Below are 57,671 nucleotides of genomic sequence, written 5' to 3'. Positions count from 1 at the left end.
TACAACTTCATCACTCCAGTGGACGAAGAAACCTCTCTCTATTTCTGGTTCCAGCATCGCAACATGTTTGCGGATGACTCAAGCATTGACGAAAAGATGTTTGCCGGCGCCATAATGGCATTCAACGAGGACAAAGAGGTGCTGGAGGAGGTACAGATCGGGATGGCAAACCGCAAAACTCCTTATCTGAACCTTGGTCTGGACGCAGGCGCGATGCGGTTCCGACACAAGGTCGCGCAACTCAGCACGGTGGAACAACCCGGAGACGCATGACCGACCTGACCCACCTTGGCGTTTGTGATCTGACCGCACGCATCCGCGCTGGACAGGTCAAACCGTCCAAGGTGATGTCGGCCCACCTGACCCGGGCCGCGCAATTGGGGGCGCAGGACGAGGTATTCCAGTTCATCGATCCGTCGCTCGCGATGGCGCAGGCGCAACTGGCTGATGTGATGCCTGCCACCGGGCCGCTTCATGGTGTGCCCTTTGCAATCATGGACACCATCGACACCCGCAGCATGCCCACAAGCTGGGGCGCGCAGCTTTACAGAAACCGCGTACCCGAACGGAATGCATCCTGTGTTGATGCTCTGTTGTCAGCCGGCGCCATTCCGATTGGCAAAACAACAACACCGGCTTTCGCAATCGGTGAGATACCCAATGGTGCGGCAACTGCGGTGGCCCAACGTGTGGCAGCGTTTGCGTTGTGTTCCGGGTCTCCACTGTCAACCAACGCCATTTCGTTCAAACCCACACGGGGGAATTGCGATCTGCGTGGGATCATCGGGTTATCTGACAGCCTTGATGGGCTCAGTTTTCTGGCCCGTCACCTACACGACTTTCAGGCCTTGATGCCCTTATTGAACGACGATGAAGGTCAGAATTCCGATGTAGATGAGCCCCGCATCGGTTTCCTGTCAGGATCATTGCCCCATGAGATGTCCGATATGCTCGCAACCGCCGGGTGCGTGCCTCAAGAAATTGCCAATTCGCCGCAGTTGAACACCCTACCCCAAGCCCTTGATACAATCCTGGCCTTTGAGGTTGCCCGATCCCGTGCCGCTGAAGCCGCTCTTGGCCCGGCTCGCGTCGGCCAGCCTCTGTGCGATCTGGTGACGACTGGGACCGGGATCGGCGATGTCATGTATGTTCAGGCACTGGAAAAGTGGATCAAGGCACATGACCACATCGATGATATGCTTAGGGAGGCAGACATCTTGCTGGCTCCCTTCCAACAATCTCATTGGACGTCGATGAACAACCCCTGCGTGACCCTTCCCGGCGGAGTGCAGTTTATCGGGCGTCAGAGGCAGGATGCCCGGCTGCTGAACATCGCGTGCCGTTTTTTTGAGCGCACGCAAGCCTCCACCTGATCGGCTAACCCGAAATCGGTTTCAATCAATCGCCTGCCTCGGCTAAGAAGACCGCAACCCTTGTTTGCACACGCTGGTGTCGGAGGCCGCATGTCACTGAAATCTGAAATCCTGGACCTGTCCCGCCAATCCAACATAGGCGCACTGACCCCTTGGTTCGAAACCCAATTGAACGCGCACATCGAAAGCGGTGCCTTTGCACAGGAAGAGACCCTGCGCGAAGACATGGCTCGAATTCTGGACGATCTGGCCGCCTATCGCGAACAAAACGGCATCGGCGCCGCGGTCATCGGAATGTCCGGCGGCGTGGACAGTGCCCTGACAGCAGCACTGTTCAAAGCAGCCGGTTGGCGGGTGGTCGGTCACACCATGCCCATCGAACAAAACCCCGAAGAAACCGCACGTGGTGAGGAAGCGTGTCATGCGCTTGGCATCGAACATCACAATATCGACCTGACGCCTCAGTTTCATTCAATGGTCGAGGGGCTGACCACATTGGATCCGGCCCTGTCCAACGGTGACGACGCGGGCCTACGCATCCGACGCGGCAACATGCGGGCACGTCTGCGGATGATCACGCTTTATGATCAGGCGCACCGCTATGGCGGGATCGTGGCCAGCACCGACAACTTTTCGGAATTGGCAGCGGGGTTCTGGACGCTGAACGGTGACGTGGGGGATGTGGCGCCGATCCAATCGCTGCTGAAATCCTGGGAAGTGCCGTGGATGGCGCGCGAGATTGGCGTGCCCGAAAAGACCTGGCGCGCAACGCCCACCGATGGATTGGGCATCAGCGCAGGGGACGAAGCACAGCTTGGCGTCAGCTATCTGCAATGGGATCTGATGGTGTTGGCAATGGCCGATGCGCTGGTCGCTGACCCGAATCTGACCCGGACATCGCTGCCTGATGCATTGGGATTTGGCAGCGATGCCGAAGGCCACCGGGTTCTGGAGTGTGTCTCAGGTCGCTTGGGTCGGACATGGTACAAACGCGTCGGCACCTTCAACCTCGCCCACCCACGCGAGGCGCGGTACGAAGCATTGGCCGGGATCGACCAGGCACTTTTTGTACCCAACTTGCTGAAATAACTGTCTTTTCGAACACCTATCAAACGCCGGGTCGCTATCGATCCGGCGTTGCCGGTTTCTCTCTTTCTACTCTCAACTTCGGGACTTGGCGACGCTGCGAAACTAGCGTCAATTCGCTGCACGGCAGCATTTCCACTTGCGCCAAACCGCTTTGTAGATAAAAAACCATCTTATGCGTCAGGCAGGGAATTTTTATCTATAAAAGGAGCACCGACGTGCTGGATACAACAACGCTTCGCACGGATTGGACCCGTGAAGAGGCGGAAAAGATCTATAACCAACCCTTCATGGATCTGCTCTATCAGGCCCACACGGTGCATCGCACCCACTTCGACCCGAACCAGGTTCAACGCTCAAAGCTTCTGTCGATCAAGACAGGCGGCTGCGCTGAAGATTGCGCATACTGTTCACAGTCCGCCCGCAATGGCGCCAAGCTGTCGGCCTCGAAACTGATCGAGGTTGAACGCGTGATCGCCGAGGCCCGCAAGGCCAAAGAAGGCGGCGCGACCCGCTATTGCATGGGCGCGGCCTGGCGTTCGCCCAAAGACCGCGACATGGCCGCACTTGAGGCGATGATCCAAGGCGTCAAGGATCTGGGGATGGAAACCTGTATGACCCTGGGCATGCTGGACGACAACCAGGTGTTCCGCCTGCGCGACGCCGGTCTGGATTACTACAACCACAACATCGACACCTCCGAGCGGTATTACTCGGAAATCATCTCCACCCGCACCTTTGCCGACCGCATCGACACGCTGAACCGCGTGCGCGAGGCCGGCATGAAGGTCTGCGCCGGTGGCATCGTTGGCATGGGCGAACAGCAGATGGACCGCATCGACATGCTGGTCTCGCTCGCCACACTGGAAGAGCACCCGGATTCGGTACCGGTCAACATGCTGATCCCGATCGCCGACACGCCGCTGGCAGATGTGGAAAAGCTCGACCCGATTGAATTTGTCCGCACCTGTGCGCTGGCACGCATTCTGATGCCAAAGTCGCATGTGCGCCTGTCCGCAGGCCGCACTGACATGACCGAGGAAATGCAGGCGATGTGTTTCTTCGTTGGCGCCAATTCGATCTTTGTGGGCGACACCTTGCTGACCGCTGACAACCCTGAAGAAGACAAAGACGGTCAACTGTTCGCCAAGCTCGGCATTCAAGCCATGGCCGTAGGGTGTGACGCCTCGAAATGACGTTCTTTGCCCGGCAAGACCGCGCCCTGGCTGCGTTGCAGACAAGGGGCCGCTACCGCGCGTTGATCGCGCGGACCGGGCATGACTTTGCGTCAAATGACTATCTCGGGCTCGCTGAGTCCGAGGTTCTCAACACCGCGGCGCGGAGCGCCTTGGAGCGCGGCGTTCCTGTCGGGGCCGGCGGCTCGCGCCTGCTGCGCGGCAATGCGGATGAACACGTACTGCTCGAGCAGGAGGCTGCTGCGTTCTTTGGCACCCAGGCGGCCCTATTTATGGGCGGCGGGTTTCAAGCCAACACCGCAATCTTTTCCACGCTCCCGGGGCATGAAGATCTGGTGCTGTATGACGCACTGATCCATGCAAGCACGCACGACGGGATGCGACTGGGGCGGGCTGAAACCCGCGCCTTTGCCCACAACGATGTCAAAGCAGCCAAAGAAACTATTAAAAGCTGGCGCACCGAAGGCGGCACTGGCCAGATCTGGATTGCAATCGAGAGCCTGTATTCCATGGATGGCGATCTGGCCCCTGTGGCCGAGTTGATGAAACTTGCCGACACTCATGGAGCCGTTCTTGTCGTGGACGAGGCCCATGCAACCGGCGTCTTCGGCGATATGGGGCGGGGTCTGAGTCATGCTTTTGCGGATCGCGAGAACCTGTTGACCCTTCACACCTGCGGCAAGGGCTTGGGTGTCTCGGGCGCCCTGATTTGCGGCGCTCGAGTGTTGATCGACACCCTGATCAACAAGGCGCGCGGGTTCATCTTTGCCACCGCACCTTCGCCGCTGAACGCCGCACTTGTTCGAGCCGCGCTGAACGAATTGCGCGACAACCCGGCCCGACAAGTGGCAGCGCAGGACCTGATGAACCACGCACACAAAGAGGCCCGAGAGCGTCTTGGATTGGCCGGTTTTCAAAGCCAGATCATGCCGATCGTCATCGGTGCGGACAAACCAACAATGACGCTGGCGCAATCCCTGCAAGACAGAGGCTATGACATTCGCGGTATCCGCCCCCCGACCGTCCCACGCGGCACTTCGCGCCTGCGGATTTCCATCACGCTAAACACCCCCGCCCCCGTGATTTCGGAGATGTTCCGCGATCTGGCCCGGGCGAAGGAGGCCACCGCCCCATGACCCAACCCGTTATCGTCACCGGAACCGATACCGAAATCGGTAAAACCGTGTTCTCCGCCGGCCTGACCCGCGCACTGAAAGCCGCATACTGGAAGCCGGTGCAATCGGGCACCGAGGCGGAAACCGACAGCCAGATCGTCGCTCGCCTATCCGGCCAGCCCGTTCTGCCCGAGGGATATCTGCTGAACCTGCCAGCCTCACCGCACCTGTCGGCCGAGGCCGAGGGGGTCGAGATTGATCCGGCCACCCTGCACTTGCCAAAGATTGATGGGCCCTTGGTGGTCGAAGGTGCCGGGGGGTTGCTGGTGCCGCTGAACCGTCAGATGCTCTATGCCGACCTCTTTGCGGGTTGGCGGGCACCCGTGATCCTGTGCGCGCGCACCAAACTGGGCACGATCAACCACACGCTTCTGTCGCTCGAAGCGCTGCGCGCGCGAGACTGCACGGTTCTTGGCGTGGCTTTCATTGGCGAAGCCGAGCCGCTGGTCCAACAGACCATCATCGACTTTGGCAAATGTGCGCCCCTGGGCCGCCTACCCGTCATGGATGAGGTCACGCCCCAATCGCTGAACCAAGCCTTCGCCGACATCGACATGGACACCATCCGACAAGGATTGGCCGCATGACCCCGCTTGAATTCGACCAGAAACATCTCTGGCACCCTTACACCAACGTTGAAAAGCCCGGGCCGACTTTTGTCGCGAAAGAGGCCGAGGGCGTTTGGATCACACTGGACGACGGCACCCGCCTGATTGATGCTATGTCGTCGTGGTGGTGCATGTTGCACGGTCACCGCAACCCGGCGATCACGCAAGCTATTCATGAGCAGCTCGACTGCCTGCCGCATGTGATGTTTGGCGGCATGACACACGATCCGGCGATTGAATTGGGGCAAAAGCTGCTCGAGATCACGCCCCCATCGTTGCAACGGATCTTTTACTGCGACAGCGGCTCGGTCTCGGTCGAGGTGGCGATGAAGATGGCGGTGCAATATCAGCACGCCGTTGGCCATCCGGGCCGCAGCCAGTTTGTCACAACGCGCTCGGGCTATCACGGCGACACGTGGAAGGCGATGAGTGTCTGTGACCCCGTCACAGGCATGCACCACCTGTTTCAGGGTGCACTGAGCGTGCAGCATTTTGTCCCCCAGCCCCCAATCGCGATAGATCAGAATTGGCCGGAAGACCCCGCCTTGAACGGCACCGCCGAGCTGCGAGCCGTTCTGGAAGAGCATCACAAGCAGATTGCCGCTTTCATCCTTGAGCCGGTCGTGCAGGGCACAGGGGGCATGTACTTTTACCATCCCGAGTACCTGAACCAAGCGCGCACCTTGTGTGACGAATACGGCGTGCTGCTGATCTTTGACGAGATTGCCACCGGCTTTGGTCGCACCGGACGTCTGTTTGCCACCGATTTCACCAAGATCGAGCCCGACATCCTGTGCATGGGTAAGGCATTGACCGGTGGACACATCAGCTTTGCCACCACTATGACCAACGACCGCGTGGCGACAGGGATCGGGAACGGTGAACCAGGCGTGTTTATGCACGGGCCGACCTTCATGGCAAACCCGCTGGCCTGTGTCGCGGCCAAAGCCAGCCTCGACTTGCTGGATCAGTCCGACTGGCACGCCAATGTCAGCCGGATAGAGGCCGGTCTGACGGAACAGCTGGCCTCGTCCCGCGATTTGCCAAACGTAGCCGATGTGCGCGTGCTGGGTGCGATTGGTGTGATCGAAATGGATCACCGCGTCAGCGCCGATCAGGCCCATGGCCTGGCACATGACATGGGTGTGTTCCTGCGTCCATTTGGGCACAACATTTATTGCATGCCGCCCTTTGTCACCTCAGACGAAGAACTGACATCCATATGTGACGGTATGCTGCGTTTGGCGCGAGAGCTTTGATGCAGGTCGAGTGGCTACAACATTCCGGCACGGCGGATGAGGTGACCGTGATCTTTGGCGGTTGGGCTTTGGGGCCTACGCCGTTTGCGCATCTGCAAGGGCCGCAGGACGTGCTGTTTGTTCAGGACTATCGGGACCTCTCAACCACCCTGCCTGACTTGGGCTGCTATGCACGCACCACGCTGCTCGCGTATTCCTTTGGCGTGGCCTCATACGCGCATTGGCAGGCCAGCAACCCTGATCCGTTTGACATCAAGATCGCCGTGAATGGCACGTTCACCCCGGTCAATCGGACAACCGGCATCCCACCCGTGGCAATGGAAAAAACCATCGAGACACTGTCGCCGCAGGCCTACCAAGTCTTCCTTGCCCGCTGCTTTGACGGCAAGCAGGATCGTGCCGAGATCGACGTCGAAGCACGCAAATCGGAACTGATCGCCATTGGCGAACGGGGTGACGCGCCAGCGGTGCAGTTTGACCACATTTGGATCTCGACCAAAGACAAGATCATGCCCACTGCCAATCAACTGCGCGGGTGGCAGGGGCAATCCGAGCACGTCACACGGATCGACGCCCCCCATGTGCCATTTGCACGCTGGTCCACCTGGCAAGAGGTCATCGGCCTATGAAGTCCATTGTACTCGACCCTGATCAGCGCCGCGTCCGGCAGAGCTTTCGCCGGGGATTGGCCAGCTATCACGACAATGCCGAGGCACAGGCCAGCATTGCGCAAGAGTTGGTGTCGGCTCTTGAAACTCACATCACAACGCCAGTTAAACGCGCGTTCGAATTTGGCTGTGGCACGGGCCATCTGACCGCGGCACTGCGTGGGCGAACGGCCATCGACTGGATGCTGGCCAACGATCTGGTGCCCGAATGCGGCAATGCTGTGCGGGACACTGTCGATGCCTTTGTTGCCGGTCCGATTGAAACGCTGTCCATTCCGACTGAACTGAATCTCATCTGCTCGGCCTCGACAGTACAATGGATCCCGGACCAAACTCAGCTGTTGCAACGGCTCAGCGACCATCTGGCCCCAGGCGGCATGCTGGCGCTTAGCGGCTTTGGGACAGCGCAGTTTCACGAATTGCAAGCGTTGGGCTCTTCCGCGGCGGCTCCTGGATATTGCAACGCCGAAGATTGGGCGGCCAAGGTCCCCGCCTCGCTGGACATCCTCCACCTGGTGCAAGAGCCGATTGTCATGTGGTTTGACGGCGCCTTCCCCCTGCTCAAACATTTGCGCAAAACCGGGGTGAACGGGCAATCACGGGAACAATGGTCACGCGCGAAACTGACCGATTTTGAGCGTCGCTATGCCGAGCAATTCGGGAAAGACGGCAAACTGCCCCTGACCTACGATCCTGTCTGGATGATCGCGCGAAAAGGTTAACCCAAACGCGACAAGTGACGACGCAGCACTGCAACTGCGGTTTCCACGTCGCGACGGTTGATCGCCGTCATGATCGCACGGTGATCGCGGTCCTCGCGCTGTGACCAGGCGTTGGAATACGTCGCCAACAAATGCCGCGCGCTGAGCATCTGCAAATCCGTGATCTCGGCTTTCAGACGCGGCATGGCGCAGCCTGCGATGATCGCCATGTGAAAACGCCGGTTCTGCGCCTCCCATGTGAACAGATCCTTCGCCTCATCACAGGCAATGCGCGCCGCTTCGGCCTCTTGCCGCTGCTCCAGGGTCAGGTGCGCGACGGAATGACCAAGTGCCAACGGCTCCAGCGCCAGACGCATTTCGCGGATTTCGCGCATGTCAGCCGGATCAAAAGGCGCCACACGTACTCCGCGGCGGGATTGGCTGACCGCCAGCCCACGAGCTTCAAGCCGCAACAGAGCTTCGCGGACGGGAACATGGCTGGTTTCGAATGTGCGCGCGATGTGATCTTGGCGCAGCTTGGTGTCGGCCTGCAATTCACCGCGCACGATCTGGTCGGTCAGCGACTGAACGATCTGGTCGGAAATGGTCTGTTTGGTGGCCGATGTCATGTCGATACTGATAGAAACCAGGGGCCCAAAGGGCAAGCGGCTTTGGCCACTTTCAGGCTGTGACGTCAGGGGGTTGTCGCCCCGAGCGGTGCCTAGAGCTGCGCCGCCCAGAACCGATACCGATCCTGACCCGTGACTTCGCGGACAAGGTCAAGATCCGCAAAGATGTTGAGGTTCCGCCGCGCCGAGGGCCGCGAACACTCCGTATCCTCGGATACCAGCTCGACGGATGCGATCGGGTACTTCGTCATCGTTTCGATCAACGCACCCGGCGTGCGCCCAGACAAGTGGCTAGTGACCCGCTCGGCCCGGGCGCGCCAATCTGCCAGACGCTCCAGTTCCATATTTGCATTCAAGGCCCCCTGCCGAATGGCGGTGAAAAAGACCTCCAGCCGCGCCTGGGCCCCGCCTGCGTTATCGGTCAAACCATGGCGGTCAAAACGGTGGCTGTCCGCCAGCGGCAGGAAAGTGGCAACGTCGCCCAACCCTTCGCGTCCCAGAATGACGGCGGCGATGGTCGGCTCGAGCAGTTCGTCCCAGGGCGTGATGTCATGAGCACGCCACTGGGCAAAGGCATAGGCCGCGCGTGTCAGCGGATGCGCCGTGTGAAGCGAAGCAACGGTATCAGACCAATCCTGACCAATCGCTTCAAGCTCGAACCCGGTTGGGCGCCCCTCACCAGGCAGATCTTGCGCGTCGGTTTGATGGGTGCGGCCCAGAAAGTGATGGGCTCCATCCGTAGGCCCCCCACCTTGTACCGGGCGCGCCATAAGGCGGCGCATCGCCCAACTGGCTCGGGACAGATCGCGGGCCGTGTCGCCGGTGGCGATCCGCAACGCCTGATAGAGTGCGATGCGTTCCGGCCCCAGCCAAACGCCTTCGCTTCGCAGAACCGCTGAAACCGTTGCAAGCGCAAACCGTTCCTTTACCTGCTGAGGAAAATGGCGCAACCGCTCGGCATATCGTTCGACCGCTTGCGCAGTCGCCAACAGCGCGCGGTATTGAGCACGTTCAGCCTCAAGCCAGACCGTCGGGTCCAGACTCATTGACCTGGGGGCTATGGGCCAGGGTGTATCGGATGCATCGTCTTCGTCCGGCGGTCCGGGCAGGAACCACAGATCCTCGTCCGAGGGGTCTTCATCTGGATCGTAAGGCGATTGCAAAAGGTTCGATCCCTCAAGGTCAGCGCGCCACATCGGCGCCTTAGTGGTATCAAATGAAAACGGCCCCGCCAATTGGCAGGGCCGCGATACGCAAATGGCGTGACCTTACTTCAACCGGCGCACAGCACCCTTGGCGGCACTGGTGGTCAAAGCCGCATAAGCTTTGAGCGCGGTGGACACCGCCCGCTGGCGCGGCTCGGCCGGGCCCCAGGGCAAAGGCCCCATGGCCTCGCGGCGTTGCGCTAGCACATCATCGGACACAGCCAGGTTGATGGTCCGGTTCGGAATGTCGATTTCGATGAGGTCGCCGGTTTCTACCAGACCAATTGTGCCTCCTTCAGCCGCTTCGGGGCTGGCGTGACCAATCGACAAACCGGATGTACCGCCCGAGAAACGACCATCGGTCAACAGGGCGCATTTCTTGCCCAAGCCTTTGGATTTCAGGTAGGAGGTCGGATAGAGCATTTCCTGCATTCCGGGGCCACCTTGTGGACCTTCGTAGCGGATGATCACCACCTCACCTGCCTGAACCTTGCGGGTCAGGATGCCTTCGACGGCTGCGTCCTGGCTTTCGAACACGCGTGCAGGACCAGAGAACTTGAGGATGCTTTCATCGACACCGGCCGTTTTCACGATGCAGCCTTCCAGAGCGATGTTGCCGAACAGAACGGCCAGACCACCATCTTTCGAAAACGCCGCCTCAACCGAGCGGATCACGCCGCCTTCGCGATCGGTGTCCAATTCCTTGAACCGGTTCGACTGGCTGAACGCCTGCGTGGTGCGCACACCACCCGGCGCGGCCTTGAACAGCTCTTCGGCTTGCGGGTTATTGGCGACTTTGATGTCCCATTTGGCGATGGCTTCGCCCATGGACGCGGTATGCACAGTTGGTACATCGTCGTTGATCAACCCGCCGCGGTGCAGCTCACCCAGGATCGAGAAAATCCCGCCGGCGCGGTGCACGTCTTCCATGTGGACGTTGTGGATGTTGGGCGCAACCTTGCACAGGCACGGCACCTCGCGGCTAAGCCGGTCAATATCGTCCATGGTGAAATCAACCTCACCCTCTTGGGCGATGGCCAGCAGGTGCAGGACCGTATTGGTCGATCCGCCCATGGCGATGTCCAGGCTCATGGCGTTTTCAAAGGCCGCAAACGATGCAACCTCACGCGGAAGCAGCCCGGCCTCGTCGCCCTCGTAGTGGCGCTTGGTGATGTCGACGATCTTGCGGCCGGCCTCCAGGAACAGGTTCTTGCGATCCGAGTGCGTGGCCAGGGTTGAGCCATTGCCCGGCAGCGCCAAACCCAGAGCTTCGGCCAGGCAGTTCATCGAGTTCGCTGTGAACATCCCCGAGCACGAACCGCAGGTCGGGCACGCGTTCTCTTCGATGTGCTTGACTTGTTCGTCAGTGAAGTTTTCGTCTGCCGCCGCGACCATCGCATCCACAAGGTCAACCTTGTTCATATCCAGATCAGCGATGTCGATCTTACCGGCCTCCATCGGGCCACCCGAGACAAAGATGACCGGGATGTTCAGGCGCATGGCGGCCATCAGCATACCCGGCGTGATCTTATCACAGTTCGAAATACAAACCATCGCGTCCGCACAATGCGCGTTGACCATATATTCGACCGAGTCCGCAATCAGCTCACGCGAGGGCAGCGAATAGAGCATCCCGTCGTGGCCCATGGCGATCCCGTCATCAACGGCAATGGTGTTGAACTCTTTGGCGATACCGCCAGCGGATTCGATCTCGCGCGCGACCATCTGGCCGAGGTCTTTGAGATGGACGTGGCCGGGCACGAACTGTGTGAAAGAATTCACCACAGCGATGATCGGTTTTCCAAAATCCCCTTCGCCGACGCCTGTTGCACGCCACAAGCTGCGAGCGCCTGCCATGTTGCGGCCGTGGGTAGATCTACGAGAGCGGTATTGCGGCACAGCTAGAGCCCCTCTTTCAGAATTATGTCCGAAGAACCCTTAAAGACCCCAAAGCCCTGTTCCAAGCGATAACCAACGGATTCTCGCCTGTGTTTGGAAGATTCTTACTGCCTGACCCCACCCCCTACAGTTTTTGCCGCTCACCGGTTTTACACAAGAGAACTCAAACCGCGATACACATTTGGTTCTCGCAGCGATCCGGCAAAGATCCGCGTCTGTCGAAGGGTTGTGTTGCAAGGTTCCTTGCTAGCTTAAGAGATTACGACAATCACCAGCGATACCACGAGAGCCTGAACAACGTCACACCCGCTGATGTCTACTTCGGGCGTGACAAAACCATTTTGGAACAAAGGGAAAAGATCAAGCAGAAGACGCTCGGAATGCGACGCTGGCATCACAGCCAACGCGCCGCATAATCAAACCAAACAGATGAGCCGAACACACTCTTAGTTTACGCCGCTCTTGGTTCCAAAAACTCTGACGACAGACAGGCGCAACCAAAGCCTATGCCGCCATTCCGAAGAGGCGCGCGAAAGGATGTACACTCAGATCGGCGGCAGCTTGCCTGTGGGTCGCGTCTGCGATGCCAACGACGTCGCACGTGACCCGACACCGGCAACGCAGGTTGCGAATTGCACCCAAAACTCGCCCTGCGTACTCCAAACTTTCAGCGCGAGGTGCGATGCAACTTTTGATCCCGCACCTGCCACCCGAACCGCGCTGAACCCCAGAAACCAACCACGAAACCTGATCAAGTAAGACAGGCTGCGGGTTCTTCGTCAAACGGCTGATCGACGGCCGGCCAGAACGGCACTCTGCGTTTCTTCAACTGGATGTTTCGGAACTCTGGCTGTGTTCCGCCGGGGCTCGCCACTTGAACGATGTGGTTCGAAATCTGGCTGAATGGTCCGTAGAAGTGAAACAGGGATTTGACCGCGACGGCTGACTTTTCCGACAATCGGATGCCGACCTGTTCAAAGGCTTCCGGGTGGTAAACTTGAACCCGCAGGTCATTGACCAAAAGGTCGATATCATTTGCCAATCTTAACCAGACCAACGTGCCAAGTGGTTCTTCACCCTCGCCCAAATGTTGACCCATACCTACACAAATATTCATCACCTTGGCTGCCACATCCAAAGGGGTTCCAGAAACAACTCCGGTCTTGCCACCAAGCCTTATGACCAGTTGACTGCCTATCCCTGCATCCTGACAAATCCGAACCACGCCTGGATCCCAGATGATCCCGCTGGCGAAATTGGTCATGCCACGGTCGAGCATGGCTGAAAGCAGATGGGTCGCATCGCCCGGCGCCCCGCCCCCCGAATTATCCCCCATGTCTGCCAGCACCGACAATCCCGCCGTCTGATCAATCGCTGTCAACGCCTCGGTGATCGGCACATACCGCGTTGTCACCGCGTTCCGCAGATCAAAGAAACGTTGGCCCATCTGCTGGGCCAGCCCCTCGGCCAAGGCTTGATTTCCATCCGTCACAACGAGCATGCGGGCACCCACATCAGCGACATCAGCCCACGGAAAGCCGTGGCTCAACGAGACGGACAAAACCCCGGGCTGCGCCTCTAGCGCGGTCATATCCGAGACGAAATCCTGCATCGCTCCCGTTTTGGTCAAATAAAGGTTCACCATCCGGGTGTCGTACATCGCCATGCGCGGGCTGATCAGCCCCTGATGCGCCTTGTGGGCCAGATCAAACAGCGCGACGGCGCATGGTCCTGCATCGTCGTGGGGGTACTCCTTGAACAAGATCGCAAGATCGCTGGCATCCAACATCTTTTCGGTCAGGTGACAGTGAAGATCCAAACTCACCCCGATGGTGGCCTGCGGACATTGCGCCCGTACGCGGGCCAGAATGTCACCTTCGCAATCCTCAATGTGCTCGGCCACCATTGCGCCATGCAGCTGCAACAGGATGATATCTGCCCCGCCACAGGCAGCCAGATCCGCAAGAATCTCTCCGCTGAGTGCGTCGTAACAGGCACGCGTTGTTAGTCCTGCAGGTTCTGCAATGGCAGCCAGGCTCTCAACCACCTCCCAACCCAAATCTTCGGCACGCGCGCGCCATATGTGCAGCGCCTCGGTCATCAGGTTCGGGGGGTCCTGCGTGGCCGTGCCGTGGCGTAGAAAATACTCCTCGAACCCCGACATTGCCGTTGGCATGGTGCAGAACGTGTTGGTTTCGGTCGACAGGGTCGCAATGAACAGTTTCACAGAGTCTAGGTCCTGAACACAAGGTGGGATGACCCAAAGGTCACCCCATATGAAAGAGTTGAATACAAGCCTAGATCGGGCTTAGCCCGCTTTCCACCAACGTTCCATAAAGCTGCTGCCATCCAAGTCCAGGTTCGAGCCGAACTTCTCAGGCGTGCCGACAGTTGGGCGCGTGCCAAAGACATAAGAGGCAAACATCGGGAACGCGACGCCACCTTGATTGGCCACGATGTCCTGCAGTTCGCCATACATCTCGCGGCGCTTGTCGGTGTCCAGTTCTGCGCGGGCTTCGACCAGAATCTTGTCGAATGTCTCGTGCGACCAGAAGGATTCATTCCAGGCCACACCCGACTGGAACGCCAGTGAGAACATCAGATCCTCAACCGGACGACCTGCCCAATAGCTGGCGCACCACGGCTTCTTGGTCCAGACCTCGGACCAGTAACCGTCATTGGGTTCACGCTTGACCGAGACATTGATCCCGCATTTCGCTTGCGAGTTCGAGATCAGGGTCGCCGCATCCACCGCCCCGGCAAAGGCCGCATCCGATGACGACAGTTCAACATCCAGCGACGATAGACCTGCTTGTTTGAGGTAGAATTTCGCCTTGTCGGGATCAAAGCTCTTTTGCTCCAACGCGCTGTTGAAATACCGCTGGCCGGATCCGATGGGATGGTCGTTGCCGACCTCGCCATAGCCTAACAGAATCTTGTCGACCAGTTCCTTCCGGTCGATGCCCCATTTGACCGCCTGGCGCACGTTGTTGTCATTAAACGGCGCGGCATTGGTCAGCATTGGGAAGGAATAGTGCTGTGTCCCTGCCACCGAATGCAGGTTGATCGCCGGGTTTCGGGTGATGAACTTTGCGGTTTTGGGGTCGATCTTGTCAGCCACATCAACAGTACCTGCTGTTAACGCCGCGATGCGGGTAGTGGCATCGAGGAGCACAAAGAGCTTCCATTCATCAACATAGCCCGCTGCATCGTTCCAATGGTTGGCGTGGCGTACCAGATCAGCGGACACACCGGGCTGGAAATCCTTGAGCTGGTAGGCGCCACAGCCGATGCCCGATTGCCAGTCAATGCTGTCGCCCTCGGCAGGTAGGATCGCAAAGCGATAGTCGCTCAGGATGGCGGGGAAATCTGCGTTACCACCCTCCAGCTCGAACACAACTGTGCGCGGACCATCCGCGCGCAGGGCTTTGACGCCAGCCAGCAAGGGCGCCCCAGTCGAGGTTGTCCCCTCTCCCCGATGATAGTTGATCGAGGCAATGACATCCTCGGCGGTCACGCTGCGACCGTTGTGGAACTCGACCCCATCGCGCAATTCAAAGGTCCAGACCGAGGCGTCAGGTGAAGCCTCCCACGATTGGGCAATCGACGACTGGACCGTGCTGTTGGCGTCGATGACGGTCAGAAACCCGTTCATGCCCAAGCTCAGCGGGATCAGGAACCCGGCCGAAATCTGGCCCGGGTCCAGCTTTTCGGTGGTCGAGCCATGACCGATGCCTGCGGCCAGCTGGCCGCCACGCTTGGGTGTTGCCGCCTCGACCCGGTCGGCCAGCATCGTCGCAGCAGTGACCGTCATGCCAGTGGCCAGAACGCCGCGCATGAACTGACGTCGATCCAGTTGGCGAGTTTGTAGGCGCTGTTCCAGCTGCCGCAGATATTGAAACTTGTCCATCCGTTGCCTCCCTCGGGTCCAAAGCTTTGAGAGAAACTTACGAATCGACGCTTCGTTAACAATTGCGCTAAGTTATGCTAAATTTAGCTAGTTTAAGCGAGTCCTGATGACGACCGATCTGCCCTTCAACCTACAGCACCTGTGTGCCAACCACCCGTCCGTCGCGGCGGTATGTCGGGAAATTGGCATCAATCACCAACAGTTCAGCAAGTATCTTTCGGGGCGTAGCCAACCTTCGCCCAACAACCTTCGCAGAATAGCAAGGTTCTTTGGTGTCGAAGAGACAGTGTTGTTGGGCCCTCACCCCGAATTGCGCAGACAAACCGCGCGGACCGCACGGTCCAGAACCGAGCTCCGGCGCGACCCACTGATTGACGCGTTTCCAGGGGATTTTTCCCGGTTACGCGCGTTTTTGGGATCTTATCGCGTGTTCTTTTGCGCCCCTAACGACCCGTCCAAGGTTGTCGTAAATGCAGCTTTTCTGGATGAGCGCGATGGCCTGGTCTTTAGCCGTGTTGTTGAAACGCTTGTTGATTCCCGTTCATCGGCGCGTCGCTGGACACGCTGTGACGGCAAGGCGTCTTTCACGGCGGGACAACTGTTTATCGTCGACAAGGAACGCGGCACCGATGCGCCGCTCAGCTTATACATCCTGAACAAGCAGCACCGAGATCGCTCTGGGAATCTGTTTGGCACGATGTCGTATCTGGCTTCGCTGGCCGGACGGCAGCCGACGTCATCCGCTGTTGTTTGGGCCAAAGTGCGCGCTACGACGCCTGTGCGAAATTTGTTTCAAGACTGCGGGATATACGAGCTTCACAGTCAAATCGTGCCACCGAAAGTGAAGCAATTTCTGACAAATCAAACCTAGGTCTCTGGTTTTGGATAGGTTGCGATAAATATGGAAGTCGCCCAGCAATCCAACGGTCCAGCGGGGCGTGATCCCGACTGGAAACACGCGCGATTTTTCACCCTCTGCATTCGAGCGCGTCGGCGGTCAAAGGCGAGTAACAGAACCGGATCTAGGTTGGGTCGTCTAGCAACGCGCTCTGGTAACCGAAAAGCGCAGGCAACCCACCTGTATGAAGCATTACAACTTTCTGTCCGGGTTGAATTTCTCCTGTACTCACCAAATGCAATAGCCCTGCGAAGGTTTTGGCTGAATAGACGGGATCAAGGAAGATTCCTTCGGTGCGCGCCATTTTTTCCAAGGCCGCACGGGTCATTCCACTCATTTTGCCATAGCCGGGGGAGAGTGCGTCATCCAATACGTTGATCTTGTCCTGTAACGGCACTGCGTCGATATCCAGCAAATCGGCCAGTTTCCGAAGTACGGTGCCCATTCGGGCCGTTTGTTTTTCTCGATCGCGGCGCACGCAGACGCCGAATACAGAGGCTGCATTTTCTTCCACGGCCATTCCCGTCAACACCCCACCATGCGTGGCTCCACTCCCCGACGGGACGATGACCGCTTCCGCATCTGGCATCTGCCGACACAATTCCTGTCCGGCGGCGACATAGCCCAAGGCGCCCAAGGGTGGATGGTTCAATCCCAGATGAATGACATAAGGTTTGCGCCCCTCAGATTTCAGTTCGTCGGCGCGCGCGTGCAGCGCAGCGTCTGCTCCGGCTTCGTCTTCACCTTCGGGATAACTCATGTGTTCGGCGCCCAAGATCTTTGCCAACAGCACATTGCCAGAGCTGTAATACTCTTCGCCCATATCCGGCACACGTTCTTCCAGTTGCAAGACGGATTGCATGCCCAATTTGGCGGCAGCGGCAGCAGCAGATCGAACAAAGTTGGACTGAACAGCGCCGGTGATCAGAATAGTATCGGCCCCTTGTTCCACGGCATCTCCCAAGTAGAACTCTAGCTGCCGTGTCTTGTTGCCACCGAACCCAAGACCGGTGAGATCATCGCGTTTCAACCAGAGGTCTATGCCCAGCTCCGACGACAGCCTGTCCAACCGATCCAAGGGTGTAGGACCTGACATGAGTTGGGCTCTTGGAAACCTGTCCAGAATGCTCTTTTGCGTCATCTTCTGCCTCTCGACTTTATGCGATCGTAAATGCGCGATGAAAGAGAACACCGCAGGCTAGAAAAGAAACCACTCTAATAGCGGTGGTAACGAGCGTCTGCGGCAAAACCGGCCTCACACGTCGGCCAATCAGGCTACTGATCAATGTCAGCGCAACGAAGCCCCAGATTTGCAGGCCATAGCCGAATGCTTGCGGCGTTGACAGGCTGTGCAACAGGAATGCGGTACCATAGCCCACCAAGGCGATAGGTTGGACCAGCTTTGCGACGTCTTTGGCGCCGCGGCCTTTGGCAATCAATCCAAAGATCATAAGTGGGCCGGGTGTCGCGGCCCAAACGGTCGCCAACCCTGACAAACAGGAAATGGTTAGGAACCCGGCCGTGCCAACAGAGCGGCGCAGGGGCAGCAAGGTCGTAAGAAGCCCGATCAGCAACAGGCTGGCCGTCAGGGCAAGGACAAACGCTTCGGTCAACCAGGGATAGACAGCGAGACCGACGACCACTCCGGCGAGGCAACCGATGATTGCCGTTCGAATGGTCTGACGGTCGGTGTTCAGCACATGTCGATTCGTCGCGACCACCGAAACAACGGTGTTCAGCAGCAGCAAAACGGGAACGGCCGTCGACGTGCCGAGCAGTATCATCATTGGCGGGCCCGCAATTATGCTGAACCCGATTCCAACGCCGACTTGCAGCATTGCGCCAAGGCCTATGGCGACCATCTGGATGGCAAGGTCAACGGACACTCAGTTTCCCCATGTCGCGTGTGTTACGGCTGAAACCTTATGTCCAAGGCATGTTGCCAGCATAGGGTTCGCGCGTCGCAACGGTATGGGCCATCTGCGCCAGTGTCGTCAAATCGAAGACTGGAAGTTGCAGTTCTTGCTGAAGTCGCGCGGCATATGGCGGCAAATCGGTACATTCCAGTACCAATGATCGGATGTCCAGAGCTTGGTTTTTCAGTCGCCGAGCGGCCCCAAGAACCTCGGCTTCGATCAGATCTGTGTCCATGCGGGTCCGTGTGTTCCGCAAGATCACCTCTGCGAATTCGCTGGTGTCCTCCAGCCCTTGTACCGCAACGGGAATACCTGCCGCTCCGACACCTTCGAAATGCCTCGGTGTCAGTGCCGATGCATCAGCGGTCAGCACACCAACTGGCGCGTTTGCTCCGGTCATGTGAAAGGCCAGGGGCACCTGGATCAGGCTGGACGCAAAGACGGGCACGGACACAGCTGCGGCAAGTTCCTTTTGAAACAGGGCCAGAAAACCACAACTTCCTGTGATGGCCCGAACGCCCTCAGCTTCAAGCCTTTTTGCACCTTCTATGAAAGGAGCGAGCAACTCGGGCGTAGGGTTGTTCAGCAGGGTCGGGACGGTGATGCCGTCGATCATTTCATAGAGCACCGGAAACGGCAGGCTGGATGGGTTCTTGATATGCCCCGGTGGTTTCGGGAAATAGCTTTCAAGGCACAGAACCCCGATCGAAGCCCCGCAGATGTTCTGACCGCCTTCGTAGATTGGCATGGTGCTTGGATCCTTTCGAATTGAAGATTTAGAAGCGGGCCAGCGAGAATGCATCCAGGCTGATATTTGGGCTGCGGTCAGACACGATGTCCGCCACAAGCTCTCCGGTTTTCGGAGCCATCATCAGGCCGTAGTGAGAATGCCCAAAAGCGGCGTAGAGCCCGTCCATGCCGTCGATCGGCCCAATCGCTGGTAAGCTGTCTGGGAACGACGGGCGTCGCCCCATCCAGAACTGCGCTTTGTCAGTATCGAGGTCGGGGACCATGGCTTTTGCCTGTTCGGTCAGGATCTGTTCCTTGCGCGGATCCGCGGGGGCATCGATGCTGGCGAATTCGGCGGTACCGGCAACTCGCAGACCGCTGTGCATCGAACTTGCAACAACCTTGGCATCCACATCCATGACCGAGTTATTCAGAACGGCTGAAGCGCATGGGAATTCTACGTGATACCCCCGCTCGGCCACAAGCGGAACGGGCAAGCCCAATGGTTTCAACAGATCCGCAGACCACACCCCGGCGGCAAGGATGACATGATGCGCATGCAGGGTCGCTTGCGGCGTGGCAAGATGCCAGCAACCATCCGGGGCTCGGGTCAGCTTTGTGACTTCGGTTCGCACAATCTCGGCACCTTGAGCACGTGCTTTTTCAGCCAGAACCGCACCGACACGTCCCGGAGAGGTTGCACGTGCTTGGCCTTTGATCACGATTGCGGCCTTAAAATCCTCGGACAAGGCAGGTTCCAGGTGCCGCAATTCCGCGCCGTCGACACGTTCGAGATCACCACCTTTTTCCCGGCGGATCAGATAACCCAGTCCGCCCAGATCAGCCTCTTTCACGTGGCGGAAAGCGTGGATATAGTAGCTGTCGGCGATCAGGCTTTCATGTCCGGTTCCGTGTAGGTGTCGACGATACAGATCAATGGATGGGCGACACAGGATCTCCATCGCATCGGACACTTCGCGCACGGACTTCTCGTCGGACTTGCCCAGAAAGCGCATCCCCCAAGGGATCATCTTGGGCCAAAATGACGCTCGAACCGACAATGCGCTTTTGGGATCCAGCAGCATTTTGGGGAGTTTCTTCCAAATGCCCGGAACGGCTTGAGGAATGATCGACCACGGCGACACCACTCCGGCATTGCCGAACGACGTTTCCTGCCCCGGGTCGCCTCGGTCCACAAGTCGGACCGGGATGCCCCTTTCTTGCAGGGACAATGCGCAGCATATGCCAACGATCCCTGCGCCGATGATTGTAACTTGTTCGGTCATCACATCAGGCCGGAGATTGGCTGCGATTGCGTGCGATCAACTGAGTGACGATGACAGGCGAAGCCACCGCCAATGCAATCAGATCGGCGGTCAGGCTAGGCGCGACAAAGATCACACCCGAGATGGCCAACAGGATACGCGACATCACGTTCAGCGGCTTCAGCCAGTACCCTACCACGGCCGCAGAGAGAGCGATGACCCCAGCGATACAGCTGGTCGCAGTGTAGGTGAACTCCCACAGGTTGAAGCCTGTTGAGGACACGAACAGCAGAACCGGCGCATAGACAAAAGCCATTGGCGCGATCACCTTGCCCAACCCCAGGGTAAAGGCGGACAAGCCTGTCCTGAAGGGGTTGGAGTTTGCAATGGCCGCAGCCGCGTAGGCGGATGTACAGACCGGAGGCGTGATCTCGGACACCACGCCATAGTAGAGAACAAACAAATGGCTTGCGATCGGTGGAACGCCGAGCTGTGCGAGCGCAGGCTGCGCGACAGAAACCAGCATGATGTACAGCGCGGTGGTCGGGATACCCGCCCCCATCAGGATGCAAACCACGGCAATGAACACCAGCGAAATGAACAGTTGCAGGTCTTCCATCGCAAACAGTTGGAAACTGCCGAACGAAATCATGTTGTAGAGATCAGCAGCCAGATTGCCTGCGCCTTGCGTTACCATAAAACCGATGCGGAAGCCGATGCCGGTGGTATTGATCACGCCCACCACGATGCCAACGGCAGCGGCTGCGGCACCCACGGCCAGCGAATATTTCACACCCAGTTCAACCGCCTGCAGCATCTCAGGCACCTCGATGCGCTTTTGCGGATTCAGGGTCGCAATCAACGACAGGCCGCACAGAATGGCCGTCATGGTCAGGTCAAAACCACCGTCCGAGAATTTCCAAAGCACAAATGCCAGGAACGCGGCCGCGTAGATCAGTGTCGGCGGTTGTTTGATCCGGGACATGCCGGCAATCACCGCCAACGAAATACCGCAGAAAGCGGACATGAATGGGGTGTAGCCTGTGAACAGCACGACCAGCAGGCCGATCAGTGGCACGATATTGGCCCAGCCTTCGGCCCAGACAGCCTTGAGTTGCGGCAATTGCTCTTTCGCCAGCCCCTGCAGGTTCAGCTTGCGAGCCATCAGGTGCACCACAGCGAAGACCCCGACATAGTGCAGGATGGCCGGAAAGATCGCGGCAATCACGATGGTGGTATAAGGAACCTCAAGAAACTCGGCCATTATAAAGGCCGCAGCCCCCATGATCGGCGGCGTGATCTGTCCCCCCGCCGATGACGCGGCCTCAACCCCGCCAGCAAAGTGGCCCGGATAGCCCAGGCGTTTCATGTTGGGAATGGTCAGTGCCCCGGTTGAGACGGTGTTGGCCACCGAAGAGCCCGAGATCGTACCGAAGAAGGCCGAGGAAACCACCGACACCTTTGCCGGGCCTCCGGTATAGCGTCCGGCAAGGATGGTGGCGTTGTCGATGAACAATTGCCCCAGACCGGTGCGCTGCGCGATCACACCAAACAGCACAAAGTGAAAGACGATGGTCGAAACAACCCACAACGTGACGCCGTAGATTCCCTCTTGTGGAAAGTACATCGACGACACGAAGGTTTTGAAGTTCACACCGGGATGCTGCAGCAAGCCGGGGAAATACGGACCCAGCAAGGCGTAAGAGATGAAGACACAGATGATCAGCGGCAGTACCCAGCCCAAAGTGCGACGCGCGATGTCCAGCACCAACAGGATGATGATAACCCCCAGCACTACGTCGTAGGTGTTGGGGTTGCCCATTCGGAACGTCTGTTCCTCGATCCCAAGGGCCGGGATACCGCGCCAGGCCATGCCCACATACAGCGCTGCAACGATGCCAAGCGCCATGAAGACCAGATCATAGAGGGGGATGTTGCCGATGCGGAACCGGCTGACTTTCAGCGCATAAAGGCTTTGCGATCCGATGATCGGAATGGTCGCGTAAACCAGAATGAAAAGCAGAGCCAGGTAGATGCCCATGTGCCAGTGGTCTGCAGGCAGGCCAAACCCGGCTGTGAAGAATTCGTAAAATGCCAGGATCAGGGCAACGACGCGGAGGACCTTGCCAGTGGTTGGTGTGACTTGCCGGACAGCGGCGCCTTCGTCGAACTGTTCCTCGATGGCGGCCAACTCTTCGGCCGTCAGTTCGTGGTCATCAAGTTTCTGGGTCTCGGACATGATGTGCCCCTGATTTCGCATAATTCAAGAGTGCGGTGCCCCGCATGAGGGGCACCGGCAACAGGTTTCAGTCGGTTGCGATTACTGAAGCAGACCAGCTTCCTTGTAGAACTTCTCGGCACCTGGATGCAGCGGGACACCCAATGCTTCGACACCGTCCAACGCTGTTTCAGCGGTAATCTGCTTGCCTTTGGCATGGCCGTTGTCCAGCAGCTTGCGGGTGTTGTCGTTCCACATCGCCTTGGTCAACTGATACACCAGATCCTCTGACAGATCCGAGGACACAACAAGCATGGCGCTGACCGCAGGGGTCTTGGTCTCCGCGTCGATACCTTCATAAACCCCGCCTGGAATGGCCGATGGGATATAGGCCGGGATGATCTCGTTGATCTTTGCCATGTCTTCGTCGGTAAAGGAATGCAGGTTCATACCCTTGGTCGAGGACAGTTGGACCATTGCGGCAACCGGCCAGCCTGCGGCATAGAAATAGGCGTCCAGCTGACCGTCGGCCAGGCGCTCGGCGCTTTGGCTGTTGTTCAACTCGGCTTCGTCCATGTTATCACGGTTGACGCCCCAGGCATCCAGCATCTGCAGCACGGCAACCTGTGTGCCCGACCCAGCCTGAGCGATGCCGACGCGCTTGCCTTCCAGATCACCCAGATCGTTGATCGTCGATCCGGCTGGCAGCACCAGGTGCAGGTCTTCAGGAAACAGGTTGGCCACAATGCGCAATTTGGGGTGCGGTTTACCTTCGAACTTACCCTCACCCAGATACATAGAGCGGGTGACGTCAGCAGCTGCCAGGCCGGCCTCAAGCTCGCCATTCTGCACGGCGGCGTTGTTGAAGACCGAGGCGGTGGTTGACTGCGCGATGGCAATCAGACCGGGAACGCCACACTGACCACCCTGATCACAGGGGCGCGAACCCGGAGGGGCCGAAATACCGTTTGCGATGGTCCCGCCGATGGGGAAATAGGTGCCGCCTGCACCACCGGTGCCAATGCGGAAAAAGGTCGGGTTCTGCGCCAGAGCGGGGGCTGCCAGAGCACCTGCCAACGCAAGGCCAGCCAGGCTTTTCACAAATTTCATCTTAGTCTCCCTTGTTGGATCGTTGGATTCGGTTCCGCCGAATTTTCGATCTTTGAAGCCTAGAGAAACTACGCATAAATACAAATTTGTTATATTTCACAAAACTAAACTTTACCTTATACATCTTTGCATGAACCTGACACAACTCACTGTATTCCGTGAAGTGATGGAAACCGGCTCCATCTCGCAAACCGCGAAGAAACTAAACCGTACTCAACCCGCCATCAGCCTTGCGTTAAAGAACCTTGAAAAGACGCTGGGGCTACCACTGTTCGAGCGAAAGGGGCGGCGATTGGTACCTGTACCCGAAGCCCATTACCTTTTGGCTGAGACCACAGGTATTCTCGATCGCCTCGCAGCGATCTCCAGCACAATGGAGGGGCTTATAAAAGGGCATTCCGGCAGCCTCAACATTGCTACAATGCCAGGTCCATCCGCCTTCTTGTTCCCGCGCTATATCAGCCAATCGGTCGGCGAGAACCCCGAAATACGTATCACATTGTCTACGCGCAGTTCGCCGCAGATCATGGAGCTTGCAGGCACGCAGAACATTGATTTCGGCTTCGCAGACTTCGAGCATTCAGACGGGAAAAAGCCTCAATACTCAACAGAACTGATCCGGGCAGATTGTTTTTGTGCCGTAGATAGAGACAGTCCGCTTGCTTCCCACAAGAAGATAAACGTTTCCGACCTTGACGGGTGCCCTATGGGAGGGCTGCACCCCACGCATCCATTCCAACGCAAAATTCGACAAGAATTTGAGGATGTATCCGCTGACTACAACCCAACGGTGACCTGTCAGTACTTTCTGCCTTTGATACCCTTTGTAAGTTCCGGTCAGTGCTACTCAATCGTGGATCCGTTGACCGTGGCGACAGAACGTGAACTAAACCTGTCAAACGGAAAGGTCGCGTTTTTACCATTCGAGAAACCGCTAAGATACGAATACGCACTTCTTGAGCCCGACCACCGACCGCCATCTCAACTGGCTTTGAAAATCAAAGCGGGCTGGAAAGCCGAGGTGTTAGCGCGGTTGGAAAGCGTGAAGGCCAATCCTCATGCAATTGGCATGGATCAAGCAGGAAGTGGGCAGAGTTAAATTGCTTTGTCTTTTCAAGCAGGCCGAACCGCAGCGGGCTGAATGCACTCCGGTGGGCGCTGCCAAAAGCGCACTCGCCCTGACAGATGCGGCGAATTTGGCGACTGAACCCGCTTGGCGAAGTAACGTCGACAGATGGACTGGTATTGAACATCTCAACCAGCCCATGATGGCGTCGACTATTCCGGGGTGCCTGTGAATGCGAGGTTCTCGGCCAGTTGTTCGTCCAGTTCCAAGAGTTTCTTACGCGCTCGAACATGTTCACGTTCGGCCCTCGACTGGGCTTTGGTCAAAACAGAGAGGGTGGCCCGTCCGCCAAACCGGGAAAGAGAATTGGTAAACGAACCGCCAAATTCAGAAAGCAGGGAATCCTCGGCCGAAAGAATTGCTTCGCTACTTCCGGGGTCTCCCTGGCGCCCCGCACGTCCAGCAAGCTGCCGGTCGATGCGCCGTGCGCTATGACATTCCGTCATGATGACGTGCAGTCCGCCTGCCGCCCGAGCCTGATCATCCAACAGGATATCTGTACCACGTCCAGCCATGTTGGTTGCAACAGTCACAGCTCCGCTTCGCCCCGCATCTGCAATGATTGCAGCCTCATCCGCATCCTGGGCTGCGCTCAGGACACGGTGGGTCACACCATGTGCGGTCAACACTGCGCTGGCGGCTTCGGATGCTGCAACTGTACGGGTCCCGATCAAGACGGGGCGGCCTTTGGTTGAAAGCTCTTTTGCCCGTTTTGCAACGCGCGCCCATTTAGTTGCGGCGCGGGCAAAAACCTGGGGGGGATATGTTCGACGGCGTGACCGTTTGTGCGTGGGGATAGAAACAACCGGCAATCCGTAAACGGTCCAGAATTCTCCTGCAGCTTCGGTCGCTGTACCCGTCATTCCACCAATGTGGAGGTACCTTTGAAAAAAGCGTTGAAACGTGATCTGCGCAAGTGTGACGCGACGCGTGGTGATGTCCACTTGCTCTTTTGCTTCGACGGCCTGATGAAGCCCGGCTGACCATGAGCGATCTGGCATCACCCGACCGGTATACTCATCAACAATTTCGACCTTGCCGTCTCGAAGGATGTAATGTTCGTCCAGGTTGTGCAGGTGAATGGCACTTAGGGCGGTTCGAATGGTATCGTCCAGGATCGGCGTCGGCCGCCAGCGCTCGGGCATCATATCTGTGCTTTCATCAAGATGATCGTGACCCGCAGGCGTCAGTTCGATTTGGCGGCGAAGCCTGTCCAGGCGAAAATCTTTACCTTCTCGCATCTGCGATGCGATGGCGTAGGCAGAACGGGACGCTTCTGCTTCAACCTCGGCATCCGAAGGCGGAACCGAAAGGATAAGCGGTGTGCGGGCCTCGTCGATCATTACGCTATCCACTTCGTCCACGATGGCAAATTGCAGGCCAGGAAGCAGGAGTTGTGTATTCTCGAAATAGGCGCGTGCGCCCAGACCAATGTCGCCAGTGCGCCCACCCATTGCAACGCGATCACGCAGAAAAGAAAAGGCAACCTCTTTGCCCGACGCATAAACAATATCAGCGTCAAAGACATCGCGACGTTCATCGTTTGAACAATCTGGTACCACCGCTTCGCACGTAAGACCCAAACGCGTGTAGAGCACTCTCATTGTCTCGGCATCACGTCCTGCGAGATAGTCGTTTGCCGTGATCACATGCACACGCCGTCCCGCCAATGCAGCAGTTCCTGCCGCAAGTGTAATGGCAAGCGTCTTACCTTCACCTGTCTGCATTTCGGCAACCGCACCATTCAATACGGCGCGTGCACCCAGAATCTGGGTGGCATAGTGCCGTAGGCCAAGCTCACGTCCGGCGCATTCACGAACCAAAGCAAAGCACTGGACCAGAAGCGCCTCTCGCGGTTTCGCGCGCGCCGCACGCAAACGATGCGCGACCTTCTTGATTTCAGCGTCGAGCTGATCGTCGGTAAGATCTGCGAACTTGCGCCCACGAGAAAGAACTCTCCAGGCAAAAATACGCGAAGGTCTGGCCTGAAGACGGCGACGCGGCAATGTGGTAAACGACTCGACCCACAGGTCGAGTTTGGACTTTTTGGGCTGGACTGCTGCCCGCGGATAAAAAGCCCCGCCAGAGTGGGTTGGAAATGTGTCAGACATTGAGATCCCGCAAGAAAACCTGACGCACTGCGCGCAAAAGCTGTGAGCCCAAAGGCGTCGAGCCATGATCAAAGCGAACCGAGACCCGTTCACCCAATGCCCTGAGTGGACGCCCATCAGCAGGCAGCACATCAATCACAAACACTGTGCCAACTGGGGTCAGTGGTTTGTCAGCTGTTGGGTCGATTGGAATGGGGCCACCGGCTTCGGTTGCCAAAGCAGCGCTTGGTAGAACCGGCACAGCCGCAGGTGTTCCACGGCTCAGACGCGCCGGAATGGCGTCCAGGGGGGCGCTGGATCGGCGCATTTGGACGTTGTCGATACTACGGCGCAACAGATCGATGTTCGCCTCAGGAATGACGACACGCACAGTACCGGGTTCGTCACCAATAACCCAGGCCAGTGCCTCTCCCTTTTGGACAAAACGCCCGACCAGGTCGTCGCCCGCCGGTAGCAGCAACTGCCCGGCAACAGGTGCAGTTACGATCTGTTGACCACGCCGTTCAATGGCCAGATCGCGCTCTTCTTCTGCCAACCCCAGTTCTTGCGCGATCAAATCCGCCTGGACCCTGTCGCTAACCAAAGCGTCAAATCGACGGAGCCTCAGTTCCTCGATACGCGCTTCAAGCTGTTGAACACGAGCGTCAAGAAGTGGGTCGGTGATACGAAGAATGGGATCGCCCTGGGCCAGAATCTGACCCGGCTGGGTAAGAAGCTCTTCGACGAAGCCGTCTGCTCCACTGACCGCACGAGACTCTTCCGGAGCCCGAACCACTCCACGTGCGATTGTGGCCGATGGAACTGGTTGTACAAACAGCGCCCAGAAAATACCGCCCGCCAAAACGCCGGTTACCAACAGCGCCCGAGTACGGTGACCCTCGAGTCGAGGGCTGCCTAAAACAAAGCGAACGCCCTTTACTGCGGGAACGACCAGCAGCAGGACACCCGCCCAAAACGCCAAAAGCAGACCCACCTCAAAGAACATTCCGGCGACAAGCAGCATGATCGTGAGCATGATAAGATAGCGATATATCAGCGACAGGGTTCCATAGGCCAAGAACCAGGCGGCCTCGCCTCGGGCCATGACGGGCGAAACCGCAGTTTTCATGCCAAACAGATATCGCTGTGCAAGGTACTGAAGGTATTGGGTAGAGCGAGTGCCCAAATTCGGAATTTCAACCAGATCCGCCAGCACGTAATACCCGTCAAATCGCAAGAGCGGGTTGCCGTTGAAAAACAGCGTCGAAATCCCAGCCAGAAGCATGACGTTCATGACAACGGCCCGCAGAAGACCGGGTTCAATCTGCACCCAAAGGATTACGGCTGCCCCAGCCAGGAAAAGCTCGACGACAATGCCGGCTGCAGCAACCGCGGCGCGCTGCCATTTGGAACGAAAGGCAGAAGACGCCGAGGCATCAACATAGGGGACCGGCATGAAGACAAGAAACATTATCCCGATCTCATGCACCTCTCCGCCCCAATGTCGGACCGCATAGGCATGGCCCAACTCGTGGATGGTTTTTACGAGAGGGTAAATGGCAATAATTATCAGGATGTTACCGGCTGTCAGCGCCCTGTCGGCAACATTGCTCTGAAGAGCTTCAAAGTTCTGGAGCGCGACAAAGATCCCGCCGCCGACGACCGCCAACCAAAGCAGGACCCCGAACCATGAAAACAGCGGTCGGACCAACCATGATGTGGCCTGGATGAAATTGTCTGGATCGATGACCGGAACCCGGATCGCAAGCGGGTTGCGAAAGCCAGCAAGACGTTTTTTGCGGTCTGCCTCACGACCGCGTTGCTGAATGCGCTCCATGTCAGGCGGAATGGCGGCATGCAAAACATCAGCTCTGTGCAGCCTGATCAAAAGTTGGATCACGTCATGCTGTGTCGGAAGATCGTCCCCCAAGGCGTCTGCCGTTGCTCGCCAGATTTCGTCCAGGGTCCGGCGACCATTCATCAACCCGATGATACGCCACGCGGTTTCAGAAGCACGCATGTAGGCTCCGCTGGCGTGATCTTCGATGACGTACCAGACTTGCCCGCGAAAGACCGACCTATGGACCTCTGCATGTGTCCGTAGCCTGGGTTTCAGATCTGCAACCCGATACCAGGAGGGGCTATGAAGCCCAGCAGTCACGGAATCCAACGCCAGAATGTCATACGCGCCCAATTGCGAATATCATGAGTCCAAATCGCCGGGATCGGTCTTTCATCGATGGTAATCTTCGCAATCCCCTCCATGCCCGGGCGCAAAAGCTCTGTCTTTTCGGTAAGCTGAGCGTCCACGCGGAACACGTTGCGTCCATCTTCGACGCCGGCAACAGAGGTCACGCGCCCGGTTTCCATCCCGAATGTCTGGCCAGGCAAGGCAGTCAGAACCACTTCGCCAGACAGTCCTTCGGTCGCCAGCGCCAAATCGCGTTCATCCACGGACAATATCAACCGATAGGAATCCAAGGGTGCGATCTCGTAGAGAACCTGACCGCGCGAAACGGGAGCGCCAACGGATTGGCCTAGATCACCTGACAGCACAACCCCGTCAAAGGGCGCGCGCATTTGTGTCCGGTCAAGGCGTTCTTCCAGCAACGCAATTTCAGCTTCGGTCTGGCTGATCTGGGTCGCAGAGATACCAATCGCAGCTCGGTCTCTTTCAGCCAGGGCTGTTTCGTATTCACGCTGTCTTTGGGCCCGAACTGTATTCCAGCGTGCAATTTCCAAACGAAGGTCGCGGTCATCTAACGTCGCCAGGATATCCCCTGACGCGACAACATCCCCGGGTATCGCAGCCGCAGAGGCGACGTAACCGTCCAGCGGAGAGGCAACAACCCGACGAATTTCACCCTCGACCCGGGCATCTGCGGTTATGTGAAAGGTTGCCGTCGTGTTCCAGGCCAGAACTCCTGCAGCCACGGCAAGCAGGATGGCGGCTTTTAAACCTGCCTTTCGGGGGCCAAGAACCGCAACAACGCCACGACCAATCGCAGCCGCAATCTTGATTGGAAGGGCGCGATCGTTCAGTCTTTTTTCTTCAAGGACCGGACCAAGGATCCCGGTGACTGCGGTTACCAATTCAACTTCTTCATCGCGAAATGGGCTATTGCCGCCGCGCTCCAGGACGATGGCCCCGGTCACCTGCCCACTGCGACGAAGCGGGACGGTCATGATCGCGCGAGGTGCCCCTGACCATATCAGTTCTTGATGCGCAGCCGTTAGCGTCAGCGAGTCGTCGCCGTCCTGGGGCATTCGGATGAGGCTGCCCTGGTCGATTGCTTCGTCCATACAGTCCGCGATCCTCTGAACCAGTTCGGAAGAGGCGGAAAAGCTGCCACTGTGCGACAAAGAAACGACCTTGGATCGTCGAAAACGCCTGCGACCCAAGGCAACCCGATCGCATCCAAGACGGTCGCAAAAATCAGTAATTGCTGTAGACGCAGCAACAGACCAACGCGGTTCATCCAAAGTGTCGGCCAAAAGTTCAACGGCTGCCCGCGCTCTCGCCTGGGTAAGTGCCCCCTCACGCAAGTCACGGGCCATCAACCCGAGTTCGATAGCTGGCAGTGCCCACTTCACGTCTTCAACAACGCTGCGCAGGTCAAGATCAGCTTTGACAGGCAACTGAACTGCAACAACCCCGTACAGAGCGCCATCGCGAAGTATTGGAACACCGATCGCACAGCAGGTCGCTCCGCGTTCTTGATACCCGCTTTTTACGATCGGTTTTCGTTGAGCAATCGTCAAATCTACTGCTGCGACAAGACCTTCGCCGGGTTCTGAATCGTTTGGCGCACGAGCTGCAAGTTTGTAAGGGCCAGTATCACGCGGACCCAACGCCAAGATAACGACATCTGCTCCAAGGCGTTCTTGAAGATGGCCTGACCAAGTTGTCCATGCCAAACCCTCTTCGGCATCGGCGGCAAACACGTGCGCTGTGTCGCTTGCGCCACCAACCGGCTCGCCTGTCAGTTCCAAATCTGATCGCGTGTCCACCACTGTCTCCCTTGAGGCAGGATTTCCCCGATGCTTTGTCAAGTCAACGAATTATGCCTGTTTTTCGATGCTTACCCGGTCTTGATGCAGATGCACGACACCGCTCCGTTCATTCAAGGACGGGTGGAAGCTCAACAGTAGTGGGAAATGGCCCACGGCATGAAGCCGTGGACATGATCACAGGGTAAAGGATGTGCCGCTGCTCGATGCGGACTGGACGAATTCTCCGGTTACTTCGTCATAAACCAAGAAGGTGCTTGGATCATCGTCAGACCGGTCATCCAGGAGCCAAGGCACATAGATCTCAGACTGAGTCACAATAGCCAGATAGCTGGCGCTGCGGCCATGCTGGTCCAGATCCGCACCCAATTCGTTCCATTGAACGAACACGTTCTTTTGCGCGTTGAGTGTTTTCCTGTCGCCATCGGCCAAGGCATCATTTGTCCAGGCGACGACCTGAGGCGCGCTGCCAGAATAGGCGACTTGCGTGCTGGTGGCATTCAGAAGAGCCGCAACGGCATGACGGATCAATGCATTTTCGCCACCCCCGTTGAGATCCAATGCATCAACCAGTGTCACATCGGCCAAATCCGAAAATTCTTCAGGAATATCGAAAACCGTCCCCAGTAGCTGATCCGGTGAATAAATCAGTTCACCGTCCGAAGTTGCTGGCCACGCCGAAGCATCGTGATGGGTCGCATTGTTTTTCCAGAAGCCCGGCGTAAGACCGCCACCCTGCCCTGCATCAACACCATGATGATGGGCCAGATCAGTATCGATAAGCGAGCGATCTTCTCCTGCAAACACGGCGGCAGCATTGCCATAAGCGCCCGAAGTAACCTGTGCATCAACAGCACCTTCGGATGTAAAGAGCCAGGTTTCATCCACATCCAGGAGACCATCGTTGTTGGTATCTCCGTCGACATAAATTGCAGCGAAGTCATCGCTGGTGTCGTCAGGTGTCCCGGCATCGTCGATCACCCCGGTTACCTTGTCCAGGTACACCTCGCGAGATCCGTCGTTGCTGACCAGATAGGTCCAAACCAGCGGAGTACCCTCGACAAAAATCGGCCCCGGAGCAGAGTTGGCATCTTCCAGCTCGGTCGGCGCGTAGACATCGACCGCATTGACCGCCTTGACCACAGAAACCCGATCAATGTGTCCTGTGATCCGGGCATTGTCGCTGGCCGACGCCTCTCGTGTCAGTTCATCGACCGCGACAACCGTCGCGATGTTTTCATAGTCACCTTCTGGTGCAACCCCTTCATCGAAATACAACCAGGTCTCGCCAGGATCGAGCTGGCTATTGCCATTGTCATCACCACTCATATAGGTCGGCGTGAAATCATCCGATGTATCGCCTGGCGTACCTGCATCATCACGCAACGTGCTGATCGTAACCGGCACATCACCAGTGTTGGACACTAGGTAGGTCCATGTAACAGTCGAACCCGCACTTACTCGGACCGGGTTAACGTCAGCGTCTTCGGCGTCTGTCGGTGCCAGCGGGTCAATTGCGTTGACGGCTTTCTCCAGTGTTACCGAAATCCGCTCTTCGGGCGGTGTCCCCTGATATCGGGCCAGATCGCTATCTGTTGCTTGTTGACCGTCTACATCCGACGCAACAACAGTGGCCGTGTTGACATAATCTCCGCCAATGGCGACCCCGGTGGCCGAGAACAGCCAAGTTTCTCCCCCGTCGAGAATTCCATTGCCATCATCACCCGCAACATAAATGGGAGCAAAGTCGTCCGATGGGTCGGCAGGTGTGCCTGCGTCGTCCGTCAGACTATCGATCGTAACCGGAACATCGTGAACATTTGAAACCAGATACGTCCAGGTGACCGTATCGCCCACAGTGACATCCACCGGCACTATATTGGCGTCTTCAGCAACTGTCGGATTGAATGGATCAACCGCGTCAATTGCTTTGACAAGCGTCACGACAGGAGCCTCGGGGTCATCAATGCCTGTGTAGTGCGCCAGATCGTTATCAGTGACCGGGGTGCTGTCCGTACCAATTGCCGCAACCACGGCCGTGTTGACATATCCACCTGGCGTCGCGGTGCCCGATGCGTTGAACAACCATGTTTCGTTCACGTCCAGTACAGAGTCATTGTTGGTATCGCCCGAAACGAACACGGGGTTGAAATCATCACTGGGATCGAGCGGAGTGCCTGCATCATCGATTAGGACAACATTCCTCAGGTCCGTGTCCCCTGTGTTCTCAACAAGATAAGTCCAAACCACTGTGTCGCCCGCGACGACCAACGGACCACCAGGTGCATTGGCATCTTCGGCATCAGTCGGGTTCAGCGGGTCAGCGGCGTTGATCGCCTTGACCAGGGAGATACCCTGTATGGCCGAAACACCCGTGTGATGATTGAGATCGCTATCCTGTGCAGTTCTTCCATAGATGTCACTGACGGTCACCGTGACTTCGTTGACATAGGCGCCTTCCTCGACTGTGCCAAACAGTTCGGCCAACCAGGTTTCGCCCGGATCAAGAAGACCGTTTCCGTTGTCACCGAACAGGTAGATCGGAGTTGCGTCATCGGCTGTGTTGCTCGGTGTCCCTGCATCATCGGTTAGGGCATCCAGGTTGACTGAAACAGCACCATCATTGGTGATGAGATAGGTCCAACGGACCGTCGACCCGATGTTCAACAGTGGGCCAGATCCAGTATCGGCATCCTCGGCGGTTGTGGGGTTCAACGGATCTGCTGCATTGATCGCCTTTTCAATGGTCACGGATGGCTCCGGATCGACAATGACCAGTCCGAAATGGTGGTTTTCGTCTGTGGCACTGATGGCTGGGCCACGGGACCCACGGGCCGTGACCGTGGCGGTATTGGAATATGCACCCGCAGTCACTGTGTAATCTGCAACGCCTTCCGAAGTATAGAGCCAGATTTCGCCCGGATCGAGCAAACCGTCACCATTGAAGTCACCCTCAACATAGACAGGGGAAAAGCTGGAACCGTTGGCCGAGGTGTCGCTCAGTGAAACGCGACTCAGAGCTTCATCACCCGAGTTGGAAACCAGGTAGGTCCAAACCACATCGGTACCCACGGCAAGTTCAACTGCCACGAGCGGTGAGTCCGCGTCTTCGGCAACCGAAGGGAACCAGGGGTCGACGGCATTGATTGCCTTTTCGACGCCAATTGCAGGTGTATCTCCTCCGGGATTTCCGCCACTGGGTTCGGCCGGGCCGGTCGGGGTCGAGCCCGCGGCGGTCTGAAGCGGAACACGAACGGTATCATCTTCAGGGCCACCGGCACTGTCATAAGCGCCACGGCCATTGCCGGGTTGCGGATCGCGCGGTGCGCCGTGTTGATCATTCCAGGCAGGATCCTGCGGCGTGACCATTGCGATCACATCGTAGGCTTCAACCCGGCTGGTCGCAGCACCTGTGGCCTCTGCAAGGTCCAGAAGAAATTCAACCACATGCGGCGACGGCAGTCGGTTCACCGTTGGCGCTCCGAACCGTGAGAACGGCACAATGAAGCTGTTGAATTCACCGGTCCAGTCGAACATCCGGTCCGTACCCGAGTTTGCGATCAGCACATCTCGTCCACCGCCGCCATAGGCAAAGTCAGCCGCCCCGCCGGTGGTTTCCGGTGTAACCGCACTGTCAGAGGTGTCGTTCAAGCCGCCGTTTGTACCAAGATTGTCATCCAACTGATGGTAGTCATCACCCCACCCGCCGAACATCCGGTCGTGACCCGTGCCACCAAACAGCACATCGTTGCCGTAACCGCCAAAGATCGCGTCCTTGCCGTCTTCGATCAGGTCGCCGTTAGTATCAAACGTCAGGAAATTGAGGAAATAGTTCTCAATGATCGGACGCGGGTCATCGGGATCATAAAACGTCCTGTAGGTGCCAGTCACCCGATCATAAAAATCGGTAAGGATACCCGTCGAGCCGTCATACAGCATCGGCGTGTTGGCAATGGCGCGTGTATCCTGGTGGAATATTGCCAAAGCTTCTGCGCCCGAGGCCGCATCGTCCCCGGCGCCCGTGTGAATGAAATCATCACCCAAGCCGCCATAGACGATGTCTGCACCGCCTTCTTCGGGTAGGATCGCATCGACAGTGATCTTCAAATAACCAGTCAGATCAACTTCGGCACCGATCCATGGACCCGGGATCGAGAGGGTTTGCTGCGCCTCTGCAGCGATACCATTCAGCGGTTCAGCTATTCCATTTCTGCTGACACGGATCACACCGTCATCACCAACCAACCCGTCTTCGCCGGAGCCACCAAAGATGCGATCATCGCCAGTACCGCCTTGGATCTGGTCGTCGTGCCCGTTGCCATAGACAACATCATTCCCGGTCATGGCGTGGATCACATCGTCACCGTCCTCGCCAAAGATGAGGTCGCTGGCGCCCAGGCTGCCAACATCAGTGCCAGGCGTGTAGTCCAGAAGAACAGTTGCGCGCGGGATCAGTCGAATGTCGCCTCGTGGATGCAGCAACGACGCATCTGTGGTGTCATTTCCGATGTCCGGTGTTGTATCATAAGCATAGGTGAGCCAGGCATTGGCAGCGTCCACCAAATCAAAGATGTTGCCATTGTCGCCCAGAATAACGTCTGCATCACGACCGTGGTTCGACGGCTCTCCCAGGCGGCTGTCGGCATCAGTTCCCAGAATGTCGATGGCAATCTGCGTTCCCGCGCCGCCAAAGATAATGTCTTCACCATCAGGCCGCTGTTCTGACAGGCTGAGTGAATAAAGCGACGAGCTGCCGCCGATCAGATCATCCTGCCCTAGGCCACCAAAGACCAAGTCATTGCCACCACCGCCTTCGATGTAATCATCTCCGTCTGCTTCTTCTTCGAAAGACGGGACAAGGATAAGTGTACCGACGGGGCTGCGCACGGCAGAGACCGGCACAGGCAAGATCGCACCGTCACCTTGAACGGAATCATCCCCAAGCTGCGCAAAAATCTTGTCATGCGACGCACCGCCTGCAATGTCGTCGTTGCCGAACTGACCATCATTGCGGGCTTCGTATGCAAAGCTGTGGTACAGCTCAGTGATTTCAAAGTTTGACCAGGGCGCTCCGGCGTGACGTGAGTCAGAGAACAACGTCACGTTATCGACATTTGCCGATCCATCACGGTTGTAGATTGTCGGCTGGGTCAGCTGAACGATCCGGATATCCTGCGATTGGACCGGGCCGACCGGACGCTGAACCAGTGTCACGTTGTCCCCGAAAATCAGATCCTGCTGGTCACCACCATCGATACGATCAGTGCCGGGTGTCCCGCCGACAACGCGGTTGGCACCACCGATCAGAATGTCCCGTCCGGTGTTCCCGAATATCAGGTCGTCCCCACCATTGTCGATTTCCGACGACGCGATCTGGACAATGACGTCGTAGGCGGTGGTACGGATACGCAGCGGCGGTTCAATCACATCGACGCGGCCGTGATCACCAAAGACGATGTCATCGTCGGCACCGGCCCGAATTTGGTCGTCCCCGACTATCATCCTGTCACCAGCATCGGACAACAACGCCCCTGCAACGGGAACCGTCAGAACCGGTCCTGCAAGCGCGCGTTTCTGATCGATGGTCAACGTATCGTCACTGAACACCGTTATGTCGCCAAAGATGTCTACGTTAAAGCCGCTGTCGCCCCAGATCTGATCAATCCCGGCCTGGCCAAATATGGCGTCATTGCCCCCACCGCCTGCAAGGTGATCCCCCTCAAGGCTACCCATGATAAGGTCATCATTGGCGCCACCATAGGCCGTTACCTTGCCAGCGTTTCCACCGGCAGTAACAACACCATCATACATTCCGCTCGACAGAGCTGAACCAGCTTCCAATGTTAAGGTCAGGCCATCCGCAGATATCGACGCAATCCGGAAACTTCCGGACACTATGTTGGGGATATCCAGTTCGATGGCTCGCCCGGCACGAAAGCCTGCTTCAATCCAACTGGATGACGACGCTATGGTCCGGGCCACGCCATCAAGTCTGAACTGTCCCTCTTGTTCAGCATAGACAAGGATCTCGTCCTGCCCGGCGACCAAGAATGGGTCCGCCAGTGGCATTATGAAATTTGACCGGATGTCTGCGAGTTCAGCGTTTGTGAACGGCGGGAACGGTTTTTCACCGAAATTGTACCCGTAATTGTCGTCACCTTCGCCTGAATAGAACAATCCATCCTGAGAGGTGTCACCGTAGACAACGAGAAGAGACTCTGAACCACCGCCGCCATCTACGTAAATTGAATCACCACCGGCAGAGGTGCGATTGCCACCGCCATGGATCATGGTCAGCCCGCCATAAATTGCGGTTTCCCCACCCTGACCTGATGTCGTTGGCTGAAGTGTTCCGTCAATCCGCAGAGTGTCGTTGCCCTTACCCATCATGATGTTGAGTATTTCTATGCTGGACAACTCCGAGTCTGTGCTGAAATTGCCATCGGCATCGACGATCTGGGTCCCAAAAGATATGCCACCCGGCACTGTCGCTGGTTCACCAAAATCGGTCTCGGGGAAGGTCAAGTTGGTCGCCATGCCAAATCCGGTAAACCCGGTCGAGGTCAAAACGCCATTTTTGTCTTCCTGCGACGCATCATCGAAGATGTTTAGAACATCTATCTGCGCTTCTTCATCAGGCTGCGGACCGATGTCAACGGCTTCGCCCGGGGTCTCTCCGGGCAGGATGATGGCCTGGATCAAAGTCCGGTCTGCGCCTGTTGCTCCGCCCTCAACGGAAAGTGGTCCCTGAATATTCGTGAGGCGGTGAACCGACGAGAACGACATTTTGTTCCGCAGATCTGGTGGCAACGTGTAGTCGTCATTGAAATCAACGGTAATCTCGACCTCTGTTGCCCAATTGGTTTCATCAAATTGGATAGCGTCTGCCACCCGGACAACACGAACCGTATCACTGCCGACCGTCAACGAGGCCGACGGGGTGAGGCGCAGGAACTCGCGATCGAGAGTGTCTAGTTCAAGCAATGCGATCTGGTACAGACCTGCGTTCGCTCCTCCGGTGATCCGGATTTCGTGACCGGGCAGGAACCCGTCAGCAAACCAGCTGCCTCCGTCAGTTCGGGTGATGGTATCTCCATCAATCGTAACGCCGTCTTCGGTGATGGTTTCGTCACCAAAGATCACCTGACCGTTGAACAGCGCGTCAACCGTTGCCCGGCCCAGCGAAACCCCTGTGTCATCGGCAGCAACAAAACTTACACCTGCAAAAGTGATTGTCGTGTCGGAAACAGCTGTAACCTCATAGGATTCTTCGAAACCGGTATCATTCGATGTACTGCCCGTGATCGCAATACGATCACCCACGGTGATCAATGCATCGACGAAAGAGCCAAGATCGGTGCGGGTGATGGTGTCACCCAGGAAGGCTACCGGCCCGTCGAAGAACTCCGCGACTTTGAATTTGCCAACGTCAACGTTTTCGATACGACGGTCGCTGTTGTCTGACGTGTCAATTGCGCTCACGATCACGGCCTGACCATCCGTCAACAGTGGTATTGTGACAACTTCACCCGCATCGGGAGCCGAGGTCAAACGGATGGTGTAATCATCAGTCTCGAGCGGGGTCACGAGGGTATTGCCCGCGCTTTCCGTCACCACAACACCGGGTGTGTCGTTGTCCAGTACTTTGACCGCCAACCGCTGGCTTACAACACTATCAAAGGTGCCACCGGTGGACGATACGCTTGCTTCGATCTGCAGGCCGCGTGGATCCTCGGGTTTGGTGTCATCAATCGCGGTGAGCGTCACATATTTCACCGTGTCCCAATCCGACGCGTTGAAAGTAATGGTGGGCGTATCAAAGGACAGTTGAGCGTCCGTTTCTGGTGCAAATATCTCGGCCAAGGAGACGGTGACGGTTTCTCCGGCATCTGGCGCACGGCTAAGCACCACACCAACCCGATCGGTGAACCCTTCGGGCCCTTCCAGAACCCGGGTATCGAACCCATCATGCGACAGGATCACATCAGCCCGGTCATTATCTTGAACGGTAACCTGGACATTTCGAACTGCCAGACCGTCGTACAAATCTACCGCATCCTGGTCGCTGCCGCTGTCGTTCACGGCTTGCACCGAATGGCTGACGACGACTTTGCGTTCGCCCTCGGCCAGAGAGTCGTCAGACGCTGCCAACCAGATTGTCTGTGCGTCAGACCAATTGGTTGAGTCAAAGACCAGAACCGTATCGCGGGTCGGCACAGTTTCATTGACACCGTTCACCGGAATAGTGTCATCAAAATCTCCATCCGACGTGCCAAGCAGGACCGAATCTCCGCCGTCCGGCACTCCATCACCGTTGCGATCCAGGAAAATTCGTGGTGCTTCGGTTGCGTCCCATGCGTCTTCGTCATCCGAAGAGCGCGCCGCAGAAACCGTTATGTAGACACGGGTGCCCGCAGCGATCGCTTCATTCAACGAAATCTCATAGCGGTCCCCAAAACCACCTTCGCGCACGACGGAATATCCGTCCTCTGTTCCATCATCCGCAACCTCGCGAATACGAACAGGACCGCTGCTATCCCCGGCGACAGTCATCTCCACACCTTCAACCGCAAGACCGGCAAAACGCCCGTCACTGAGGATGCTGTGGTTGATGACCGAGCTTTGCCCTTCCAAACCTGCGCTGCTTATCGATTTTGTCACATCACCGGCGACATTGATCACGTCGCTGCCCAGATTGCCGATAATCCGCACGGCAACGCCAATCGGTGTGGACAGAACAAAGAACTCGTCGTCACCTTCGAGCCCGTCAACTTCCAGCACTTCAATGTTTTCAAAGTTCACGTTCAAACCGCCGCCGAAAATGCCATCTTCGCGGATAACAAATGCATCGCCGAATTCGGTTCCCAGAACCACGACTTTGTCATAGCCGGCGCCACCATCAATCGATACCGGCGCGTTCAGGTTGTAAGAGACCTGATCTTCGCCAGTCCCGGTGTTGATGATGTTGCGACCAGCCACCGAATACCGATCGATGATCGGATTGAAATTCTCATCGGCAAGAGCAAATGCGCGAACCACGAAAAGATCGTTACCCGCATCGCCTTCGAGTCGGATTTCAGCTTTGTTGGAATAGACAGTAAACGTGTCGCCACCATCGCCACCTTTGGCCACCAGGGCCTGAGACGGACCAGCGGTAAGGTAACCACGAGTTGTACGAATGATGTTTGACGGTTCATCACCCGGAGCAGACCCAAGATGAAAGGCAGCGCCCGCGGTGTTGTCCGCGTCAAGAACCCCGTGGAATTGACCAATCTGGAACCGGTCGGCACCTGGTCCGGCGTCCAGCGTGGTAATCGTGCTGTTACCGTCAACCGCAAACAGGTCGTCCCCGCCAAGACCAAAGACTGACAGACGGCCATTGATTGCACGGTCGTAGTTGATCCGCTGCACATCAGAAGGCCTATCCGTGGTCGTTTGAGCCTGCGCTATGGCATTGTCCAGTGAAGCGTCGGTCCCGTTGGCATCCGCGTGAAGCAGAGTGACAAAAGATGGCCTGTCAGTGGTGCGATTCTCGACCGATGTGATTTCCCGCATCAGGAAGATATCCGCTCCGTCGGAACCAGTGATTGCCAGCGTGTCGGTTCCGTCATCACGAGCGCCGGTGTCGAGCACATTGATTACGTAATCGCGTTGTGCGCCATAGGTGCCCGTCGTGTTGATGACATAGACGTCCGTGTCTTCGGCGCCATCAAGATCCAGAGTATCCCGCACACCGCTGTCACGATAGGTGTCCATCGTCATCAACGTATTGACGGTAATCTCGTCTTCCTGCCCGGCCGTTCGGATAATCCCCTGAGTATCAAGCTGGAGAGAGTTTACAGTAATCAGATCAACATCATCACCAGATTGCAGCAGGAACTGGTCGCCGACCTGGTCACCGCGTGTTGCAATGCGGCCGGTCAGTTCAACGCTGCTGCCAAAGTTCGGATCATCGTCAGTTCCCGATCTGGAAGAGCCGCTGCGTGTCGTATCCATCTGGGCGGTGATTGTCGTCCCCGCGATGATCAGGCTGTTGGATTCCATCGACAAGTTATCGCCAACCCACAGCTCTACCGAAGTGCTGGCATCAACCGTTGTACTCGCGAAGGTCTGAACAGAGTCCTGCACCACAAGACGCGAGCCGTTCGGCAACAAGTAGAGATCTTCGGCAGGCGAAGCGATGTCACGGGGCAAAATTCGCGGTACTTCGGCGTGCGTATGCGGCGACGTCGGCAAGGTCGGCGTGGCAGGTGTATCCGGAACGGTCAGCCGCACGGCCCCACCGGTCGAAAGGGCATAAAGCAGGTTCAGTTCATTGGCTGTTTCAGTCAGGAAGACACCGACATCTGCATCAGCGGTAACAACCCCGGAGAAATCACCCAAGATACCGGAATCAATATCGAAATCATCCGTAGACAGGCCAATCGTACCAGAATCGGCAAGCAGATGAACATTCCGGCCACTAACATTGTCGCCCTCGTTCGCACCGGAATTCGAATCCAGGATCGAGCCGACCCGAGCGGTCAACGTGACATCTCCCAGAGCCGACGCGACGTTATTTACCCGCAGATTGCCGGCGGTTTCCGTAATCCGAGCGGTTTGTTCGGCGGTGGCCGTCAGAACACCCGACTGGGCCGCTCCCAGAACATTGTCGACAAGGTTGGTCTCAAGGAAATCGGCATCGGTGCCGATGCCGCCGGACATGGCTGTCAGCGTGATGTCTACACCGCCCACATCCCAGGGATCCGGCGCGCCGTCAGTCGGATCAGAGTCCAGAATACTGCGCGGCGCTTCAAGAGTGACATGGCCCGCCGAGGAATCGATACGGCCGACCCGCAGATCATCCAGATCACCACCGAGAACAGCATCAATTTCCGTCAAAGTGATGTCGTCATTTGTCGCCGCATCAATGTAATGCGCGCTATTCCCATCCGAGTCGCCCAACAGGATGTTTGTGTTGGACACGATGCGAACTGCGTTGTCGCTGGAACTGCGCACTGTGGCTCCATCAGGGTCCACACCGTTTATCGTGATCCGGCTTGAGGCTTCGACCAGATCGATATCCCAGGTGGTGGTCGTCAGTTCGGTCGCATTTGTGTCGTAGCCTGCACCCGGGCCAAGATTGCGATCTGGCGTGGTCGGATCGTCGTAGAAGAATTCATGGTAAGTTCCGTCGTCACCTGAATCACCGTCAACGAGAACCCCCATTCCTTGGCCGTTGACGTTTTCACGAACTGCGGACCTGAGCGAGAGCGTCGCTTCGGTCGCGGCTGCCACAACACCGATGGCAACTGTGGCCGTCGTTGCAGTTGTGGTTCCGGTGCGAAGACGCATGCCAAGATCCAGCCAAATATCGTCGCCGGACGCGCCATAAAGAGACTCGTTGGAATCGGCCAGACGGGTCAGATCAACCCTGATCGCATTGGATGCCGTACCAATATCACCCGAAGTGGCCTCGATCCCGTGGAACAGGGAAACGATCTGGGTTGTCGTTCCGACTGGAACCGTGGATGCGCGCGTCAGGGTCAAGACATCACCGTCCAACGCGGCGACCTGATGTACCGTATCGCCAACACGGATCAGGCCTCGAACTGCAACGCCAAGATCGGACCAGTTTTCGCCGTCTGATCGCACAAGTTCGACAGTGCCGGATGCCCCGATCCGAGACGTGATTTCAAGCTCGGCCACTGCGTGGGTCATGAATTCGGTATCGCGATAGCTGCGATCGTACACAGCATCCCCAACTGTGTTTGTCCGAATTACCGCACCCTCGGTCAAGATATCGCCACCGGTGTTGAGAAGACGGGTCTCACCTAGTGGGTTTTCAAGCGACGCGCCATTTACGTTGCTGCCGGCAAGAACGATGTCCCCGGTACCCAGGTTGCGGATGTCAATCAAGCCGCCACTCAGCGTTTCCTTGATCGAGAACTGCATGACGCTGTCAGAAGAATCCAGATCTACCAGCTTGACGCGAGCCTGACCGGTCTGACCAATCATGTCGATCCGGTTCACGACCAGATCGTAGTTCGAAAGGTTCGTCAGCCGAACCTCTCCAAACCCACGCTGAACACGCAATTCGGTCCAGTGCTTTTCGTCGAATATACTGTTCTCTTGAGTAATGCTGCCAACAGGTGCATTGAATACAACCGACCCAAGGTTCGAGGCAATAATGTCCTCAACCTCGATCTGATCGCTTCCAGTAAAATCATTGAACGCATCCGATCCGACTTCGGGCAGTACAAATACGCCACTGTCGTTCATCAGCTTGACGTTATAAGCCCGTGCCACGTCACCGTTTTCGTCAACGACAAGCTCTGGTGACGGTCCGGCGCTGATTTCGATGTCGGAATCCCACTCGATCAAGGAAGAGGAACCGCCTGCAACGTTCACATACACCGCAAGGTCGTCATAATTCAGATAGGTGTTCAACGCGCTTGGCGGCAGATCATTGGCATGAACGTTCACACCTCCAATCAGTCGTGGCGCGGCAAAGATTGTCGCCCCTGCATCGCCATCGACCAGGACGCGTGTGCTTGCAGACCCATAAGTGTCTCCGGTTCCGGCACCGATCCCCCAAAATACGGCCCGATAACTGCTACTGTAGGAATAGCTTGCCCGGTTGGCTTCAAAATCGACCCCACGGCGACCCTGAATTAGGGTGCCATCGGTCAAATGGTTTTTACCAACAGCAAGACTACCTTCGATCAACACCGCGGAATCGTAGTCAAAGTCACTGTGGGATTCAGCACGTGTGCCGCCAAACAGGCCTCCGGCTTCTGCCCGGGCATAGCTGTTCATGGTCAGATTGCCCGACAACGAACTGGAGGTCGGGCTGGCGAGGATGCCCATGTTGGCACTGACATCGACCGTTTCAGCGTCAACTATCGCGCCGTCGCCAATGACCGAATTCGAACGGGCCGTCAGATCATTCTCGACATAGGCACCGGCCCCGGCAATCAACCCACCACCATCTGCAATGACTTCGGCCGTGTGATTGAAATCAAGCTGCGAATACTGGCGGTAATTACCTGCCGCCTCGATCGTGACATCCAGTGCCTGAACCTCTGTTGTTTCACTGATCGCGCTGTCGCTGCTCAATATCGTGGCGTTTGTTCCACCCGTTGTCACCCCGGTGATGCTGGACAGTTTACCCAATGCGGTTGTCGAATAGCTGCTGGCAATTTGATCACCGTCCGAATTCTGAACGCTGAGAACCCCACCAGAAACATTGTTGACCACAAGATCAAGATTGGTGTCGGTCAGCGAATAGAGTGTGACATCTCCGCCGGCCTGAATGAGATCCGCGTTGATGAAAGCCTGCGCTTTTACATCTGCTCCGGAATCCCCGGTCGGGAACTGGAACGAGCCAAGACCGCCGCCGCCGCCCCGGGCTTCGGCTTTGGTCTGACCGTCAAAGGCCACGAATACGGCCTCGCGAATATTGCGGCCTTCCGTCGTTTGCAACCCCATTCCCGTGGCGTCCGTCGGATCGCCAGCAAGCGCATCCAAGTTGATACGGAATTCGTGACGACCCTCGGTTGGTGCGCCAAGATCAACTTCTACTCGCTCAAGTCGGTGAGTATTGCCAAGGGTTTGGTTAACCACTGTGCCATTGGACAATGTGATCGGGACAACGCCTGAGAATGACGCAGTGTTCCCTGTTTCATCCACAAGCAGGAAGCCATCTGCGACCGGAACTCCATTGCTGGTGACTGTATAGGTCGGGCCCACGTCCAATCCGGCAATGGGCAGGTCCGAAGCTTTGGTCAGGGTATGAATCGTTTCGTCACTGGACGACCGTGTAAGCGAAATCTCGGTAATCGGAATATCGTTGCTTGGATCGCTCGGATCTGTGAACCCAACCGCCTCATAGTAGGTTTCGGCCAATTGAATCCGATAAGCGTCAATTCGAATGACATAATAGCCCCGATCCGGCGTCAGTTCGGGAATCGCTGTTCCACCGGAATCGATTGTGTACAGCACCAGATCACCGCTGCTAAAACCATGTCCTTCATAAACGCCGTTCCGATCGACATCGGTGCCCAAATAGATTGTGTCGTTGTCGTCAACGAGCAAAGCTCCTGAACCAGATACATCTGGTGTCTGACCGCTTCCCTGCAAATCAACGAACGCGGCCTCAAAACTGCGCGGGGATCCGGTGTTGGAATAGGTCACCTTGTCCCCTGCCGCAAAGGGCATGGTAACGGGATCAATGACGCCGGCACTGATGGCGGTGCCATCAAAGGTAAGCCGGTCAGTTGTCGCGTTGAAATCCGATGTCGCAAGGCGAATGGTAAAATCGTCGACCACACGCACCTGATATGGATCGCCTGCGGTCAGACCCGATATCGGATCTCCGGTCGGCTGATAGATGACCTCTGCATCATTCTCAAAATTATGCGCACTGGCAAAACGTATTGTGTCGCTGATTGCGTCGACTTGTGCAGCCCCCTCAGGCGCCGCCTGATAGATCCGATGTGTCCCCGACGATGCCATGAGATCAACAGGGGTCCCTGTCCCATTCTCGGCATCCGTTTGATTGGTATACAGTTCGATTGCATTCAAATTCGCATCAACGACGCGGACGTAATAGTTTTGTCCGGTCGGTGCGATCGGAATGTCGACCCCGGGATCATATCCGACCAATTGGCCGGTATAGAGATCCGAAGTCGGGCCTAGATAAATCCGGTCCTCAAGCGCATCAACCCCGATTGGAACGTCAACATCCAACAGACCATTTTGTGACGCCGTATCTTCGGCTTGAGCCTGTGTCGTGTAGAGTTCCACGATAAAGTCATTGATTGCTCGGACATAAGCGGTTCCGCCGGGGGCCACGTCACTAGAGACCGAGTCGCCCGTGGCAAAACCGTGCCGGGCACCAAAACTGATCTGATCATCAGTCGTGTTTATTTCCGAAATGGGCGCTGTCACACCCTTCACCGGCAAAATGACTCCGCTGCTGTCAAAAATCAGCGATGTATCGACCGAAAGTGCGACACCAAACCGGAAGGTATTGGTAGGGTCGAGCGCATTGTCCTGATAGTCAAGCACGGTATAGGTGCCATTGGCTGAGCCCGCACCTGTCAGAACGATACCATCACCTTCCTGCAACCCATGTCGCTCAAAGTTGATCGTGTCGGTAATGCCGTCCATGGTCAGTGCATCCGATGGCGGATTGGTGTCCCCGTCATCGACCACCGCACCCACGGTCACATCGTCGGCGCGTACAGTACTGTTTTCACTTATGAAAGCTTCGACATCATTGTTGGCGTAAGCATCCGCAACCGAAGCCCCGACAGAAATGGCGCCGCCACCATACGCACTGGCCTTGCCCTTGGCTTCGCCGACAATGTTTCTGGCGGTGACGATCAAGTCGCCAGTCAGATCCATATCCACACCATCGCCTGCGTATGCAGCCGTATCAGTATAGGTATGCGCATCAGTCTGAGAACCACCACCCGCGATCAATGCCCCAGTTCCCACCAGAACATCCGAGAAGGTGCCTGCCTGACTGGTGGCATCAACGGTCACATTGCGGCCGGTTACTTCGACATTATCACCAAGCCAGGCCATCGAGGTTGTTCTCAGGTCGGAATCCGAGAGCAGAACCGAAATCGCCAGCCCCCCACCCGAGCCAACATCACCATCGACCGAAGCATAATCGAAATCTGTATTGCTCTGAACGACCAGATCACCCGTCAGATCGATGACAGAGCCATCCCCAACCCAGGCTTGGGCCGTCGAATAGGAACTGCCATCCGCAGAGCCGACATAGGCTGTTCCGGTACTACCGGCGCCACCAGCGATGCTGACGGCTACGACCAGCAGATCCACGTCCGCCTTGCGTTTTTCCGCATCTGCCCAAACCGTAACGTTGTCAGCTGCGATGCTGGTCCCCGCGCCGATGTAGGCTTCCATCGTCGTGGTGACAGTTGCGGTTGGGATCAAGGCCGCTATGGCGATGGCCCCACCTGCCCCACCGTGAGTATAAGCGTAGCTGTCGCTGTTTTCGATGGCGGTGACCGTGACGTCGCCCCCGTTGATCATCGATGTCGTGGCAGCACCGCTACTCAGTGTGGTTCCGTCACCCAAACCGAAACTGGCAGAGGTCTCACCGGAAATATGACTGTCTGCGGAACCGCCTGTACCGGTGATAGCGGCCACGCCTGCGGCAAGAATTTCGCTGTCGGCATCGCGGTACGCATCCGCCGTGACAGACAGATCACCGCCATTGATTTGGGTACTTTGACCAACATTGGCAATGACATCGTTCTGGATTGTCGAGCTCGCCAACAGTGCCGTAATCGCCAATCCGCCACCAGAACCGCCATCTGCAAGCGTTTCGGCGAATACGTCGGCATCAGCCAGAACCGTCGTTCCACCAGCCCCAATCGTCAGGCTGGTCGGAGAGGCAGAAACCCCACGATCGCGGTCCGAACCAATTGTGGCACGCGTTTCACCACCAATCGTGACCGTGGCGTTGGAACCCGCGCCCGTGTACACCCCAACTGACGCACCTGTGATTTCGGTAGAGGCTTCCAAAAATAACGTCGCCTCGACGTTCAACTCGCGCGCGTTGATGATAGCACCCTCGTCAATGATCGCCCTGGTGTTGCCGGTGATCTGAGCGCCCGAAACCGCAGCCGAAACCGAAACACCGCCAACGGTCACAGCGGTTGAGTCAACATCGGCCCTGTGATCCGCGTCGGCATTCACTTCGACCTGACCCGACCCTTCGGATGTTCCTGTTGCGGTCACCGTCTGACGGCTGCTGTTCCCTTCGAGCCCAATGAGCGCCTCGACATCCCGAGTGATCCGAATGGTCCCGCCGGCTGTACCATCGTCAACGTCGGATGCGACGCCGATCCCGGCACCCGTCACAAGCCCGACCCCTACAGAAATCAGCTCTGAATCGACGGTGGCAGTACTGCCTGACGTGACGCGAACGTTCTGGCCAGTCACCGTGGATGTCCCACGGATCAAACTGCGAACCCGTCCCGATACTTCGGCGCCGGCCAGCATGACGGAAATTGAAACAGCACCAAAAGAACCACCCTGTGCCGTCGCATTGGCCAAGGTGTCGATTTGTGCATCAACCACGACATCGCCACTGGCTGCCGTAACCGTCGAGTCCTGGATTTTGGATGTCACATTGCTCAAGACCAATGCTTCGGCCGCCACACCCGCGCCAGAGATCGAGATCGGCGAAACGGCAATAGAGGCAGCAGTGCCCGTAGATTTGAGAATATTATGCGTGGCACTTGCCATGACCGAAACGTCATCAGCAGCTGTCACCACGCTGCTGCCAATGATCTCGGCCTTTATATCGCGGTCAATCTTGTTCTCGATTGCCACACCCGCGCCGGCAAGCCCGGCCATGCTGATCGAGACCGCCACGCCAATGGCTTCACTGTCGAGCACAGTCTGGTCTTCGGCATCAACAATAACGTCACCCGTGGCGACCACTGTGCTGTCATTGATCGTTGCGTCAACAGTGCCAAGCGCGTGGTTTTCGACGACGACCACAGCCGCGTTGAGTGTGATTGAGATCAACGACACCGCAATCGAAAGTGAGACAGCAACGGTCGTGTCATCAAAGTCCACGTCAGAAGAAGCCTGCACGCGCACATCACCCGATGGATCAGAAATATCAGACGAGTCAAACCCTGTCGCTACGACATGGGATCTGGTGATGTTGGCGTCCAGCGTCGAGGTAAGCGTGTTGTAGACGCCAGCCCCTGCACCGGAAACAGAAACCGACACACCCTCTTTCAGGTTGAGGGCAAGGCTAAAGGCAAGCGAAGCCGCAACCCCGATACCGTCAATGCTGGACATGTCTTCGGCATAAACGTCGATTCCGCCACCCACGATGCGTGGATCATCAGAAGTGTCGTTGGCATCCACGATTTCAGCAACAATTGTGTTGCCGATGGAGTTGTCGACATAACCCCCAGCACCGCTGATAGCGACAGCCGTATTCTGACCGATCGAGATTGAGGCAGCAGCGCCAACTGAAATCGTTTCGATAGAGGAGGTTGCCTTGGCGTGCACCGAAATGATGTCATCGGCCTGAACCGACGAATCCGAAATTCGGGCGGTCACTTCATTCGAGATTTCGTTGATCGATACAAAAGCAGCAAGCGCAATGGAAACTGCTGGATCACCAAACGACAGGCTGATCGCGGCACCATCCGCACTGGCGAACATGTTGGCCTGGTCAAAGGCCAGCACGTCGATCTGGCCAGCTTTTTCACCATCACCCACGCCTGCGATGTTACTGTCCATGGTGATTTCAGCGGTGATCGTGTTGTCGATATCGTTAAAGGCAAAGCCACCCGCCAGGCTGGCGGTGATAGATGGGTTGCCGGGCGAGATGGCAACGGCACCGGCGACACCGATTGCAATGGCATTGATCGTGGCGTCTTCGGTAGCGACATAATCGAACTGCGCGACACCTGCGAGTTGTTGCTGCGCGTTCGCAGATGTGGTTGGAACAGTGCTGGCTTTGACCAGGACGTCACCGCCAGTGGTGTAAATGTCGGAATTCTGAACCCGGGCAATTATGCTGTTTTCGATCTCGTTCACTGAAACCGAGGCCGCGATACTTGCAGCGACAGCCGTGCCACCGTTAGCCAAAGACAATGTAAACGATCCGGCCAAGGCGAACGTGTCGATGGTCGAACCATCCTGCGCCAATAGAGAGACATCGCCTCCCCCGGTGCTGGTAAACGTGGAATCCGTCATCGAGGCTTCGGTGTCGAAACCAATCCTGCTGATTGCTACGCTGCCAGAGCCAGAAAACCCAATGGCGTTGCTGTCCGTAATGCCGACGTCTGCCGATATCGACACACCCAGAACGAACGTGTCAATATCGGCACCCGAAATCGCCCCGACCGACAATCCACCGTCACTCGCCCGGAGAGTCGAAGTGTTGACAGTGGCACCTACATCGGGCGTGAGGACGCCTTCCAATCCCTTGATGTCATTTACGGCAACCGCAATGCCGAGCGAAACCGAGGCCGTGGAGCTCAGGCCGATCGCAATGCCGACACCACCGGCGTCCGCTTTGATCTTTGTATCATCCCCAAGGCCGCCTTCGATCCGTATTCCCTTGTTACCGCCGGTGATTGTGGCGCCATCAACATCTGCCAGCGCGCGTATCCGCAACTTGTTGCCAGAGCCCGTACCAGCAAGCGCCAAGGCTGCATCACCTTGAGACGCCGTGCCCGCCCCTGCGATGGTCAGCGCTGTGATTTCAGCTGTCAGATCAGCTTGGATTACAACATCACTGTCCCCGCTGTTCGAGACAGTGCCCGCTGTGATTTCGGCCCCGTTCACGATTGCTATCGTGTCTGTGGTGAGGTTGTTGATCCCAACCGAGAGGCCGAGGCCGCCAGCAAATCCGCCGCCGCCGCTGCCCGCCAATGCCAGCGCCAAGGCGAACCCGCCCGCGTCAGCGTCAATGGTCGCATTCTCCTTGGCGATGACTGAAACCGCGCCCCTTGTTGCGGTGAGTTTCGTGCTGCCATCATCTTCGGTCGCTATGGCATGAACCACTGTGTTCAGGTTGTTGACCGATACAGAACCCACGCCACTGAAGGCGTAGGAGCTTCCGCCCGAGCTGTTGGAAACCGCCAGCGCGATTCCATAGGTATAGTTTTCAATCTCGGACAGATCGTCAGCCTTGATCGTGATGGAACCACCCATGACTTCGAGGTCGGTATCGCTGACGCGAGCGATCACCTCGAACGGGTCATCGTCGGTGCCGATTTCGTTAACGCTGATTGCAACACCCACGGCCGCCGCGGTGCTCGTCCCCGTGCCGCTGGCAATAGAGAATGAAAGCGCCCCCGAGATCGACAAAATATCAGGCTCTGCAGTCGCCAGAACTTGGGATGAACCCTGGTAGAGGGTGATTTTGGAGTCAGAAACATACGAGCGGACCTTGCCCGCCAACAGGTTGACGCCCACCGAAATGGCAACGCCCACAGAAGTCGTGCTGTTGCTTTGCGAGGTCGTGACCGCGCCGCCCAAGCTACCTGCCAGCGAAAAGATATCACCGACACGGAAGGCATCAATGATCATACCGCCATCGCCGGTGGCATTCCTGCTCGGATCGTTCGGGAACGGATCTTCGGCGATATCAAAGTTGGTCCCAAGAACAAGCGCGTCGGTATCACCGCTGACATCGTTGACACTGACTGCACCCGCAATGCCGACCCCAGTTTGGCCACCGCTTGCACCGGTTTGTCCACGTGATATTGCAATCGCAAAGGAGCCAGATACGGCAACGATTTGGGTTTCGTTGTTCGATGTAACTTCCAAAGATCCCGCGTTGACTGTCCCTGCGTCTGTGATGGAGGCGCGGGTTGTATCGTCCACGAAGTTCAGGACTACCGATCCCGAAATCCCAACGCCTGTCGAGACCTGATTTTCAAGGGGTTTGTCGCCGAACAGAATACCAAGAGATTCTCCATCCAGTGCGGTATCAGACTTGTCGGGGTGCTGTTCGTTGGATTGGATCGCCCCCGCGATGGAGAATCCCCATATCGCACCGTCGTTTATCGCACGAACGGAAAGCGCGCCATCAAGATCCAGGTAATTCGTGGAACTGGCGACATACGAACCGTCTGCATTCGGGATTTCAGGTCCAATGACGGCCCGGGTGTTTCGCGTGATATCATTGACCGCGATAGATACGCCGACACCAACGGATTCAGCCAGGAACAGGCCGCCGGTTATTCCAATATGAGTGTCCAGAGACCCCGCATAGAGCCGTGCATCCTCGCCCGTCACATGTGCCCGGTTGCCCAGTTGCACCAGCGTGTCACTATCCTGGTAGATCACCGAGACGGTTCCGCCAACGGCAAAACCCGATGACGACGCCGCGCCGGACTGAGCAAAGCCCAGGTTGAACAGCGCCTCTTCGGCCTTCATGTTGAAGCCGCCCGAACGACCGGTAAAGATCCTTGCGTTGTCCTCGACGACAGATTGGGTCGTGTTATCAACCAGTTTCACATATAGCGTGGCACCGATACCGCCCTTGCCGCCACTGTTACCTGCAACACTTGGTTTTTCGGTGTCGAAGGCTTCACCCCCGTCAAACGATGCACCGCTGGATGACACATACAGGTCATTCAGACCCACGGACCCCAGCGTCCAGCCAAAAATACCGGCCATGTCGATCTGCTGCATGTAAGACGTGGCTTCAACCGAGACGGTTTCCTGCCCGTAATAGGGATCAGTTATATCTGCGTTGAACGATGCATCCTGATTGATCAATGCGCCGTCTTTTACGGTCGCCTTGGCTGTTGTGTTCTGAACCTGAAAATTGATTGATCCGGCGACAGAAACATTGTCGCCTTTAGCCGTTGAAGAAGACCAGCTGTTAAGGAAACCCGACAGACCAAAGGTGCTGTCGACATACTGCGTGATGGCACCATAGCCTTCAGTCTTGAACAGATCGACAACTTCGCCCGCCGTTGTCGGCAGGAATTGATCCAGGGTCTGGGCAAATGGATAAGTGACACCACCAATCACGCGCGTCGCACGTTTGGCGTTCAACTCGGAATTACCGTGGACAATGGCTTCTGCGTGGTTGTCTGTAATATTCAGGATGACTGCGGCGCTGACCGTGTTCGGCGCGCTCGTCTGTCCTGTACTGTTCTCTTCTTGTGGCTCTGTGCTGGACTGCGCAAACGATTTGCTCAGGTGCTCAATCTCGGCTTTGACCTCAAGGTCTTCGCCCGACGTGAGAACTGCCGTGGAATGAACGTCCGTCGTCACGTCGTGATCATTATACGCAAAAGCAAGCGCAACAGCTGCATTCAGACTGTTCGGGTCAGCTCCTGCCGCCGACATCGCTTGATTGGTCGAAGCCTCGTCCGAGATACGCCCCATTAGGCTTGAAAAAACATTGCCCAGTATGGAGTCGTTGACGTTATAGCCATCAGGAGAGTTGGACCCGTCGGAGTCTGCCGAACTTAGACCCGCACCGGCTTCGGTAGTGGTTTCAACTTCAAGATTGGCCCCTACCCCAATCCCAGTGGCAAAGCCAGGATCCAAAATGTGCGCAGCGCTAAGAGTGAAATCATCCCCTATTACCGTGCCAAGATCGATGGCAACGCCGGCAAGTGCTTCGTTTTCGGTGTCAGCCAGCATGATGGTTTGACCATCCGCTCCAAAACCCGTCCGGGCGCCACCGTCAAGATTGAACTCGTTGGTGCCCATGATGACATAGTACATGTTGCCATCGATGAGCCCTTCGATCGAAGACCCGGCCCCAGCCTGGTAAATGACCGACTGACCAAGCGGATAGGTCTGATCCACCAGCGAAAAGCCTACGCCGCTCCCTGTAAGCGCTCCGTTTGGCAGAGTAATTTCATTGCCTGAGACATCCGTGGATGAAAAGGATTTGTTGTTTGTATCCGGGTAGATCGGGCTGGTGGCGGTGCCATTGAAGGCGACAAGATCAACGGCTTCGCCGCGGAACACGCTGTCTTCGAACAAGGCGAGCTGGATATAGTTCGGGTCGGACGGGTCCTTGAGAACGAAGTAGGATTTACCATCAATAAGGCCGCCAATGTTCGCGCCCCGGCTAGACGTGTAAGTTACCACATCTTCGGTCACCAGAGCGTTGGGGCCAACATAGATCTTGTCATTGACTAGATCGACATAACCGCGTTCTCCGGCACTTGCGCGCGGATCAAACTCCAACTTGACCACCGCACCCGGTTCGCCCCGGCTGATGACTGTTCCGTGGATGTCGGTGTGAACATCCGCGTCCGACAGCTCAATCGACAGGGCCGCACCGGCCGCGCCGGATGAAAACAGGCCTGAAGAGGCCGACGCCTGAGAGTCAACCGCACCACCTGCCAACAGATTTGCGGTCAATCCCGCTTCGACCACCGCATTCTCGGCCAAGGTCAGCGTGGAAGACAAAGTGGAGCGCGCAACGGCGAGCGATAGGGAAACCTGGGAGTTGGGGCCCGTGGGTACATCCCCAAGACCGGTATCCGTTTCAGCAGACATATTCGCGGTCGAAGACGCGTCAGACGTGATAACAACAAAGCCATCGGAATAGATGTCCGCGTATTCGCCAATATCCACGGTTGCTGTCGCAGTGGAATCCGCCCAACCCAGACTTGCCAACGCAAACCCGGCCGAACCCGAGGCGTTTGTCACAGAATTGGCATAGATGCCAACGCCGCTATACCCGGTGATTTCGACCCGCTGCCCCACGGTCACACTGGCGTCCGTTTTCTTGACCAGGACCTGGAACGGGAACGTCAATATGTCGGAAACCTGATCCAGCAGCGGCCCAACAAGGTTGTTGTTCAATGCTGACGAAATTTCCAGCTGTTCAGCAAAAGTCCGTTCCTCGGCCTGGGCAATCAGATAGACGCCGCCCGCTTCGATGCTGGCGTCATCACCGATGTCAATCGTGGCTTCCTTGCTCGAAGGAAAGATGGGCGCAAGATTTTCCAGTTCGGCCGTGCCAATGCGACGGCTGCGGAATTCGATGAACCCCTCTTCCGAAGTGTCCCCTTCGATGGAAACGGAATCGTTCACCGTGATCGTTTCCGCGATCACCTGCATCGACCCACTGTCGCCAAGGTCAATGCTGCCAGAGAAAACAACCGTATCTTCGCCACCGTCGGCACCGAATGTTTCGGCCCCATCGTATTCGCCATAGATATTCAGCGAAGCATCCCAATTTGCCGAGAGGCTCTGAACATCAAGCGTATCCGACCCCGAGCGCAGGTTGATCGTCAGTGAAGATGTCGGGTTGGCAAATGTGATATTTTCAAACGTCGGAATCAAACCACCGGTTGTTCCGATGTACATGTTGTCCGCACCCGATGCGCGTAGTTCTGCTGTATCGGCCGCCCCTGACAGATCGATCACAAGATCATCGGTGGCACCGTTCTGGGTGATCGGTTCCAATCCGCGATAAACCAAATCTGTGCCATCCAGGGTGACCCGGCCATCATTGGCGTTCTCGGCAACATAGGTTGTGCTGGAGAACGAGCCGTCGATGATCAAACTGTCGAATTCGCCATCTCCGCCGTCGATCTCGATCGACTTGGCCATTTCATCAGCTGCCAGGGTAAAGGTATCATTACCCTGCGTCCCCACGAGGCTTTCAAAACCTGTGAAATCAATTGTGAAGTACGCAGTCTCCTGACCGCTATCATCCTCCAGACTAACCGTAGCGCGTCCGGTTGCCCCATCGTCATTAACTTCTGTAACGAGCCACTCTGTCGACGTGCTTAGAACGTCGCCGTCGGCGCCGCCGAAAATTTCAAGAAGGTCTTCCCCCTCACCGCCTGCAATCGTAAATGCCGGAAGGTCCTCGGACTCCTTGACCAAGTCAAAGAACGAAACCGCATCGATCTGGACATGATCAACATCAGGTCTCGTTGCCATTGGACCAGATCGCGCATCTATGTGTATCTCGGATTTCAGTGGCGCTGTGTGCGAACCACTGAACGCTTGGGCGATTTGCGACCCGCTGGAATTGAGGGCACGCAGGGCGCTCTCGTTTTCATGTTCAAAGGCTTCGATCCTCAGGGTGCCTTCGTCCGCCTGTAGGGCGTCGGCCATTGAGATGGCAAAATCAGCGGCCAGCAGAAGTCTGGGCTCAAGTTGCTCAACAACAGCCTTTCTCTTGTGCGCACCCGCTAGACGAGATTTTCTGGACAAACGGCCCCGATCGGAAGACGAAAATCTTCGCCCCGGAAAAAACGGAAATGACACGTTGTGACCCCCCCCTTTTAAGAGTGAGCTAGCGCGCCCTCTGCTCAACGGGTGCGGTTAAGTTCTCTGGATGAATAGTCTTTTTGCGTAAACTTTTATAAAGCTTAGACAGTTCACTGCCTTTTGGCTACTCTTTATTAAAAGGGCCCCAAAAGCCTGAAATTTGGAAACAATATTTGCTAGGAGAGGGCGACTATCTATGCCTGTTCAACAACTGTTCTATTCTACGGCTGTTCCAGTCAGCGCGCAGCGGCACGGCGACCTGTCAATCAGCACGGGAAAGTCGTATTCTTTTGCCAGCAAGACCAACTCGATCCCTGTCACCGCGCTGGAATTTGGCCCCGCTGCCAGCGATCATCCGATCGTTTTTGCAGGCGTCGGAGATGATACGGTTCCCGCCATTATCGTCGGCACCCGCAATGACGAGAACCTGGCAGTCGACCAAGATGGGCAGTGGAGCGGCACCTATATCCCGGCATTCGCACGACGCTATCCGTTCATCTTTTCCCTTGATGAGGAAAAGAACCAATTCACACTGTTGCTGGACGAAGAATATGAAGGTGCGAACCGCGAAGGGCGCGGCGAGCGGCTATTCGATTCCGAGGGTGAGCAAACCGTATATCTGAAGTCCCTGCTCAAGTTCCTACAAGATTATCAGGCTGGATTTGCGCGCACGCAGTCGTTTTGCAAACGGCTGGTAGAATTGGATCTGCTGACACCAATGCAGGCTCAATTTACGCTGCCTGAGGGAGAGAGCCGTACCCTCGGGGGTTTTCAAGTGATCGACCGGGAAAAACTCAAGGCCCTTCCTGGCGATACGCTCTCGGAATTGTGCAGCAAGGATGAGCTCGAGTGCATTTACTTACATCTGGCGTCACTGCGTCATTTCCGAGACATGTTGAACAAGGCGACCTCAATCGAAACTGCGGAGCTGGACGGCGATGCCGTGGAACAGACGGGCGAGCCTGCGGACGACCCCGAAGCGGCGGCAATCAACTGACTTTCCGGACAATAGCAGGGGCCGCACTGTCAATTATGGCCGCACTGGCCAGCGCGCCCCTGGCCGCCAAGGTCTATGATTGCGTGATCGACCCGTCTGAAACAGTGGATGTCGCCGGCCCCACCGGCGGCGTCGTTTCAGAGGTGTTTTTTGAACCCGGTGAACAGGTTGAAAAAGGCCAGGTTCTCGCGCGGCTCGAGTCAACGATTCAACGCGCGACCGTACAGATGCTGGAACTCCGAGCTGGCGACACATCGGAAATCGAAGCCCAGCGAGCCCAATTGGAGTTTCTGGAGGGGCGCCTGGAACGCACCCAAACCTTGCTGGACCGGGGAGTCGTGTCTCACGGAGTGCTGGAAGAAATCCAATCTTCAGTGGACGCAAACAGATCACTTCTGGCCCGGGCCGAGTTGGCACGTCGAGTGGCACAGGAAGAACTGACCCGAGCCAAGGCGAGCCTTTCCCTGTTGGAAATTCGCAGTCCGATAGATGGGGTCATTCTGAAACGGTACTTTGACAATGGCGAATACCTTCCTTTGGAAGGCAGCATCGCGACAATCGTTCAACTTGACCCTTTGGAAGTCGTCTCCTTTTTGCCCGTACGGGAATACAACTCTGTCTCTTTGGGTGAAATCGCCCAGGTAGAACCGGCTGCTCCGGTAGATGGGGCTTACCCGGCTAAAGTTTCTCGTATTGACCGGGTCTTTGATGTTGCCAGCGGAACCTTTGGATTGCAATTGCGGCTAGACAATCCGGATTTGAAGATCCCCGCCGGCCACCGGTGCAAAGTCACTTTTGGTGTCGAAAACTAACAACCGAGCGGTAGGCGGGCTGTGGTCC

28 protein-coding genes (1 of these 28 only partly in view) are annotated in these 57,671 nt (G+C 56.9%); 13 read left to right on the top strand and 15 right to left on the bottom strand.

All coding sequences use genetic code 11. The features are described 5' to 3' along the window. The 9 genes from TRM7615_RS20780 to TRM7615_RS20740 all read left to right on the top strand — a co-directional run. Positions 1-273, top strand: partial view of an aromatic ring-hydroxylating dioxygenase subunit alpha gene (locus TRM7615_RS20780; protein WP_235824164.1) — the final stretch only. 789 nt of this gene lie to the left of the window's left edge; only the last 273 of its 1,062 coding nucleotides appear in the window; its start codon lies beyond the left edge, outside the window; it ends in the stop codon at positions 271-273. Next, positions 270-1,373, top strand: coding sequence for an amidase family protein (locus TRM7615_RS20775; protein WP_108791306.1), 1,104 nt, complete (start codon positions 270-272; stop codon positions 1,371-1,373). The genes TRM7615_RS20780 and TRM7615_RS20775 overlap by 4 nt, the downstream gene beginning before the upstream one ends. A gap of 90 nt (positions 1,374-1,463) precedes the next feature. After that, complete coding sequence (gene nadE / locus TRM7615_RS20770; RefSeq protein ID WP_108791304.1) at positions 1,464-2,462, top strand: NAD(+) synthase; 999 nt, start codon at positions 1,464-1,466, stop codon at positions 2,460-2,462. A 215-nt stretch (positions 2,463-2,677) separates the two neighbouring features. Next, positions 2,678-3,655 (top strand): biotin synthase BioB, encoded by a 978-nt coding sequence (gene bioB, locus TRM7615_RS20765; RefSeq protein WP_108791302.1) that lies wholly within the window; start codon positions 2,678-2,680, stop codon positions 3,653-3,655. After that, positions 3,652-4,791: an 8-amino-7-oxononanoate synthase gene (locus tag TRM7615_RS20760; protein WP_108791300.1), complete on the top strand. Its 1,140-nt coding sequence runs from the start codon at positions 3,652-3,654 to the stop codon at positions 4,789-4,791. Before bioB ends, TRM7615_RS20760 begins: the two co-directional genes overlap by 4 nt. Then, positions 4,788-5,417, top strand: a complete 630-nt coding sequence (gene bioD / locus TRM7615_RS20755) for a dethiobiotin synthase (protein WP_108791298.1) — start codon at positions 4,788-4,790, stop codon at positions 5,415-5,417. Before TRM7615_RS20760 ends, bioD begins: the two co-directional genes overlap by 4 nt. Then, on the top strand, positions 5,414-6,697 hold the full coding sequence (bioA, locus tag TRM7615_RS20750; protein ID WP_108791296.1) for an adenosylmethionine--8-amino-7-oxononanoate transaminase: 1,284 nt from the start codon (positions 5,414-5,416) through the stop codon (positions 6,695-6,697). The genes bioD and bioA overlap by 4 nt, the downstream gene beginning before the upstream one ends. Continuing rightward, entirely contained in the window at positions 6,697-7,326 is a 630-nt protein-coding gene (locus TRM7615_RS20745; protein ID WP_108791294.1) for a pimeloyl-ACP methyl esterase BioG family protein, read from the top strand. The genes bioA and TRM7615_RS20745 overlap by 1 nt, the downstream gene beginning before the upstream one ends. Further along, complete coding sequence (locus TRM7615_RS20740; protein WP_108791292.1) at positions 7,323-8,087, top strand: methyltransferase domain-containing protein; 765 nt, start codon at positions 7,323-7,325, stop codon at positions 8,085-8,087. Before TRM7615_RS20745 ends, TRM7615_RS20740 begins: the two co-directional genes overlap by 4 nt. Here TRM7615_RS20740 and TRM7615_RS20735 read toward each other — a convergent pair. From TRM7615_RS20735 to TRM7615_RS20705, 5 genes are all read right to left on the bottom strand, one after another. After that, complete coding sequence (locus tag TRM7615_RS20735; RefSeq protein WP_108791389.1) at positions 8,084-8,695, bottom strand: GntR family transcriptional regulator; 612 nt, start codon at positions 8,693-8,695, stop codon at positions 8,084-8,086. The two genes, TRM7615_RS20740 and TRM7615_RS20735, sit on opposite strands and share 4 nt — an antisense overlap. Positions 8,696-8,787: 92 nt before the next feature. After that, the gene (locus TRM7615_RS20730; protein ID WP_108791290.1) at positions 8,788-9,891 is read right to left on the bottom strand and encodes a hypothetical protein; all 1,104 of its coding nucleotides are present in this window, start codon (positions 9,889-9,891) and stop codon (positions 8,788-8,790) included. A gap of 72 nt (positions 9,892-9,963) precedes the next feature. Then, entirely contained in the window at positions 9,964-11,799 is a 1,836-nt protein-coding gene (gene ilvD, locus TRM7615_RS20725; RefSeq protein ID WP_108791288.1) for a dihydroxy-acid dehydratase, read from the bottom strand. 751 nt (positions 11,800-12,550) lie between these two features. Beyond that, positions 12,551-14,026 (bottom strand): M81 family metallopeptidase, encoded by a 1,476-nt coding sequence (locus TRM7615_RS20710; protein ID WP_108791284.1) that lies wholly within the window; start codon positions 14,024-14,026, stop codon positions 12,551-12,553. Positions 14,027-14,107: 81 nt separating this feature from the next. Continuing rightward, positions 14,108-15,709: an ABC transporter substrate-binding protein gene (locus tag TRM7615_RS20705; protein ID WP_108791282.1), complete on the bottom strand. Its 1,602-nt coding sequence runs from the start codon at positions 15,707-15,709 to the stop codon at positions 14,108-14,110. A 106-nt stretch (positions 15,710-15,815) separates the two neighbouring features. Here TRM7615_RS20705 and TRM7615_RS20700 point away from each other — a divergent pair, with 106 nt between their 5' ends. After that, entirely contained in the window at positions 15,816-16,580 is a 765-nt protein-coding gene (locus tag TRM7615_RS20700; RefSeq protein WP_108791280.1) for a helix-turn-helix domain-containing protein, read from the top strand. Between the two features lie 151 nt (positions 16,581-16,731). Here TRM7615_RS20700 and TRM7615_RS20695 read toward each other — a convergent pair whose 3' ends face one another. From TRM7615_RS20695 to TRM7615_RS20670, 6 genes are all read right to left on the bottom strand, one after another. Next, positions 16,732-17,703, bottom strand: a complete 972-nt coding sequence (locus tag TRM7615_RS20695; RefSeq protein WP_235824163.1) for a D-cysteine desulfhydrase family protein — start codon at positions 17,701-17,703, stop codon at positions 16,732-16,734. Positions 17,704-17,764: 61 nt separating this feature from the next. Continuing rightward, positions 17,765-18,493, bottom strand: a complete 729-nt coding sequence (locus TRM7615_RS20690; RefSeq protein WP_108791276.1) for a TSUP family transporter — start codon at positions 18,491-18,493, stop codon at positions 17,765-17,767. Between the two features lie 37 nt (positions 18,494-18,530). Then, the gene (locus TRM7615_RS20685; protein WP_108791274.1) at positions 18,531-19,271 is read right to left on the bottom strand and encodes an aspartate/glutamate racemase family protein; all 741 of its coding nucleotides are present in this window, start codon (positions 19,269-19,271) and stop codon (positions 18,531-18,533) included. Positions 19,272-19,299: 28 nt separating this feature from the next. Continuing rightward, complete coding sequence (locus TRM7615_RS20680; RefSeq protein ID WP_108791272.1) at positions 19,300-20,538, bottom strand: NAD(P)/FAD-dependent oxidoreductase; 1,239 nt, start codon at positions 20,536-20,538, stop codon at positions 19,300-19,302. Positions 20,539-20,542: 4 nt separating this feature from the next. Then, positions 20,543-22,756, bottom strand: coding sequence for a TRAP transporter permease (locus tag TRM7615_RS20675; protein ID WP_108791270.1), 2,214 nt, complete (start codon positions 22,754-22,756; stop codon positions 20,543-20,545). Positions 22,757-22,837: 81 nt separating this feature from the next. Next, positions 22,838-23,845: a TAXI family TRAP transporter solute-binding subunit gene (locus tag TRM7615_RS20670; RefSeq protein WP_108791268.1), complete on the bottom strand. Its 1,008-nt coding sequence runs from the start codon at positions 23,843-23,845 to the stop codon at positions 22,838-22,840. Between the two features lie 130 nt (positions 23,846-23,975). On the opposite strand from TRM7615_RS20670, the gene TRM7615_RS20665 reads away from it, so the two are divergent. After that, positions 23,976-24,944 (top strand): LysR family transcriptional regulator, encoded by a 969-nt coding sequence (locus tag TRM7615_RS20665; RefSeq protein WP_108791266.1) that lies wholly within the window; start codon positions 23,976-23,978, stop codon positions 24,942-24,944. A gap of 179 nt (positions 24,945-25,123) precedes the next feature. Here the strand turns inward: TRM7615_RS20665 and TRM7615_RS20660 are convergent, their stop codons facing one another. From TRM7615_RS20660 to TRM7615_RS20645, 4 genes are all read right to left on the bottom strand, one after another. Then, positions 25,124-27,082 (bottom strand): preprotein translocase subunit SecA, encoded by a 1,959-nt coding sequence (locus tag TRM7615_RS20660; RefSeq protein ID WP_108791264.1) that lies wholly within the window; start codon positions 27,080-27,082, stop codon positions 25,124-25,126. Beyond that, positions 27,075-29,081: an efflux RND transporter periplasmic adaptor subunit gene (locus TRM7615_RS20655; protein WP_235824162.1), complete on the bottom strand. Its 2,007-nt coding sequence runs from the start codon at positions 29,079-29,081 to the stop codon at positions 27,075-27,077. The genes TRM7615_RS20660 and TRM7615_RS20655 overlap by 8 nt, the downstream gene beginning before the upstream one ends. Before the next feature lie 137 nt (positions 29,082-29,218). After that, the gene (locus TRM7615_RS20650) at positions 29,219-31,072 is read right to left on the bottom strand and encodes a GAF domain-containing protein (protein ID WP_235824161.1); all 1,854 of its coding nucleotides are present in this window, start codon (positions 31,070-31,072) and stop codon (positions 29,219-29,221) included. A gap of 177 nt (positions 31,073-31,249) precedes the next feature. Beyond that, positions 31,250-55,831 (bottom strand): CLIPPER-2 domain-containing protein, encoded by a 24,582-nt coding sequence (locus TRM7615_RS20645; RefSeq protein WP_268877563.1) that lies wholly within the window; start codon positions 55,829-55,831, stop codon positions 31,250-31,252. Positions 55,832-56,030: 199 nt separating this feature from the next. Here TRM7615_RS20645 and TRM7615_RS20640 point away from each other — a divergent pair, with 199 nt between their 5' ends. Together TRM7615_RS20640 and TRM7615_RS20635 are read left to right on the top strand one after the other, a co-directional pair. Further along, on the top strand, positions 56,031-56,831 hold the full coding sequence (locus TRM7615_RS20640) for a SapC family protein (protein ID WP_108791262.1): 801 nt from the start codon (positions 56,031-56,033) through the stop codon (positions 56,829-56,831). 83 nt (positions 56,832-56,914) lie between these two features. Beyond that, positions 56,915-57,643: an efflux RND transporter periplasmic adaptor subunit gene (locus TRM7615_RS20635; RefSeq protein WP_235824160.1), complete on the top strand. Its 729-nt coding sequence runs from the start codon at positions 56,915-56,917 to the stop codon at positions 57,641-57,643. Positions 57,644-57,671 lie beyond the last annotated feature (28 nt).

The sequence above is a fragment of the Falsiruegeria mediterranea M17 genome (assembly GCF_900302455.1).
GTDB lineage: Bacteria > Pseudomonadota > Alphaproteobacteria > Rhodobacterales > Rhodobacteraceae > Falsiruegeria > Falsiruegeria mediterranea.
This window is presented reverse-complemented; position numbering and strand designations above follow the sequence as displayed.

What these genes read in the sequence shown, in the direction of transcription:
- TRM7615_RS20735 (WP_108791389.1), bottom strand. Translation starts at nt 8,695, where the DNA reads ATGACATCGGCCACCAAACAGACCATTTCCGACCAGATCGTTCAGTCG.
- TRM7615_RS20775 (WP_108791306.1), top strand. Translation starts at nt 270, where the DNA reads ATGACCGACCTGACCCACCTTGGCGTTTGTGATCTGACCGCACGCATC.
- TRM7615_RS20640 (WP_108791262.1), top strand. Translation starts at nt 56,031, where the DNA reads ATGCCTGTTCAACAACTGTTCTATTCTACGGCTGTTCCAGTCAGCGCG.
- TRM7615_RS20705 (WP_108791282.1), bottom strand. Translation starts at nt 15,709, where the DNA reads ATGGACAAGTTTCAATATCTGCGGCAGCTGGAACAGCGCCTACAAACT.
- TRM7615_RS20660 (WP_108791264.1), bottom strand. Translation starts at nt 27,082, where the DNA reads ATGTCTGACACATTTCCAACCCACTCTGGCGGGGCTTTTTATCCGCGG.
- TRM7615_RS20730 (WP_108791290.1), bottom strand. Translation starts at nt 9,891, where the DNA reads ATGTGGCGCGCTGACCTTGAGGGATCGAACCTTTTGCAATCGCCTTAC.
- TRM7615_RS20740 (WP_108791292.1), top strand. Translation starts at nt 7,323, where the DNA reads ATGAAGTCCATTGTACTCGACCCTGATCAGCGCCGCGTCCGGCAGAGC.
- TRM7615_RS20745 (WP_108791294.1), top strand. Translation starts at nt 6,697, where the DNA reads ATGCAGGTCGAGTGGCTACAACATTCCGGCACGGCGGATGAGGTGACC.
- TRM7615_RS20670 (WP_108791268.1), bottom strand. Translation starts at nt 23,845, where the DNA reads ATGAAATTTGTGAAAAGCCTGGCTGGCCTTGCGTTGGCAGGTGCTCTG.
- bioD (WP_108791298.1), top strand. Translation starts at nt 4,788, where the DNA reads ATGACCCAACCCGTTATCGTCACCGGAACCGATACCGAAATCGGTAAA.
- TRM7615_RS20680 (WP_108791272.1), bottom strand. Translation starts at nt 20,538, where the DNA reads ATGACCGAACAAGTTACAATCATCGGCGCAGGGATCGTTGGCATATGC.
- TRM7615_RS20700 (WP_108791280.1), top strand. Translation starts at nt 15,816, where the DNA reads ATGACGACCGATCTGCCCTTCAACCTACAGCACCTGTGTGCCAACCAC.
- TRM7615_RS20685 (WP_108791274.1), bottom strand. Translation starts at nt 19,271, where the DNA reads ATGCCAATCTACGAAGGCGGTCAGAACATCTGCGGGGCTTCGATCGGG.
- nadE (WP_108791304.1), top strand. Translation starts at nt 1,464, where the DNA reads ATGTCACTGAAATCTGAAATCCTGGACCTGTCCCGCCAATCCAACATA.
- bioA (WP_108791296.1), top strand. Translation starts at nt 5,414, where the DNA reads ATGACCCCGCTTGAATTCGACCAGAAACATCTCTGGCACCCTTACACC.
- TRM7615_RS20695 (WP_235824163.1), bottom strand. Translation starts at nt 17,703, where the DNA reads ATGTCAGGTCCTACACCCTTGGATCGGTTGGACAGGCTGTCGTCGGAG.
- TRM7615_RS20675 (WP_108791270.1), bottom strand. Translation starts at nt 22,756, where the DNA reads ATGTCCGAGACCCAGAAACTTGATGACCACGAACTGACGGCCGAAGAG.
- TRM7615_RS20760 (WP_108791300.1), top strand. Translation starts at nt 3,652, where the DNA reads ATGACGTTCTTTGCCCGGCAAGACCGCGCCCTGGCTGCGTTGCAGACA.
- TRM7615_RS20655 (WP_235824162.1), bottom strand. Translation starts at nt 29,081, where the DNA reads ATGCGTGCTTCTGAAACCGCGTGGCGTATCATCGGGTTGATGAATGGT.
- TRM7615_RS20665 (WP_108791266.1), top strand. Translation starts at nt 23,976, where the DNA reads ATGAACCTGACACAACTCACTGTATTCCGTGAAGTGATGGAAACCGGC.